52 protein-coding genes (1 of these 52 running past the window's edge) are annotated in these 57671 nt (G+C 70.8%); 16 read left to right on the forward strand and 36 right to left on the reverse strand.

All coding sequences use genetic code 11. From position 1 onward, the window contains the following. Positions 1–566: 566 nt before the first annotated feature. From CIB93_RS24800 to CIB93_RS24810, 3 genes are read left to right on the forward strand one after another with little or no spacing between them, the layout of a single operon-like run. A complete protein-coding gene (locus CIB93_RS24800) occupies positions 567–1151 on the forward strand; it encodes a sigma-70 family RNA polymerase sigma factor (RefSeq protein ID WP_096629952.1) in 585 nt (194 codons plus the stop codon). Beyond that, complete coding sequence (locus CIB93_RS24805) at positions 1148–1900, forward strand: anti-sigma factor domain-containing protein (protein ID WP_096629954.1); 753 nt, start codon at positions 1148–1150, stop codon at positions 1898–1900. Before CIB93_RS24800 ends, CIB93_RS24805 begins: the two co-directional genes overlap by 4 nt. Positions 1901–1939: 39 nt before the next feature. Next, the gene (locus CIB93_RS24810) at positions 1940–3307 is read left to right on the forward strand and encodes a deoxyribodipyrimidine photo-lyase (protein ID WP_096629955.1); all 1368 of its coding nucleotides are present in this window, start codon (positions 1940–1942) and stop codon (positions 3305–3307) included. Positions 3308–3370: 63 nt separating this feature from the next. Here CIB93_RS24810 and CIB93_RS24815 read toward each other — a convergent pair whose 3' ends face one another. The 5 genes from CIB93_RS24815 to CIB93_RS24835 are packed head-to-tail and all read right to left on the reverse strand — an operon-like array spanning position 3371 to position 7623. Next, positions 3371–4174, reverse strand: coding sequence for a DUF1295 domain-containing protein (locus tag CIB93_RS24815; protein ID WP_096629957.1), 804 nt, complete (start codon positions 4172–4174; stop codon positions 3371–3373). Further along, positions 4171–4371, reverse strand: a complete 201-nt coding sequence (locus CIB93_RS24820) for a hypothetical protein (RefSeq protein WP_096629959.1) — start codon at positions 4369–4371, stop codon at positions 4171–4173. The genes CIB93_RS24815 and CIB93_RS24820 overlap by 4 nt, the downstream gene beginning before the upstream one ends. Further along, positions 4368–5633: a cyclopropane-fatty-acyl-phospholipid synthase family protein gene (locus CIB93_RS24825; RefSeq protein ID WP_096629960.1), complete on the reverse strand. Its 1266-nt coding sequence runs from the start codon at positions 5631–5633 to the stop codon at positions 4368–4370. Before CIB93_RS24825 ends, CIB93_RS24820 begins: the two co-directional genes overlap by 4 nt. Then, positions 5630–6352, reverse strand: coding sequence for a DUF1365 domain-containing protein (locus CIB93_RS24830; RefSeq protein WP_096629962.1), 723 nt, complete (start codon positions 6350–6352; stop codon positions 5630–5632). Before CIB93_RS24830 ends, CIB93_RS24825 begins: the two co-directional genes overlap by 4 nt. Further along, a complete protein-coding gene (locus CIB93_RS24835) occupies positions 6349–7623 on the reverse strand; it encodes an NAD(P)/FAD-dependent oxidoreductase (RefSeq protein WP_096629964.1) in 1275 nt (424 codons plus the stop codon). Before CIB93_RS24835 ends, CIB93_RS24830 begins: the two co-directional genes overlap by 4 nt. Positions 7624–7921: 298 nt before the next feature. On the opposite strand from CIB93_RS24835, the gene CIB93_RS24840 reads away from it, so the two are divergent. The 3 genes from CIB93_RS24840 to CIB93_RS24850 all read left to right on the forward strand — a co-directional run bounded on the left by CIB93_RS24840 (position 7922) and on the right by CIB93_RS24850 (position 10195). After that, entirely contained in the window at positions 7922–8569 is a 648-nt protein-coding gene (locus CIB93_RS24840) for a fasciclin domain-containing protein (RefSeq protein ID WP_096629966.1), read from the forward strand. Between the two features lie 95 nt (positions 8570–8664). Then, positions 8665–9669, forward strand: a complete 1005-nt coding sequence (locus CIB93_RS24845) for an ADP-ribosylglycohydrolase family protein (protein ID WP_096629967.1) — start codon at positions 8665–8667, stop codon at positions 9667–9669. Between the two features lie 88 nt (positions 9670–9757). After that, positions 9758–10195: an SPW repeat protein gene (locus CIB93_RS24850; RefSeq protein WP_096629969.1), complete on the forward strand. Its 438-nt coding sequence runs from the start codon at positions 9758–9760 to the stop codon at positions 10193–10195. Between the two features lie 216 nt (positions 10196–10411). Here the strand turns inward: CIB93_RS24850 and CIB93_RS24855 are convergent, their stop codons facing one another. From CIB93_RS24855 to CIB93_RS24910, 12 genes are all read right to left on the reverse strand, one after another. Further along, positions 10412–13261, reverse strand: a complete 2850-nt coding sequence (locus tag CIB93_RS24855) for an RNA helicase (RefSeq protein ID WP_096629970.1) — start codon at positions 13259–13261, stop codon at positions 10412–10414. Positions 13262–13324: 63 nt separating this feature from the next. Next, positions 13325–14215: a diacylglycerol kinase gene (locus tag CIB93_RS24860; protein ID WP_096629971.1), complete on the reverse strand. Its 891-nt coding sequence runs from the start codon at positions 14213–14215 to the stop codon at positions 13325–13327. A gap of 18 nt (positions 14216–14233) precedes the next feature. Beyond that, positions 14234–15199, reverse strand: coding sequence for a twin-arginine translocase subunit TatC (gene tatC, locus CIB93_RS24865; protein ID WP_096629973.1), 966 nt, complete (start codon positions 15197–15199; stop codon positions 14234–14236). A gap of 49 nt (positions 15200–15248) precedes the next feature. Next, positions 15249–15542: a Sec-independent protein translocase subunit TatA gene (gene tatA / locus CIB93_RS24870; RefSeq protein ID WP_096629974.1), complete on the reverse strand. Its 294-nt coding sequence runs from the start codon at positions 15540–15542 to the stop codon at positions 15249–15251. Positions 15543–15759: 217 nt separating this feature from the next. Next, positions 15760–15957, reverse strand: coding sequence for a hypothetical protein (locus tag CIB93_RS24875; protein ID WP_096629976.1), 198 nt, complete (start codon positions 15955–15957; stop codon positions 15760–15762). A gap of 51 nt (positions 15958–16008) precedes the next feature. Further along, positions 16009–16320: a hypothetical protein gene (locus tag CIB93_RS24880; protein ID WP_096629977.1), complete on the reverse strand. Its 312-nt coding sequence runs from the start codon at positions 16318–16320 to the stop codon at positions 16009–16011. Further along, a complete protein-coding gene (locus tag CIB93_RS24885) occupies positions 16317–17300 on the reverse strand; it encodes a YafY family protein (protein WP_096629979.1) in 984 nt (327 codons plus the stop codon). The genes CIB93_RS24880 and CIB93_RS24885 overlap by 4 nt, the downstream gene beginning before the upstream one ends. Positions 17301–17320: 20 nt before the next feature. After that, on the reverse strand, positions 17321–18274 hold the full coding sequence (locus CIB93_RS24890; protein ID WP_096629980.1) for a YafY family protein: 954 nt from the start codon (positions 18272–18274) through the stop codon (positions 17321–17323). Between the two features lie 138 nt (positions 18275–18412). Further along, positions 18413–18787 (reverse strand): FKBP-type peptidyl-prolyl cis-trans isomerase, encoded by a 375-nt coding sequence (locus CIB93_RS24895; RefSeq protein ID WP_096629982.1) that lies wholly within the window; start codon positions 18785–18787, stop codon positions 18413–18415. Positions 18788–18830: 43 nt separating this feature from the next. Further along, positions 18831–19766 (reverse strand): FKBP-type peptidyl-prolyl cis-trans isomerase, encoded by a 936-nt coding sequence (locus CIB93_RS24900; RefSeq protein WP_096629983.1) that lies wholly within the window; start codon positions 19764–19766, stop codon positions 18831–18833. 144 nt (positions 19767–19910) lie between these two features. Then, the gene (gene pafA / locus CIB93_RS24905; RefSeq protein WP_026290808.1) at positions 19911–21272 is read right to left on the reverse strand and encodes a Pup--protein ligase; all 1362 of its coding nucleotides are present in this window, start codon (positions 21270–21272) and stop codon (positions 19911–19913) included. A 9-nt stretch (positions 21273–21281) separates the two neighbouring features. Beyond that, positions 21282–22550: an MFS transporter gene (locus CIB93_RS24910; protein ID WP_096629985.1), complete on the reverse strand. Its 1269-nt coding sequence runs from the start codon at positions 22548–22550 to the stop codon at positions 21282–21284. A 135-nt stretch (positions 22551–22685) separates the two neighbouring features. Between CIB93_RS24910 and CIB93_RS24915 the strand changes: the two genes are divergently transcribed. Further along, positions 22686–23717: a LacI family DNA-binding transcriptional regulator gene (locus CIB93_RS24915; protein ID WP_096629986.1), complete on the forward strand. Its 1032-nt coding sequence runs from the start codon at positions 22686–22688 to the stop codon at positions 23715–23717. Between the two features lie 45 nt (positions 23718–23762). Here the strand turns inward: CIB93_RS24915 and prcA are convergent, their stop codons facing one another. From prcA to arc, 6 genes are all read right to left on the reverse strand, one after another. After that, positions 23763–24545, reverse strand: coding sequence for a proteasome subunit alpha (prcA, locus tag CIB93_RS24920; protein WP_096629988.1), 783 nt, complete (start codon positions 24543–24545; stop codon positions 23763–23765). Positions 24546–24603: 58 nt separating this feature from the next. After that, the gene (gene prcB, locus CIB93_RS24925; protein ID WP_096629989.1) at positions 24604–25449 is read right to left on the reverse strand and encodes a proteasome subunit beta; all 846 of its coding nucleotides are present in this window, start codon (positions 25447–25449) and stop codon (positions 24604–24606) included. Continuing rightward, entirely contained in the window at positions 25401–25919 is a 519-nt protein-coding gene (locus tag CIB93_RS24930) for an endonuclease VII domain-containing protein (RefSeq protein WP_096629991.1), read from the reverse strand. The genes prcB and CIB93_RS24930 overlap by 49 nt, the downstream gene beginning before the upstream one ends. Positions 25920–26006: 87 nt before the next feature. Then, positions 26007–26225, reverse strand: coding sequence for a ubiquitin-like protein Pup (locus tag CIB93_RS24935; RefSeq protein WP_011027899.1), 219 nt, complete (start codon positions 26223–26225; stop codon positions 26007–26009). Between the two features lie 129 nt (positions 26226–26354). Next, positions 26355–27866 (reverse strand): depupylase/deamidase Dop, encoded by a 1512-nt coding sequence (dop, locus tag CIB93_RS24940; protein ID WP_096629992.1) that lies wholly within the window; start codon positions 27864–27866, stop codon positions 26355–26357. Between the two features lie 238 nt (positions 27867–28104). Then, entirely contained in the window at positions 28105–29871 is a 1767-nt protein-coding gene (arc, locus tag CIB93_RS24945) for a proteasome ATPase (protein WP_096629994.1), read from the reverse strand. Positions 29872–30112: 241 nt separating this feature from the next. Between arc and CIB93_RS24950 the strand changes: the two genes are divergently transcribed. Next, positions 30113–30424, forward strand: coding sequence for a ferredoxin (locus CIB93_RS24950; RefSeq protein WP_096629995.1), 312 nt, complete (start codon positions 30113–30115; stop codon positions 30422–30424). Between the two features lies 1 nt (position 30425). Here the strand turns inward: CIB93_RS24950 and CIB93_RS24955 are convergent, their stop codons facing one another. The 3 genes from CIB93_RS24955 to CIB93_RS24965 all read right to left on the reverse strand — a co-directional run bounded on the left by CIB93_RS24955 (position 30426) and on the right by CIB93_RS24965 (position 33459). Continuing rightward, positions 30426–31007, reverse strand: a complete 582-nt coding sequence (locus CIB93_RS24955; RefSeq protein ID WP_096629997.1) for a hypothetical protein — start codon at positions 31005–31007, stop codon at positions 30426–30428. A 219-nt stretch (positions 31008–31226) separates the two neighbouring features. Further along, positions 31227–32138 (reverse strand): tRNA (adenine-N1)-methyltransferase, encoded by a 912-nt coding sequence (locus tag CIB93_RS24960; protein ID WP_096629998.1) that lies wholly within the window; start codon positions 32136–32138, stop codon positions 31227–31229. 70 nt (positions 32139–32208) lie between these two features. Then, positions 32209–33459: a site-2 protease family protein gene (locus CIB93_RS24965; RefSeq protein WP_096630000.1), complete on the reverse strand. Its 1251-nt coding sequence runs from the start codon at positions 33457–33459 to the stop codon at positions 32209–32211. A gap of 177 nt (positions 33460–33636) precedes the next feature. On the opposite strand from CIB93_RS24965, the gene CIB93_RS24970 reads away from it, so the two are divergent. Both CIB93_RS24970 and CIB93_RS24975 read left to right on the forward strand, forming a co-directional pair. Next, positions 33637–34482: a PD-(D/E)XK nuclease family protein gene (locus CIB93_RS24970; RefSeq protein ID WP_257002344.1), complete on the forward strand. Its 846-nt coding sequence runs from the start codon at positions 33637–33639 to the stop codon at positions 34480–34482. A 9-nt stretch (positions 34483–34491) separates the two neighbouring features. Then, positions 34492–35163, forward strand: a complete 672-nt coding sequence (locus CIB93_RS24975; protein ID WP_096630003.1) for a response regulator transcription factor — start codon at positions 34492–34494, stop codon at positions 35161–35163. Between the two features lie 100 nt (positions 35164–35263). Here CIB93_RS24975 and CIB93_RS24980 read toward each other — a convergent pair whose 3' ends face one another. The 3 genes from CIB93_RS24980 to metH all read right to left on the reverse strand — a co-directional run bounded on the left by CIB93_RS24980 (position 35264) and on the right by metH (position 41527). Further along, positions 35264–36862, reverse strand: coding sequence for an ABC transporter substrate-binding protein (locus CIB93_RS24980; RefSeq protein ID WP_096630004.1), 1599 nt, complete (start codon positions 36860–36862; stop codon positions 35264–35266). A gap of 307 nt (positions 36863–37169) precedes the next feature. After that, entirely contained in the window at positions 37170–37871 is a 702-nt protein-coding gene (locus tag CIB93_RS24985; protein WP_096630006.1) for an HAD family phosphatase, read from the reverse strand. A gap of 143 nt (positions 37872–38014) precedes the next feature. After that, a complete protein-coding gene (metH, locus tag CIB93_RS24990) occupies positions 38015–41527 on the reverse strand; it encodes a methionine synthase (RefSeq protein ID WP_096630007.1) in 3513 nt (1170 codons plus the stop codon). A gap of 240 nt (positions 41528–41767) precedes the next feature. On the opposite strand from metH, the gene CIB93_RS24995 reads away from it, so the two are divergent. The 5 genes from CIB93_RS24995 to CIB93_RS25015 all read left to right on the forward strand — a co-directional run bounded on the left by CIB93_RS24995 (position 41768) and on the right by CIB93_RS25015 (position 48376). Continuing rightward, positions 41768–42532: an IclR family transcriptional regulator gene (locus CIB93_RS24995; RefSeq protein ID WP_096630009.1), complete on the forward strand. Its 765-nt coding sequence runs from the start codon at positions 41768–41770 to the stop codon at positions 42530–42532. Between the two features lie 379 nt (positions 42533–42911). After that, positions 42912–43703 (forward strand): MIP/aquaporin family protein, encoded by a 792-nt coding sequence (locus tag CIB93_RS25000; RefSeq protein ID WP_096630010.1) that lies wholly within the window; start codon positions 42912–42914, stop codon positions 43701–43703. A 79-nt stretch (positions 43704–43782) separates the two neighbouring features. Continuing rightward, positions 43783–45327, forward strand: coding sequence for a glycerol kinase GlpK (gene glpK, locus CIB93_RS25005; protein WP_096630012.1), 1545 nt, complete (start codon positions 43783–43785; stop codon positions 45325–45327). A gap of 13 nt (positions 45328–45340) precedes the next feature. After that, a complete protein-coding gene (locus CIB93_RS25010; protein ID WP_096630014.1) occupies positions 45341–46951 on the forward strand; it encodes a glycerol-3-phosphate dehydrogenase/oxidase in 1611 nt (536 codons plus the stop codon). Positions 46952–47326: 375 nt separating this feature from the next. Next, a complete protein-coding gene (locus CIB93_RS25015) occupies positions 47327–48376 on the forward strand; it encodes a PAC2 family protein (protein ID WP_096630016.1) in 1050 nt (349 codons plus the stop codon). Positions 48377–48450: 74 nt separating this feature from the next. On the opposite strand, the gene CIB93_RS25020 is transcribed toward CIB93_RS25015, so the two are convergent. The 5 genes from CIB93_RS25020 to CIB93_RS25040 form a co-directional block, all read right to left on the reverse strand. After that, positions 48451–51507, reverse strand: coding sequence for an NPCBM/NEW2 domain-containing protein (locus CIB93_RS25020; RefSeq protein ID WP_096630018.1), 3057 nt, complete (start codon positions 51505–51507; stop codon positions 48451–48453). 113 nt (positions 51508–51620) lie between these two features. Beyond that, a complete protein-coding gene (mshC, locus tag CIB93_RS25025; protein ID WP_096630019.1) occupies positions 51621–52850 on the reverse strand; it encodes a cysteine--1-D-myo-inosityl 2-amino-2-deoxy-alpha-D-glucopyranoside ligase in 1230 nt (409 codons plus the stop codon). A gap of 126 nt (positions 52851–52976) precedes the next feature. Then, a complete protein-coding gene (locus CIB93_RS25030; RefSeq protein ID WP_096630021.1) occupies positions 52977–53825 on the reverse strand; it encodes an SCO1664 family protein in 849 nt (282 codons plus the stop codon). Further along, positions 53789–54379, reverse strand: a complete 591-nt coding sequence (locus CIB93_RS25035; RefSeq protein ID WP_096630022.1) for a DUF3090 domain-containing protein — start codon at positions 54377–54379, stop codon at positions 53789–53791. The genes CIB93_RS25030 and CIB93_RS25035 overlap by 37 nt, the downstream gene beginning before the upstream one ends. Positions 54380–54449: 70 nt before the next feature. Then, complete coding sequence (locus CIB93_RS25040; protein ID WP_096630024.1) at positions 54450–55136, reverse strand: histidine phosphatase family protein; 687 nt, start codon at positions 55134–55136, stop codon at positions 54450–54452. Between the two features lie 55 nt (positions 55137–55191). Here CIB93_RS25040 and CIB93_RS25045 point away from each other — a divergent pair, with 55 nt between their 5' ends. Continuing rightward, the gene (locus CIB93_RS25045; RefSeq protein ID WP_096630026.1) at positions 55192–56184 is read left to right on the forward strand and encodes a magnesium and cobalt transport protein CorA; all 993 of its coding nucleotides are present in this window, start codon (positions 55192–55194) and stop codon (positions 56182–56184) included. A gap of 6 nt (positions 56185–56190) precedes the next feature. On the opposite strand, the gene CIB93_RS25050 is transcribed toward CIB93_RS25045, so the two are convergent. Both CIB93_RS25050 and CIB93_RS25055 read right to left on the reverse strand, forming a co-directional pair. After that, a complete protein-coding gene (locus CIB93_RS25050) occupies positions 56191–56979 on the reverse strand; it encodes a hypothetical protein (protein WP_096630027.1) in 789 nt (262 codons plus the stop codon). A gap of 231 nt (positions 56980–57210) precedes the next feature. Further along, a protein-coding gene (locus tag CIB93_RS25055) for an LLM class F420-dependent oxidoreductase (RefSeq protein WP_096630029.1) crosses the window boundary here: on the reverse strand, positions 57211–57671 show its 3' portion. The gene runs 589 nt beyond the window's last position; the window shows 461 of its 1050 coding nt (coding positions 590–1050); its start codon lies off the right edge, out of view — the gene reads right to left on this strand; the stop codon is at positions 57211–57213.

The raw sequence follows: 57671 nt of genomic DNA on the forward strand, positions 1-57671 counted from the left end.
GCGGCCGCCCCAGGGCCGCCGCGCGCCCGCCGAGCCCCGCCCCGGGAGGCCGGCACACCCGGAGCGGCCGCGCCCTGGGCCCCCGGTCCGCCCGGCGAGCAGACCGTCGGACCCCGTCCGCCGCACATCGCGGCGGGCGGGGTCCGTGCGTCGGCCTCAGACCTCCGCAGTGCCTTCCGGAGCACCTCCCCGAGCGCCTTCGTCCGACGGAGCCGCGCGGTCGTCCGCCGGGCCGTTCCCCTCCGCCGGGCCGTTCCCCTCCGCCGGCCCGTTCCCCCCTGCCGGGCCGGAGAGATGCCCCGGGGACTCGAAGAGCCGGTAGGACGCGTCCATGTGCGCCAGCCTCCGCAGTGCGCCGAACATCGCCTCGCCGAGGTCGCCGTTCGGGCTGCTGATCTTCCTCGCCGTCCGCGCCGTCCGGCCACGGCGGCGCGAAACGCCCGCCGGCTGAGTCGCGCGTCCTCCCGGGGCCTGCTCTGAAAAGATCGCCCGCACCCGACCAATCCACACGGCCGTCCGCTCCGAACCACTGCCGGAAGCGACGATCGTCCCGGGAGGAAACCCGCGTGAAGGAAGCCGTACACATCAGTGGGGTGCCCTCGCCCGGCCCCGACCTCCAGGAACTCCTGGGGCGGGTCGCGCGGGGCGACCAGGACGCGTTCGCCTCGGTGTACGACGCGGTGAGCGGGCCCGTGCTCGGCCTGGTGCGCAGCGTGCTCCGCGACCCGGCGCAGTCGGAGGAGGTGGCGCAGGAGGTGCTGGTGGAGGTGTGGCGGACCGCACCCCGTTTCCAGGCGTCCCGGGGCAGCGCGATGAACTGGGTGCTGACCCTGGCCCACCACCGGGCCGTCGACCGGGTCCGCGCGGCCGAGGCCGCGGCCGCCCGGGAGCACAAGGCGGCGCTGCTGGACCGGACGCCCGCCTTCGACGAGGTGTCCGAGCAGGTCGAGACCCGGTTGGAGAGAGAACAGGTACGACGCTGTATGCGCACCCTGTCCGAGCTGCAGCGGGAGTCGGTGACGCTGGCCTACTACCGGGGCCTGACCTACCGTGAGGTTTCCGAACTCCTCGCCGTGCCGCTGGGCACCATCAAGACACGGCTCCGTGACGGCCTCATCCGCCTTCGCGACTGCCTGGGGGTGAGCGCGTGAACACGGCCGAGCTGCACACACTGACCGGGGCCTATGCCCTGCATGCGCTGCCGGAGTCCGAACGGCAGGCGTTCGAACGGCATCTGGAGGACTGCGAGGCCTGCGCCCAGGAGGTGCGGGAGCTGTCGGCCACCGCCGCCCGGCTCGGCCTCGCCGTCGCCGAGCCCCCTCCGCACGAGCTGCGCGCGAGGGTGTTGCGGGCGATCACGACCGTACGCCAGGAGACTCCGGCGCCCGGCAGACGGGAGCGGACCGGCGGGGGCGGACGCACCGGCCGACGGTACGCCTACGCTCTCGCCGCCTGCATCGCGGCGGCCGCGGCGTTCGGCGGGGTCGCGGTCTGGCAGAACCAGGTGGCACAGGACGCGCGGCAGGAGGCGCGTCAGGCGCAGCGGCAGAACGAGCAGCTGGCCCAGGTGCTCTCGGCCCCGGACGCGAAGACCGCCTCGGGCGAGCTGACCGGCGGCGCGCGCGGCACCGTCGTCGTCTCGCAGAGCCAGAACCGCGCGGTGTTCCTGGCCTCGGGGATGCAACGGCCGCCGAGCGGCAAGGTCTACCAGCTCTGGTTCAACGACGAGGGCACGATGCGCTCCGCCGGTCTGATGGACCCGACCGCGAGCGACGACGCGGTCCTGCTGGACGGGCCGGTGGACCAGGCGTCCGGGATGGGCATCACGGTCGAGCCCGCCGGGGGGTCCGCCGAGCCGACCTCGTCGCCGGTGGCGCTGATGGACTTCCCGACGGCCTGACCACTCACCCACGAAATCCTGCAAGGGAGCACCCGTTCCATGAGTGTCGCGGTGGTGCTGTTCACCTCCGATCTACGAGTCCACGACAACCCGGTGCTGCGTGCCGCACTGCGGGACGCGGACGAGGTCGTCCCGTTGTTCGTCCGGGACGACGCCGTCCACCGGGCCGGTTTCGACGCGCCCAACCGGCTGGCGTTCCTCGCGGACTGCCTGGCGGATCTGGACGCCGGACTCCGGCAGCGGGGCGGCAGGCTGATCGCCCGCCGGGGCGAGACGGCCCGCGAGGTGAGACGGGTCGTCGAGCGGACCGGGGCGGCCTGCGTGCACGTCGCCGCCGGAGTCAGCCGGCACGCGGCGCGGCGCGAGCAGCGGATCGGTGAGGCTCTGGCGGGCACCGGCTGCGCACTGCGCGTCCATGACGCGGTGGTCACCGCGCTCGCGCCGGGCCGGGTGGTACCGACGGGCGGCAAGGACCACTTCGCGGTGTTCACCCCGTACTTCCGCCGTTGGGAGGCGGAGGGAGTGCGGGGCACCGTGACGGCTCCGCGTACGGTCCGGGTGCCGGACGGCGTGGTGAGCGACCCGCTCCCGGACCGGGAGGCGGTCGAGAACCTCTCCCCCGGTCTCGCCCGGGGCGGCGAGGACACGGCCCGCAAGCTGGTCACGTCCTGGCTGCACGGACCGATGGCCGGCTACGAGGACGGCCACGACGATCTGGCCGGGGACGTGACGTCCCGGCTCTCCCCCCATCTGCACTTCGGTACGGTCTCCGCCGCCGAACTGGTGCACCGCGCGCGGGAGAAGGGCGGGCCCGGCGGCGAGGCGTTCGTGCGGCAGCTGGCCTGGCGCGACTTCCACCACCAGGTCCTCGCGGCCCGCCCCGACGCCTCCTGGTCCGACTACCGGCCGCGCCGGGACCGCTGGCGCTGCGACGAGGACGAGATCGACGCATGGCGGACCGGGCGGACGGGCTATCCGCTGGTGGACGCGGCGATGCGGCAGCTCGCGCACGAGGGCTGGATGCACAACCGGGGCCGGATGCTGGCCGCGAGCTTCCTCACCAAGACGCTGTACGTGGACTGGCGGGTGGGCGCCCGGCACTTCCTCGACCTGCTGGTCGACGGCGACCTGGCGAACAACCAGCTCAACTGGCAGTGGGTGGCGGGCACCGGCACGGACACCCGGCCCAACCGGGTCCTCAACCCGGTGATCCAGGGCAAACGCTTCGACCCTCGGGGCGACTACGTGCGGCGCTGGGTCCCGGAGCTGGCGGATCTGGAGGGGGCGGCGATCCACGAGCCCTGGAAGCTCCAGGGCCTGGACCGGGCGGGCATCGACTATCCGGACCCGGTGGTGGACCTGGCCGAGGCCCGGTCCCGGTTCGAGCGCGCCCGCGGCCTGGACTGACCGGACGACGGGACGCGCAAGGGCCCGCACCGCTCGCTGCGGAACGGGCCCTTGTCGATGTGCTCAGGTGCCGCGCGGCGGCCGGGGGAGGAAGCCGCTGGTCCGCGCGACGTATGCGGCGTACCCGGGCCGGTCGGCCATATGGCGCTCCAGGAGGGCCGCGCCGCTGCCCTTGGTCAGCAGGAAGCTCATGACCAGCGGGGCGACGACGGTGGCGGCAGCGGCGGCCGGGGCCTGGCAGATGAGAAGGAACAGGCCCCACCACACGCAGAAGTCGCCGAAGTAGTTCGGATGGCGGGTCCAGGACCACAGCCCCCGGTCCATGATCTTCCCCCGGTTGGCGGGGTCGGCCTTGAACCGGGCGAGCTGTGCGTCACCGATCGCCTCGAAGGCGAGGCCGACCGCCCACAGAAGCACCCCGGCCCAGGCCCACCAGGCCAGTGGAGCGGTGAGGTACTGCGCGGCCTGCACCGGGAGCGAGACGAGCCAGACCAGCGCGCCCTGGAGCAGATACACCTTGCGCAGGGCGTACAGGTTCGGGTTGCCGGGGGCCTTGGCCAGCATCTTCGCGTAGCGCGGGTCCTCCCCGTGGCCCCGGCCGCGCCGCCCGATGTGGACGGCGAGGCGCAGCCCCCAGATCACGGTCAGCGCGGTCACCAGGAGTCGGCGGCCGTCGTCGCCCGCACCCGCCGAGAGGCCGTAGGAGACCAGGGCGACGGCGGCGAAGGCGACGCCCCAGGCGATGTCGACGATCCGGTGCACCCCCTTGTTCAGGGCGATGGCGAAGGTGACGAGCATGACGCCGAGGGCGGCGACGGCCGCCCCGGCGAGCCCGTTCGCGAACGCGGCCCAGGCGAAGCCGCTCACCGGTCCGCTCCCGGGTTCCCGGCTCCGCGGGTCCGCGCGGGGACGGTGGGGGCCTCATGGGGTCCGGTATCGCTCCCGCCCCGCATCCGCACCCCCAGGGGCGGCCCGCCGCCGGGGGAGCGCTCGGTCGCCGGTTCGGCGCGTTGGGCGGCCCCGGCCGGGGTGCGCCGGGCGGAGGGCCTGGTGGCGGCGGTCACGCGGTCTCCTCGCGGGTCAGCAGCAGTTGCTGCACATCGAGATACCCGGAGCGGAAACCCGCTTCGGAGTAGGCGAGATAGAAGGTCCACATCCGGCGGAAGACGGCGTCGAAGCCGAGGGCGTCGACCTCGGCGGCCCGTTCGGTGAACCTCTCCCGCCACAGCCGGAGCGTCTCGGCGTAGTGCGCGCCGAAGCGGATGCGCCGGGTGGTGCGCAGGCGGGTGTGGCCGGTGGTGATCCGCTCCACCGCCTCGGTGGAGGGCAGCAGTCCGCCGGGGAAGATGTACTTCTGGATCCAGGTGTACGTGGAGCGGCTGGCGCGGAGCCGGTCGTCGGGCATGGTGATGGCCTGGAGGGCGATCCGGCCGCCGGGGGCCAGCAGGCGGTCCAGGGTCCCGAAGTAGACCGGCCAGAACTCCTCGCCGACCGCCTCGACCATCTCGACGCTGACGATCGCGTCGTAGTCGCCGGTGACCTGGCGGTAGTCGCTCAGTCGCACCTCGACACGGTCCTCGTACCCGGCCTCTCGGATGCGGGTGCGGGCCAGTGCGCGCTGTTCGGCGGAGAGCGTGACGGTGACCACCCGGGCGCCGCGGGCGGCCGCGCGGATGGCCAGTTCGCCCCAGCCGGTGCCGATCTCCAGGAGGCGGGTGCCCTGGCCGACCCCGGCGGCGTCCAGCAGCCGGTCGATCTTGCGGTGCTGGGCGGCGGGCAGCAGGTCGTGCTCGGCGGGGAAGCCGCGGAAGACGGCGGAGGAGTAGGAGAGCGTCTCGTCGAGGAAGAGGGCGAAGAGCTCGTTGGAGAGGTCGTAGTGGTGGCTGATGTTGTCCCGGGAGCCTTCGGGGGTGTTCATCTGCGCTGCGGGCCTGCGCGGCGCCCAGATGCCACGCAGGCGTTGCAGCGGCCGGGGGACGAGGTCGGCGGCGTTGTCGGCGAGCACGGTCAGCACGCCGACCAGGTCCGGCGCGTCCCACTCCCCCGCCATGTAGGACTCGCCGAAGCCGATGAGCCCGCTCGCGCCGATCCGCCGGAAGAAGGCGTCGGGGTCGCGGATGTCCATGAGCGGCCCGCCGAGGCCGATGTCCTTCCTGCCCGCGAGCCGGGCGCGGAGCGGAAGCCGGCCGAGCGCGTGGCGGACGACGCGTTCGGCGACGGCCGTCCGGGCGCGGGAGACCCGGGGCAGCGCGACGATGTCGGGCCAGCGTTCCGGGTCGGCCCCGGGGGTGTGTTCTGCCGGCGGCGCAGAGGTGGGCGCGGTCACTGCATGCCTTCCTGTGGGCGGTGCGGGGGACGGGGTTGCACGGGGAGCCCGCGCAGGTAGAGGCGGATGCCGTGCAGGCGGATCGCGGCGGAGACGAGGACGGTGGAGAGGGGGTGGCGCAGGGCGAGGCGCACCAGTTCGCGGGGGGTGGCCGGCCGGCGGCAGCCCCGTACGGTCGCGGTGAACGGGCGGTTCCCCTCCCGCTCCAGACAGACACTCAGGTCGAGACGGGGCCCGGGCTCGGGCAGCCGCATCCGGTAGCCGCCGTCCACGGGGAAGAACGGAGAGACGTAGAACTCCTTGCCGGTCACGGCTCGGTGGTCCCCGTCGGGACGCAGCAGATAGCCGTGCCGTCCGCCGTACGTGTTGTGCACCTCGGCGACGACGCAGAGCGCAGTGCCGTCGGCGCGGTGGCACCAGTAGACGGTGATGGGGTTGAAGACGTACCCGAGCACCCGGGCCTGGGTGAGCATGGTGACGGTCCCGTCGCCGAGCTCCACCCCCCGCGCACGCAGGAAGCGCTCCAGCCCGGCCCGGATCGTGGGCGCGGTACCGCCGAAGTGGTCGCGGGCCTCGAAGCGGGCCAGCGGCCGCAGGGCGCGCGGCAGCCGGGGTGGCCGGTCGGGGTCGATCAGCCACAGATACGTGCGGTGGCGGAACGCGTACTTCCCGGGGCGGGTCCGTACGTGCGTGATGGTGCACGGGTAGAGGGCGTTCACCACCTCACCCCCAGGGCGGCCGCGGCCTCGGCCCCCGAACGGCAGCCGTCCTCGTGGAACCCCCAGCCGTGGTAGGCCCCCGCGTAGGCGGTGACGGGACCTGACAGGGCGGGCAGCCGGGCCTGGGCGGCGACCGACTCCGGGGTGTAGACGGGGTGTTCGTAGACCATGCGGGCGCGGACGGTGTCCGGGTCGACCCGGTCGGAGCCGTTCAGCGTGACCACGAAGGTCTCGGGCGCGTCGAGCCGCTGGAGCCGGTTCATGTCGTAGCTGACGGTCACGTGGTCGGCGTCCGCGGCGCACGAGGGCATCAGGTAGTTCCAGGACGCCCTGGCTCTCCGGCCGCGCGGCAGCAGGGTGGTGTCCGTGTGCAGCAGCGTCGGGTTGCGGGAGTACCGGAACGCGCCGAGTGTGCCGCGCTCGGCGTCGGTCGGGTCGGCGAGCAGCCGCAGCGCCTGGCCGGGGTGGGTGGCGATGACGACGGAGTCGTACGGGGTGGTCGTGCCGTCCTCGGTGGTGACGTCGACGCCCTCCGCGTGCCGGGTGACGGCGCGCACCGGGGTCGCGGTGTGCACGGCGGTGAGCTGCTTGACGACGCGGTCGACGTACGCGCGGGAGCCGCCGGTGACAGTGCGCCAGACCGGGGAGCCGCCGACGGTGAGCATGCCGTGGTGATCGAGGAACCGGAAGAGGTAGCGGGCCGGGTAGCGCAGGGCGGTGACCGGGTCGCAGGACCAGACGGCGGAGACCATCGGGGTGAGGAAGTGGGCGCGGAAGTACGGCGAGAAGCGCCCGCGCCGGGCGAACTCCCCCAGCGTCATCGCGCTCGCACCGCTTTCCGGCTGCGCCAGCAGGGCCCGGGCCGCACGGTGGAAGCGCGGCACCTCGGCGAGCATCCGCAGATAGCGTCCGCGCACGGCTGAGCCCGGCTGTGCGAAGAGCCCGGCGGGGCCGCGTGCCCCCGCGTATTCGAGGCCGCACCCCTCGCACCGTACGGACATCGACATCTCGGACTTCTGGGTGGCGACCCCGAGTTCGTCGAAGAGCCGCAGCAGATACGGGTACGTCCGCCGGTTGTGCACGATGAACCCGGAGTCGACGCGGTGCACCCGGCCGTCGGACGCGCCCAGATCATGCGTGTGGGCGTGCCCCCCGACGCGGTCGTCCGCTTCGTACAGCGTCACCTCATGAGCCTGCCTGAGAACGTGGGCGGCGGTCAGTCCCGCCACTCCGGCTCCCACCACGGCCGTCCGCCGCCGTTCCCCTGTCATTCCGGTTCCCTCCGGGTCTTTCCACTCCGGTCGGAGTGCTGCTGGAGCGCTGCTCACCCTCCATTCGTTACCGGTGCCCGGAAGGATTGGTCGGGTCTCCGACCTCTGCTCCGATCGGGTGAAGGGGAGCCCGGGACCAATCCGCCGGCCGACCGGCGCCGAACCCCCCGTGTGAGAACAGAGCGGAACGACGCGCGGACGGACGGGGCGCTGCTGCCCCGGTCGGTCACGCTCGGCGCGTGGCCCTCGCCCCCCCACTCCGCTCCGCTCACCGAACCTTCGATCCAGGAGAAACGCCATGAACACGCTCCTCTTCCGCCGCGCAGCCGTCGCCGTATCCGCAGCAGCCATGCTGCCGCTGACGCTGACCGCCTGCTCGTCGGACGACTCCTCCAAGGACTCGGCGGCCGGCTCGACCCCCAGCGCGTCCGCGCCGGTGAGCCCCTCGGCCGATGAGTCGATGCCCATGGACGGGCCGTTCGGCCCGGCCTGTTCGTCGGTGCCGAAGCAGGGCGCGGGCTCGTTCGACGGCATGGCGAAGGACCCGGTCGCCACGGCGGCCTCGAACAACGAGGAGCTGTCGACGCTGGTGACCGCCGTGCAGCAGGCCGACCTGGTCGACACGCTCAACAACGCCGAGAACATCACGGTGTTCGCCCCGACCAACGACGCGTTCGCGAAGATCCCGAAGGCCGACCTGGACGCGCTGCTGGCGGACAAGGCCGAGCTCACCAAGGTCCTCACCTACCACGTGGTGGGCGAGAAGCTGACCCCGCAGCAGCTGGAGAAGGGGTCCTTCGACACGCTGGAGAAGAGCGAGCTGACGACGGCCGGCTCGGGCGTCGAGTACACCGTGAACGACTCCTCGAAGGTCGTCTGCGGCAACGTCCCGACCGCCAACGCGACGGTCTACATCGTCGACACGGTCCTGATGCCCCCGAAGTAGCGCTCACGCAAACCCCACGGACGAGGGGCGGAAAGTCGCACCGAGGTGCGGCTCCCGCCCCTCGCCGCGCGCGGGCGCTGCCTTAGCCTGACCGGATGACGGATCGTGAATCCCCGAGCCGTGCCGACCGGGTGTCCGGCGCCGTGGTCGGCTCCGCTGTGGGTGACGCGCTCGGCGCCCCCTTCGAGTTCGGCGCCCCAGGGGTGTTCACCGACCGTTTTCCGGACGGCGTCGGGACGTTGTGCGGAGGCGGCGGCTGGGACCCGGGCGAGGCGACGGACGACACACAGATGGCTGTGCTGGTCGGGGAGTCACTGCTGGAACAGGACGGCCTCGACCCACCGGACGTGTTCGACAGGTTCCGGCGCTGGGCGGCGGGCGCTCCGAAGGACATCGGTCTCCAGACCGAGGACGTGCTGACCAACGGCGAACCGTGGGACCTGGCCGCGGCCCTGCACTTCCAGCTGAACGGACGGGCAGCGGGCAACGGTTCACTTATGCGGGCGACCACGTCGGGCGTGTACTTCGCCCGCGCGGGGCGCGCGGCCACGATGGAGGCGGCACGGCGGATCGCGGCGCTCACCCATGGCGACCGGGCGGCCTGGGAGGGCACCGCCGTCTTCCACGAACTGATCCGGGCGGCACTGCTGGGCGACGATCCCCTCGCCGCCGTCCCCGGGGCACTGGACGAGGTGCACGCCGATCACCGGACGCGCTGGGCGACGGTTCTGGCGCCCGACTGGCACCCGGGGCTGGCGACCGAGTTCAACGGGGCGGTATGGCCCTGCCTCGGCACGGCACTGTGGGCCCTGCGGACGACGGACACCCTCGAACGGGCCCTTGCGGCCGCCGTCGACGTGGGCGGGGACACCGACACGGTGGCAGCCGTGACGGGCGGGCTGGCGGGAGCGGTGTACGGCATCGGCGCCGTCCCGGACCGCTGGCGCACGCCCTTGCACGTGCCGCTGCCTGGGTACGGGGACCGCGTGCTGCGTACGTCGGACCTGATCGCCCTGGCCGACCGGCTGGACCGTCAGGGAGAACAGGCAGCCGGTACCGGAGATCCACCCCGATCCGTATCGCCGGAAATGTACACATAAGCGCCGGATAAGCGCACTATGGGTATGGGTGCCTGCCGCACCCTCCGTACAGCGGCAGGGCCCGCAGGACGGAAGGAGACGAGAACTCATGAGCAACGTCTCACACGCGAGGAGCGACATATCGGGCCACCCCGATGCCTCCGAAATGCGCGCGCGGTATGACCGGATGATGGGCGGCCGCGATGTGGCTCTGGTGGACGCGCCGGTGTTCCTGGTCGGCCTGTACTGCGCTGTCTCCCCGTGGGTGCTCCACTTCACGGCCAGCCAGCCGGCCCTGGTGACGCACAACCTGGTGATGGGTATCGCCATCGCGGTACTGGCCCTCGGCTTCACCGTGATGCCCGAGCGCATGTACGGGCTGAGCTGGGCGATGTGCGCCATCGGCGCCTGGGTCATCGTGTCGACCTGGGTGGTCGGGAGCAGCCCGGACGCCGGGATCATCATCAGCAACATCATCGTCGGCGGACTGACCATCCTGCTGGGCATGGCCTGCGCCGGGGCGGCGGCCAAGAGCCGCAGCACCTGACGCCGACCCCCACCAGGCCCCGCCTCTCAGGCGCCTGCGCTTCCAGCCCCTACGGCGCTTGAGGAGCGGGGTCTGCTCCGGCCCCTACGGCGCTCGGCGACTCCAGCCCCTACTGCGTTCCAGGAGCGGGCTCCGGGGCGGCGCACCGGTTTCGGGAAGGGGCGGGCAGGGGAACAAGCCCGACGCGGGCGCCCCACACCCGCGTCCAAGCCCCCCTCACCCCACAGAGCTGTACGCCACAACCCCCCGCAACACCGCATCAACCGCCTTCCTCGCGTTCCGAGCCACAGAACCGGCCGCCCCCGCAGGCCCGGCCCCCTCCCGAGGAGCCGCCGCGGCGACCTGCCCCAGCACATCGATCACCTGCTTGCACCACCGCACGAAGTCCCCCGCCGGCATCTCCGCCTCGCGCAGCACCTCGTCCAGCGTGCGGCCGGAGGCCCACATGTAGACCGCCCAGGCGAAGCCGAGATCGGGCTCGCGCTGCCCGACCCCCTCCGTCTGATTGATCTTGAAGTCCTCCTCCAGGGCATCCAGCCGCCCCCAGATCCGCACCATCTCGCCCATGGCGACCTTGGCCGGCCCGGACGGCAGCTTCGGCGCGACCGCGTCATCGGCCTGCCGCGCCTCGTACACCAGCGCCGAGACGCACGCGGCGAGTTCGGCGGGGTTGAGCCCCTCCCACACACCCTCCCGCAGGCACTCGCTGGCGAGCAGATCCAGCTCCCCGTACAGCCGGGCCAGCCGCCTTCCGTTCGCGGTGACCTCGTTGCCCCGGAGGTAGTCCAGCTCGGTGAGGAGCGCGACGATCCGGTCGAAGGTGCGGGCGATCGTGTTCGTCCGCCCCTCGATCCGCTTCTCCAGCTGCCGGGTGTCCCGCTGCAACCGGTGGTAGCGCTCGGCCCACCGCGCGTGGTCCTCACGCTCGTCGCACCCGTGGCACGGGTGGGCGCGCAACTCGGTCCGCAACCGGCTGATCTCCCGGTCGTCGGCCGCGGCCGCCCGCTGCTTGCGGTGCCGCTCGGGCGCGATGTGCCCGGCCTTCGTCCGCAGCGCGGAGGCCAGATCGCGCCGGGACTGCGGCGAGCGCGGATTGAACGACTTCGGGACGCGCATCCGGTCCAGCGCCTCCACCGGCACCGGGAAGTCCATCGAGGCCAGCCGCTTGACCTGTCGCTCGGCGGTCAGCACCAGCGGACGCGGCCCGTCGTGGTGGTCGAACCCGCGGTGCCCGTTGGCCCGCCCGGCGGGCAGTCCGGGATCCAGCACCAGCGCCAGACCCGCGAACTTCCCCGTGGGCACATGGATGACGTCCCCCGGCTTCAGCTTCTCCAGCGACGAGGCCGCCGCCGCCCGCCGCTGCGCCGCACCCTGCTTGGCCAGCTCCGTCTCGCGGTCCTTGAGGTCGCGGCGCAGCCGCGCGTACTCCTCGAAGTCCCCGAGGTGGCAGGTCATGCCCTCCTTGTAGCCTTCCAGGCCCTCCTCGTTGCGCTGGACCTGCCGGGAGATCCCGACGACGGACTTGTCCGCCTGGAACTGGGCGAACGAGGTCTCCAGCAGCTCGCGCGAGCGGTGCCGCCCGAACTGCTGCACGAGGTTGACCGCCATGTTGTACGAGGGGCGGAAGCTGGAGCGCAGCGGATACGTGCGCGTCCCCGCGAGGCCGGCCAGCGCCGTGGGGTCCATGCCGCGCTGCCACAGGACCACCGCGTGGCCCTCGACGTCGATTCCGCGGCGACCGGCCCGACCGGTGAGCTGGGTGTACTCACCGGGGGTGATGTCGGCGTGCTGCTCGCCGTTCCACTTGACGAGCTTCTCCAGCACCACGGAGCGCGCGGGCATGTTGATGCCGAGCGCCAGGGTCTCGGTGGCGAAGACGGCCTTCACCAGACCCCGGACGAACAGCTCCTCGACGACCTCCTTGAAGGTCGGCAGCATGCCCGCGTGGTGGGCGGCGATACCCCGCTCCAGGCCTTCGAGCCACTCGTAGTAGCCCAGGACGTTCAGGTCCTCGCCGGGGATGGAGGCGGTCCGCTCCTCGACGATCTCCCGGACCAGTCGGCGCTTGTCCTCGTCGTTGAGGCGGAGTCCGGCGTACAGGCACTGCTGGACGGCGGCCTCACAGCCCGCCCGGCTGAAGATGAACGTGATGGCGGGCAGCAGCCCCTCGGAGTCCAGCCGGTCGATGACCTCGGGCCGGCCGGGCGTCCAGATCCGGCTGCGCTGCCGCCGCTCGCGCTCGCGGTCGGCCTCGCGGACCATCTTGCCCCGGCGGCGCTCACGGGGGTTGTAGCCCTGCTGGTTCTCCTGGCGGGCGAGACGGACCAGGTCGGGGTTGACCTCGCGGCGTCCGGCGCCGCGGCCGCCGTGGTCGGTCTCCTCCTCGAAGAGGTCGTACATCCGGCGTCCGGCCATCACGTGCTGCCACAGCGGCACCGGCCGGTGCTCGGAGACGATGACCTCGGTGTCGCCGCGCACGGTGTCCAGCCAGTCGCCGAACTCCTCGGCATTGGACACGGTGGCCGACAGCGACACCAGAGTCACCGACTCCGGGAGGTGAATGATCACTTCCTCCCAGACCGCGCCCCGGAAGCGGTCGGAGAGGTAGTGCACCTCGTCCATGACGACATAGCCGAGGCCGGCGAGCGACTGGGAGCCCGCGTACAGCATGTTCCGCAGGACCTCGGTGGTCATCACGACCACGGGCGCCTCGGAGTTGACGCTGTTGTCGCCGGTCAGCAGACCGACCTTGTCCGCGCCGTACCGCTTGACGAGGTCGGCGTACTTCTGGTTGGAGAGCGCCTTGATCGGCGTGGTGTAGAAGCACTTGCGGCCCTGCTCCAGGGCCAGGTGGACGGCGAACTCGCCGACGATCGTCTTGCCCGACCCCGTGGGGGCCGCGACCAGCACCCCCTTGCCCTCCTCCAGGGCCTGGCAGGCCTCGATCTGGAACGGGTCCAGTCCGAATGCGTACATCTCCCGGAAGGGCCCGAGGGCCGTCGCCATCTCGGCCGCACGGACCCGAGAAGCCTGGTATCGCTCAGCTGGTGAGAGGTCCTCTGTCATCTTGGCTACGAGCCTACCCGCCACCTCTGACACTCAGCGCGATCTTTAAATGCCCTTGGCCTTTCACCCGGCCAGCACCCGCACGGCCCCCCGTACACAGGTGGCGGTGAGCGGCAGCGCGCCCATCGGTTCACCGTCCGCGTACGCGGTGACACCGGCCGCGGCCAGCTCGATCGAGGAGACGCGGTGCGCGGTGACGGCCGGGTGGCTCAGATGCGTGCCCTTGTAGACCCTGGGGAAGACCTTGAGGAGGGTGGCGCGGGAGCACTCCCCCACCACGGTCACGTCGAAGAGCCCGTCGTCCATCCGGGCCTCGGCGCAGATCCGCATGCCTCCGCCGTACGTCGTCCCGTTGCCCACCGCGATGAGCGTGGCCTCGATCTCGCGGGCCTCTCCCCCGTCCAGCCGGATGCGGTACGGGATCGGCTTGAAGGCGGCCAGTTCGGCGAGGATCGCGAGGTCGTACTTGAACCGCCCGCCCACCAGCCGCATCCGGTTGCCCCGGTCGTTGACCCGCGAGTCGAACCCGGAGGCGAGCACCGTCCCGAACCAGCGCTCCCCGACCCGCCCGAGGTCGATGTCACGGTGATCGCTCTCCTTGAGCGCCCGCGCGGCCAGCGCACCGGCGGCGGCCGGGTCACGGATCGGCAGGCCCAGCGCCCGGGCGAAGTCGTTGCCCGTGCCGACAGCCACGACGCCGAGCGGCGTGCCCGTCCCCGCGACGGCCTGGAGGGCCAGGGACATCAGCCCGTCCCCGCCCACGGCTATCAGCGCCCCGGTACCCGCCGCCACGGCCTCACGGGCCCGGCGCAGGGCGTCGTCGGCGTCCTCGCCGAGCACCGTACGGACGGAGAATCCGGCGTCCCGCAACGCGGAAGCGGCCGGCTGCGCGGCGTGCGCGCCCCGGCCGCTTCCTGCGGTGGGATTGACGAAGAGGGTGATCTCGCTGGTCACCCGCCGGACCCTACAAGGTCAGGTGATGTCGTCGTAACCGTTCATCCGGCGCGGTCCTGGCCCGTCCGCCTCACCGGAGGCCTGCCCCGGAAGCGCCCGGCGCGGGTCGGTCTCCGGCTCGACGCCGCCGACCGGCTCGGGGGTCAGGTCGAGCTGCGAGGCCTCGTCGTCGCTGAGCTCGGCGTCGGGGTTGTTGCGGTTGCGGCGCTTGTCGTTCAGCAGGGAGAAACCGACGGCGATGAAGTAGAGCACCGCGAGCGGACCGGCCAGCAGCAGCATCGAGATGGGCTCGCCGCCGGGGGTCGCGATGGCCGCGAAGGCGGTGAGGCCGACGATCATGCCGCGCCACCAGCGCAGCATACGGGCGCCGGACAGGACGCCCGTCATGTTGAGGGCGACGAGCAGCAGAGGCAGTTCGAAGGCGAGCCCGAAGACGATCACCATGCGGGTGATGAGGTCGAGGAAGTCGTCCAGCGGCAGCAGGTTCGTGACGTTGGCGGGCGTGAAACCCAGCATGATCTCGGCCGTCTCCGGCAGGATCGCGTAGGCCAGGTAGGCGCCGGCGACGAACAGCGGGACGCCCGCGGCCACGAAGGCCAGGGAGTACCGCTTCTCCTTCTGGTGCAGGCCGGGGGCGACGAAGGCCCAGAGCTGGTAGAGCCAGACAGGCGTGGCGAGCAGGACGCCCGCCATGAGGGAGACCTTCAGCGCGATGGTGAAGGGCGACAACAGACCGTTGGTGGTCATCTCCGCGCAGGGGCGGCCGTTGACCATCGTCTCGACGCCGTTCTTGCAGCCGACCGAGTCGAGGATCGGCTTCATCAGGAACTCGAAGATCTCCTTGTGGAAGAAGGCGGCCCCGATGACGGCGATCACGACCGCCAGCACGGACTTCAGTAGCCGGTTACGCAGCTCACGCAGGTGATCGAGGAGAGGCATCCGCCCCTCGTCGTCCTTCTCCTGCTTGCGGGCAGACTTGAGCAACCCACTTCCCTCGTCTCGTACGGCGGCTGTCGGCGGAGCGCGTCAGCGGTCAGCTCTGGGTGGTGGGCTTGGCCTCGTTGACCGGGCGGGAGCTCGTGACGTCTCCGGGCGCGGCCTGAATGGTGCGCGCGGTGGTGGACTGCGGCGGGGCCGGGTCCTCGACGGTCTCCGTCGTGGCCGCCGTGGCCGCGTCGTCCTTCTTCATCGCCTTGGCCTCGCTCTTGAGGATGCGGGCCGACTTGCCGAGCGAACGCGCCATGTCGGGAAGCTTCTTGGCACCGAAGAGCAGCAGGATGACAGCGATGATCAGAACGATCTCTAGGGGCTTCAGATTGCCGATCATGTGCGACTTCCTTCTCACTGAGGCGGCTGGAGGGTGGGCTCGCTACCCGTTCGACCGGGCATACGTCCGATCATTGCGCTGGCAGCGATCGTAACCCGCGGGAGTAAACGCGAGGCAATGCCCGCGCGTACTGCGGCTTGCGACCCGCCCCTCCCTGCCTGGGCCGCCCCCAGCAGCGTACCCCTCGGCGCCGACGGACATCAGCCCGCAGTGCCCGTCAGCGCAGGCCGTCGCCGGTGGCCGCGAGGCGGGTCGCCGCCTGTTCGAGGTCCTCCGACGCCCGGTTGATCCGCTCCGTGGTGGCCGTGACCTGACGGCCGAGCCGCTGTGCCTCGACGAAGACCTTGATGCCGAGCACGCCCAGCACAAAGACCCCCAGAAATCCGAGGGCGATGGCGAGCATGGGCCAGAACATACGGCGTGCCTCTTTCCTGTGCGGCTTTCCTGTACGGCGCTGCGGCGGGCGCTACGGGGTCGCGTGCAGGCGCAGCGTGCGTACACCACCGCCGGTGAGCAGTTCGATGATGCGCTCCCCGGCGGGTTTGCGGACCGAGGCGCCGCACTCGGGGCAGGTGAAGGTGTAGAAGGTGGTGCGGCTGGTGGCGCCGATCGCCAGGCGCAGCTCCCCGGCGGCGAGTTCGAAGCGCCCGCGGCAGTCGGGGCAGCCGGCCCGGAACCGTACGGCGGCGGGAACCGGCACCGGTACGGGCCCGGCGGTCGCCCGCGGTGTCGCCGGGCTGATCCCGGGGGCGGCCGGAAACAGGGGCGTCCCGTTCATCGTGGTCTCCGCTCCTCGGCCTCCGGGCCCGTGTCCTCGTAGGCGGCGAGCGCCTCGCGGGCCGCCTCGCGGGCGCTGTCGGCGAGCGCCGGCGGGTCGACGATGCGGCCCTCTCCGCCGAGGCGCAGGGCGAGGCGGCGCAGCGAGGCCGGGTCGGGGGTGCGCAGGGTGATCCGCAGTCCGCCGTCGGGCAGTTCCTCGGCGGAGTCGTGCGGGTAGTACTCGGCGACCCAGCGGCCTCCGGTGCCGACCTCGATCACCACTTCGGGGTCCTCGGCGGCGGGCTGGACGAGCCCTGCGGACAGGTCTCGCAACTCCAGTTCGGGCGGGACGGCGGGGGCGTCGAGGAGGCGGATCTCGGCGACCCGGTCCAGCCGGAAGGTCCGGCGGGCCTCGGAGAGCCGGCACCAGCCCTCCATGTAGGTGTGGCCGACGGCGAAGAGCCGGATCGGGTCGACCTCGCGCTCGGTGAGTTCGTCGCGGGCGGGCGAGTAGTAGCGCAGCCAGAGGCGGCGGCGCTCGGAGATGGCCCGGTCGACGTCGGCGAAGACGCCGCCCTCGGACTCGAAGGTCACCGAGAGCCGGGAGCTGGCCGCCCCTGACTCGCCTGCGGCCGTCTCCAGCTTGGCGGTGGCGCGGACCAGTGCCTGGCGGTCGCTCTCGCGGAGGCCGGGCAGGGTGGCGACGGCACGGGCGGCGACGAGCAGGGCGGTCGCCTCGTCGGCGGCGAGCCGCAGCGGCTCGGCGACGTCGTCCGGGTTGTGCCACCAGATCCGGTCGCCGTCGGTGTCGATGTCGAGGAGGTCCCCGCCGCGGAAGCTGGTGCCGCACATGGGCAGCACGTCGAGGTCGGAGATCAGCTCGTCCTCGGTGATCCCGAAGGCCCGGGCCACGTCCTGGACGTGGGCGCCGGGGCGCTCGCGCAGATACGTCACCAGGGACAGCATCCGGCGGGTCTGGTCGATCGCGTTCGTGGCCATCGCTTCGGTCCCCTGGTCCCTTAGTTCTTGGCCACGGCGCGCAGCCGGTCCACCACATCGGCCCGCAGGTCGGCGGGCTCCTCCACGACGACGTCCGGCCCGAACTCGACGAGCCAGGCGTCGAGGCCGTGTCCGTACGGGATTTCCAGCTCGTCCCAGCCGTCGCCGCGCTCCGTGACGGATATCGCCCGGGACCGCAGCGGGTAGCCCGCTCCGGCGCGGAGCCTGATCCGTGCGGTACGGGTCGCGGTCTCGCCGGCCCAGCTCTCGACGGTCTCGCGGACGGTGACCACGTCGGGCACCTCGGCGGTGAAGGCCCCGGCGCGGGAGCGGACCTTGCCGGTGATGCGGGAGAGCCTGAAGACGCGCTCGGCGCCCCGCTCGCGGTCCCAGCCCGCGAGGTACCAGTGGCCGCGCCAGCATTCGAGGGTCCAGGGTTCGACCTGGCGCTGCTCGGGGCGGGCGGAGTTGGCCTTGCGGTAGTCGAAGGTGACCGGGCGGCGGTCACGGCAGGCCAGCATCAGGGGCTCGAACGCGGCCTCGTGCACGGGGATACGGGGTTCGAGGGCGCTGTGCACCTCGTAGTCGTCCTCGGCCTCGGGCATCCCGGCGGCGCGCAGCTTCTGGAGGGCGCCGCTGGCGGCCCCGGCGAGGCGGGCCTGCTGCCAGACCTTGGCGGCGAGCCCGAGGGCCGCGGCCTCCTCGGCGTCCAGGGTGATGGGGGGCAGCCGGTTGCTGTCGCGGCGGGCCAGATAGCCGGTGTCGCCGTCGAGGTTCTCGACGGTCTCGATGACGAGGCCGAGCTCGCGCAGATCGTCCTTGTCACGCTCGAACATCCGGTTGAAGGAGTCGTCGGTGCCCGCTTCGAGGTAGGCCTCGATGGAGCCGCGGAGCTCACGCTTGCTGAGCGGGCGCCGGGTCCCCAGCAGGCACAGCGCGAGGTTCATCAACCGCTCGGCCTTGGCAATCGCCATCGACGCCCTTTCTCTTGTGCGCTACGACGGTCGACCGTACCGCCCCGGGGTGTGGGGGACCAAAGCCGGGCAGGGGCCGGAGGACGAGGAGGGCCCCCGCCGTGCGGCGGGGGCCCTCGTTCGCGTAACCGGAGCCGGTCAGACGGAGACCAGGTCGCAGACGAAGATCAGCGTCTCGCCCGGGGCGATACGGCCGCCCCCGGCGCCGCGGTCGCCGTAGGCGAGGTGCGCGGGGATGATCAGCTCGCGACGGCCGCCGACCTTCATGCCCTGCACGCCCTGGTCCCAGCCGGAGATGACCTGGCCGGCACCGAGCTGGAACCGCAGCGGGGTGCCGCGGTTCCAGGAGGCGTCGAACTCCTCGCCGGTGGAGAAGGCCACGCCCACGTAGTGCACGGAGACGGTCTGGCCGGCCTGGGCCACCGGGCCGTCGCCCTCCCAGATGTCCCTGATCGCCAGGTCTGCCGGCGGCTCGCCACCCGGGAAGTCGATCTCGGGCTTGTCGATGCTCACTGAACTGCTCCTCTAAATGATGAACTGGGCAACCGGGACAGTCTTACACCTTGGCGAGGATGTCCACGGCGAAGACCAGGGTGGAGTTCTTCGGGATGGCCTGCTGCTGCTGGTCGCCGAAGGCCTGGTCCGGCGGGATGACGATGAGCACCCGGCTGCCGACCTTCTTGTCGATCAGGCCGGTCTTGAGTCCCTTGAGGGTGACCTGCGACAGCGGGAAGGTCTGGGTCTTGCCGGTGGAGTAGGTGTTGTCGAACTCCTTGGCGTCCTTCCAGACCATGCCGACGTAGTTCACGACGACGCTGTCGGACTCCTTGACGACCTCGCCGTCGGACTCCAGGACGTAGGTGGAGGCCAGCTTCTTCGGCGGGTCGCTCTTGGGGATGGTGACGGTGGGGGCCTTGCCGTCGGCCTTCACTCCGACCTTGGGCAGGTCGATGTTGTCCTGGGCGACCTCGGTGCCCTTGGCGGAGGCCGGGATCTGGGTGGCCTTGAGGACGTCGACGACGAACACGAGGGTGGCGTTCGGCTTGATGTCGCCCTGGCCCTGCTCGCCGTATCCGAGCTCCGGCGGGATGACCAGCTCGACGCGGCTGCCGACCTTCTGCCCGACCAGGCCCTTGTCCCAGCCCTGGATGACCATGCCCGCACCGAGCGTCAGGTCGAAGGGCTGCTTGCGGTCGAAGCTGTTGTCGAACGGCTTGTCCGAGTCCCAGGCCTGACCGAGGTAGTTGACCTGGATCGCATCGCCGTTCTTGAGCTTCGCCCCGTCCCCCTCGCTGATGACGTCGGTCTTCAGCTCCTTGGGCGGGTCACCCTCGCCCTTGGAGAGGGTGGGCTTCTCGCCGAACTTCGCACCCGCGGTGATCGCGGGTACGCCGTTCTTGGACGAGGCGGAGTCGGAGGCCTTGTCGGTGCCGCACGCCACTGCCGACAGCAGCAGGAGGGGGGCGACGAGAAGGCCGGCAATTCGGCGCACTGGTTCCTCAGATCTCAGGGGGCACGGTGGTTCAGTCCCGGAACACTCTAGGGCCTCTCATTCCGTTCGGGCCGGACCCCGCACACAGCCCCGGCCCCCGGGACCGGTGGGTCCCGGGGGCCGGGGGCCGGTGCGTGCGTGCGCTCACATACCGGCGATCAGCTTCTCCACCCGCTCGTCCACGGAACGGAACGGGTCCTTGCACAGCACCGTGCGCTGCGCCTGGTCGTTGAGCTTGAGGTGGACCCAGTCGACGGTGAAGTCCCGCCGCTGCTCCTGGGCCCGCCGGATGAAGTCGCCGCGCAGCCTGGCCCGGGTGGTCTGCGGGGGCACCGACTTGCCCTCGAAGATCTTCAGGTCGTTGCAGATGCGGGCGGTCTGCCCCTTGCGCTCCAGGAGGTAGAAGAGACCCCTTCGGCGGTGGATGTCGTGGTAGGCGAGGTCTATCTGCGCGACCCGCGGATTCGACATGGTCATGTTGTGCTTGGCCCGGTACCGCTCGATGAGCTTGTACTTCATGACCCAGTCGATCTCGGTGTCGATCCGGTCGAGGTCCTCGGCCTCGATCGCGTCCAGGGTGCGGCCCCACAGCTCCAGGACCTGGTCGACGGTGCCGGTGCGGATGCCCCGGCGCTCGACGAAGTCCACGGCCTTTTCGTAGTACTCCCGCTGGACCTCTATGGCCGAGGCCTCCCGGCCGCTGGCCAGGCGGACCTTGCGCTGCCCGGTGAGGTCGTGGCTGACCTCGCGGATCGCCCGGATCGGGTTCTCCAGGGTCAGGTCGCGCATCACCGTGCCCGCCTCGATCATGCGGAGCACCAGGTCGGTGGCGCCGACCTTGAGCAGCATGGTCGTCTCGGACATGTTGGAGTCACCGACGATGACGTGGAGGCGGCGGTACCGCTCGGCGTCGGCGTGGGGTTCGTCGCGGGTGTTGATGATCGGCCGGGAGCGGGTGGTGGCGGAGCTGACGCCCTCCCAGATGTGCTCGGCGCGCTGGCTGACGCAGTAGACCGCGCCGCGCGGGGTCTGGAGCACCTTGCCCGCCCCGCAGATCAGCTGCCGTGTGACGAGGAAGGGGATGAGGATGTCCGCGAGCCGGGAGAATTCTCCGTGCCGGGCCACGAGGTAGTTCTCGTGGCAGCCGTAGGAGTTTCCCGCCGAGTCGGTGTTGTTCTTGAAGAGATAGACGTCGCCCGCGATTCCCTCCTCGTGCAGGCGGCGTTCGGCGTCGACGAGCAGGCCTTCGAGAATGCGCTCGCCCGCCTTGTCGTGCGTGACCAGTTCGGTCACGTTGTCGCATTCGGGGGTGGCATATTCCGGATGCGATCCCACGTCGAGGTAGAGGCGGGCGCCGTTCCGCAGAAAGACGTTGCTGCTGCGGCCCCATGACACAACACGGCGGAAGAGGTAGCGCGCCACTTCGTCAGGTGACAGTCGGCGCTGTCCCCTGAACGTGCACGTGACGCCGTACTCGTTCTCCAGCCCGAAAATGCGGCGGTCCATGACTGAACATTACGCCTTACGGCCTGTGCTGAAACCGGGTTCGACAGCACCGTTCCGATCATTTTCAGATCCGGTCACGACGGCGGGCGCGCGGACGGGCACCGAGTCGGCCCCCAGAACCCGTCCGGTGGCCAGCAGGACCACCAGGGCCGCCACTCCCCCGGCCCCCGCGACCGCGAAACTCCAGGCCGTGGAGCCGAGCTCGACGGCCGGTCCCGCAACGGCCGTTCCGACCGCCGCGCCCACGCCGAAGGTGGTGACGAGCCAGGAGAAGGCCTCGGTCACCGTGCCGCGCGGGGCGTGCCGGTCGACCACGATGAAGGAGCAGGCGATGGCAGGGGCGAGGAACACCCCGGCGAGGGCGGCGAGGGCGGCCATCACGGGCACCGATGGGGTGAGCGTGAGCGGCAGGTAGCCGAGCGCCAGCAGGCCGACGATGACCCGCAGCCGCTTCTCCGGCGCACCGGCCCACTGGCGGGCGCCGTAGGCCAGGCCGCCGATCAGCGCGCCGAGGCCGAGCGAGGCCATCAGCCAGCCGTACACCGATTCCCGGCCGTGGTCGTCGGCGTACGCCACTCCGGCCACCGTGATGGAGCCGAGCGCGAGGCCGATGAAGAAGAAGGCACCGAGGAGGGCGAGGAGTCCGGGCGAGCGAAGGGCGCCCAGCCAGTGCGCCTCGCGGGGTGCGGAGCGCCAGGTGCGCGAGGGCTCGGACAGGACGACGGACAGGGCGCCCAGGACGCCGATGGCGTTGATGACGAGGAGGGCGGCGGCCGGGGACCAGAGGGCGACGAGCAGCGTCACCAGGAGCGGCCCGACCGTGAACATGATCTCCTGCGCGACGGCGTCCATGGCGTACGCCCGGTGCAGCTGGTCCTCGCGCTTGAGGACGCTGGGCCACAGGGCGCGCAGGCCGCCCTCCAGGGGCGGTGTGGCGACTCCCGCGACGACGACGGCGGCGTAGGCCAGCGGGAGCGAGCCGAGGCCCGCGACCGCGAACAGGGCCATGCCGAGCGCCGAGAGGACGGCGGCGGGGAACTGGACGCGCGGCTGCCCGTACAGGTCCACGGCCCGGCCCAGCAGCGGCTGGCCGACGGCGGTGGCGAGTCCGTAGGCGGCGGCCAGCGCGCCCGCGAGGGTGTAGCTGCCGCCCTCGGCGCGGGTGAACAGCACGATCGCGATGTGCGCGGTGCCGTTGGGCAGCCGCCCCACCAGCGTGCCCGTGAGCAGCCGGGCAGCGTGCCGCGCCCGGAGGATGTCCAGATATCCCGCGGCCATGTCCGCCCCTCTCCGCCCGGCCCGGGCTGCCGCCCACCGAGGTTTTACGTATAACGTCGACGTTCATACGTACCATGTCCGCAGCACGCGGGTCTACCTCGCGGCGCTGTGGAGACACCCCGCACGGAGGCCCGAGTGACCAGCGCCCATCAGCCCGTACCCGCCCGGCCCACCAGCCGGGACGTGGCCCGCGCGGCGGGCGTCTCCCAGGCGACGGTCTCCCTGGTGCTCGGCGGGAAGTGGCCGGGACGGGTCTCCGAGGCCACGGCCCGGCGGGTCCGGGAGAGCGCGGCGGAGCTGGGCTACCGGCCCAATCTGGCGGCCCGCAGTCTGCGGCTCGGCCGGACCAGGACCGCGCTGCTGGTGGTCCCCGCGCTCACCAACGAGTTCTTCGCCCGGGTGTACACCGGGGCGGCGGCGGTCGCCGCGGAGCACGACTTCGGTGTGGTGCTCTACCCCTCCCCCGACGGCACGGGCCCGGCCCGGGACCCGTTCGCCTCGGCCCGCGCCTCGCTGGACGGGGTGATCGCGTCCTCGATGGCCGCCGACGCCCTGGACGCACTGCGCGGGGCCGAGCTGCCGCTGGTGATGCTGGACAGCGATCCGGCCGACACCGGCCCCGCGGCCCAGGTGAACCTGGACATCGGCGACGGGATGCGGCAGGTGACGGACCATCTGCTGGGGCTCGGGCACCGCCGCTTCCTGCATCTGGCCTCCGCCGTGGACACCTGGACGTTCGCGGTCCGGGCCCGGGCGCTGCACGACGCTCTGGGCGCGGTGCCGGACGCGAGCCTGCGTACGGTACGGGCCCCGCTGGACGTACGGGCGGGGCGCGAGGCCGCGGAAGGGGTGCTGGCGGCCGCCGGACAGAGGCCGACCGCGATCGTCTGCGATGACGACATCCTGGCCGCGGGCGCCTGCAAGGCGGCTCGGCGGCTCGGGCTGCGGGTGCCGGACGAGCTGTCGGTCACCGGCTTCGACGATCTGGCGCTGGCCACCGCCGTCGAGCCGGAACTGACCACGGTTCAGCTGCCCGCCGAGCACGTCGGGGAGCGCGGTATGGAGGCGCTGCTCGCCGTGCTGGACGGCCGCCCCGTCGAGCCGGGCGGTCTGCCGGTACAGCTGGTCGTACGCGGCTCGACGGCGCCGCCCGCCGCCCGGGCATGACGATGCCCCCGGGCCGCGACCCGGGGGCATCAGAGGCGCCGGCGCCTACTCCTCCGTGGAATCGGGCGTGGTGGCGGAGTCGGTGTCCTCGGTGTCCGACGGGGCGTCCGTCGGGGTGCTGCTCGCGACTTCCGTCTCCAGCAGCCGGGTCAGCTGACGGCCGACGATCCGCTTGAACTTGCGCTGCTGGGGGCGGGTACGGTCCAGGACCGCGACCTCCAGGCGCTCGGCCGGGATCTCCCGCTCGCCGCCGCCCGGCTCCCGCGAGAGCGCCTGGACGGCCAGCTTGAGCGCCTCGGCGAGCGTCATGCCGTCGCGGTGGCGCTGGTCGAGGAAGCTGCTGATCTGTTCGGCGTTGCCGCCGACTGCGACCGAGCCGTGCTCGTCCACGATCGAACCGTCGTGGGGCAGCCGGTAGATCTGGTCGCCCTCGGGCTCGGGGCCGACCTCGGCGACCACCAGCTCCACCTCGTAGGGCTTCTCGGCGGCGCTGGAGAAGATGGTGCCGAGCGTCTGCGCGTAGACGTTGGCCAGCCCACGGGCCGTCACATCGTCCCGGTCGTAGGTGTATCCGCGCAGATCGGCGTAGCGCACGCCGCCGATGCGGAGGTTCTCGTACTCGTTGTACTTCCCGGCGGCGGCGAAGCCGATCCGGTCATAGATCTCGCTGAACTTGTGCAGCGCACGGGACGGGTTCTCGCCGACGAACACAATGCCGTCGGCGTACTGCAGCACAACGAGGCTGCGACCACGGGCGATGCCCTTGCGGGCGTACTCCGCCCGGTCGGCCATGGCCTGCTGGGGTGAGACATAGAACGGCGTCGACACCGGCTATCCGTCCCTTCCTGTCAGTGACGAGTGCATCTCTAAAGGCTCGGAGTCCGGGTCAGAGCAGCGCGGCGCGCGGGCCGTCGGGCTGCTCCAGTCGGCGTTCCAGAACGGAGCGCGCGATCTCGGAGGACTCCTGGTCGCTCAGCCTCCGGAAGCCTTCGTCGGTGATGACGGTGACGATCGGGTAGATGCGGCGGGCCACGTCCGGGCCGCCGGTCGCCGAATCGTCGTCCGCGGCGTCGTACAGCGCCTGCACGACCAGGGTGAGGGCCTGCTCCTCCGTCAGGTCCTCGCGGTAGAGCTTCTTCATCGCGTTGCGGGCGAAGATCGAGCCGGAGCCGGTGGCGGCGTAGCCGGTCTCCTCCGAGCGCCCGCCGGTGACGTCGTAGGAGAAGATGCGGCCCTTCTCGCGGTCGACGTCGAAACCGGCGAAGAGGGGCACCACGGCGAGGCCCTGCATGGCCATGGCCAGATTGCTGCGGATCATGGTGGAGAGCCGGTTGGCCTTGCCCTCCAGGGAGAGCTGGGCGCCCTCGACCTTCTCGAAGTGCTCCAGCTCCAGCTGGAACAGCTTGACCATCTCCACAGCCAGTCCGGCGGTTCCGGCGATGCCTACCGCCGAGTACTCGTCGGCCGGGAAGACCTTCTCGATGTCGCGCTGCGCGATCATGTTGCCCATGGTGGCGCGCCGGTCACCGGCCAGGACCACGCCGCCGGGGAAGGACGCCGCGACGATGGTCGTCCCGTGCGGCGCCTCGATGGCCCCCTGGAGCGGCGGCAGGCTCCGGTTGCCCGGGAGCATCTCGGGCGACTGGTCGGACAGGAAGTCCATGAACGAGGACGACCCCGGCGTCAGGAAGGCTGCTGGTAGACGCCCGGTGCTACGAGTGTTGGCTTCCACGCGTTTCCCTCCACGTATGCGGCTGCACGCCTTATGGCATCCGGCCGATCCTTGAACTGCCCCAGGGCTGCGTTGCAGCTGAAGCACAGTACGCCACGGACCCTACCCGTCTCATGGCAGTGATCCACATGCTCAGCCGGAGCGATTGGACAGATACGGCACACGCCCTGCTGAGCCACGATCAGCGCGTCCGGCTCGGCAGGAACAAGGCCCTGCGTGCGCTTGAAGCAGCCGATCCGACCTCGCTCCGCCCCGCGTTCGCGGCAGGAACTCGACCGGCCGTCGGAAGACGACTTGTCGCGCTCCCACTGGTCATGCGGCTTCACCTCGCCGCGCTGCGTGCAACGTTCGTGCTCCCGTAGCACCGGCGCCTTGCCCCGGACCGGCTTGCCCTTGGCCTTGGCCTCCTGACGCTGCCGGCAGTACTCGGCAGAGCACTTCCGGCAATACGCCTGGAGGCCATCACGCATGGCCCTTTCACCGGCGAAGGACCGCCGCGGCCGATTCTTCCGTCAACGAGAGCGCTGCCTCTCCCCAGAAGAGTCGGACGTTCAGCCCTATTCCCCACCCTTTTGAACAAATGACCTCACGAAGTCCTCGGCATTCTCTTCCAGGACGTCGTCGATCTCGTCCAGCACCGAGTCGACGTCGTCGCTCAGCTTCTCCTGGCGCTCCTTGAGATCCTCGGACGCCTGCGCGTCCTGCGCCTGCTCCTCGACCTCCTCGGTGGAACGCGTCGCCTTCTGCTGTCCGCCGCCGGTGTCCTTGGTCGCCATGTAGCTCACCCCGCTCGGTTCGAAGCAATCGAAGCTCTTGATCAGACCCTACCCACGGGGTCCGACATTTGGCCCGGTACTTGTCCAACGTCCGGGCCTCAGGTGATTGATTCCCAGTCCGGAGGCCTTTCAGCCGCCGGACAGCACCCGGACCAGCTCTTCCGCCGTACGACACCGGTCGAGCAGGTCCTTGACGTGCTCGCGCGTCCCGCGCAGCGGCTCCAGCGTGGGCACCCGCTGGAGCGAGTCGCGGTCCGGCAGGTCGAAGATGACCGAGTCCCAGGAGGCGGCCGCCACATCATCGGCGTACTGCTCCAGGCAGCGGCCCCGGAAATAGGCCCTGGTGTCCTCCGGAGGCTTCGTACGGGCCCTGGTGACCTCGTCCTCGCCCAGCAGCCGCTTCATCCGCCCACGGGCCGCCAGGCGGTTGTAGAGGCCCTTGTCGGGCCGTACGTCCGCGTACTGGAGGTCCACCAGATGCAGCCGGGGGGCGTCCCAGTCCAGCGCGTCGCGGCGGCGGTAGCCCTCCATCAGCTCCCGCTTGGCGATCCAGTCCAGCTCGCCCGCCAGACTCATCGGATCGGTCTCCAGCCGGTTGAGGGTGTCCTCCCAGCGGGTCAGGATGTCCTTGGTCTGCTCGTCGGCGTCGGTGCCGTACCGCTCGTCCACGTACTTGCGGGCCAGCTCGAAATACTCCATCTGCAACTGGACGGCGGTGAGTGAACGGCCGCTGCGGAGTGTGATCAACTGCCGCAGATCCGGGTCGTGCGAGACCTGGTGCAGCGTGCGTACGGGCTGGTCGACGGCGAGGTCGACGTTGATGAAGGCGTCCTCGATCATGGACAGCACCAGGGACGTGGTGCCGAGCTTGAGGTAGGTGGAGATCTCCGAGAGATTGGCGTCGCCGATGATCACATGGAGCCGGCGGTACTTCTCGGCGTCGGAGTGGGGCTCGTCCCGGGTGTTGATGATGGGACGCTTGAGCGTGGTCTCCAGGCCGACCTCGACCTCGAAGTAGTCGGCGCGCTGGCTGATCTGGAAGCCGTGCTCATGGCCGTCCTGGCCGATGCCGACCCGGCCCGCGCCCGTGACCACCTGGCGCGAGACGAAGAACGGCGTCAGGTGGCGCACGATGTCCGAGAACGGCGTCTCCCGCTGCATGAGGTAGTTCTCGTGCGTGCCGTAGGAGGCGCCCTTGTTGTCGGTGTTGTTCTTGTAGAGGTGGATCGGCTGCGCGCCGGGGATGGCGGCGGCCCGCTCGGCCGCCTCGGCCATGATCCGTTCGCCGGCCTTGTCCCAGAGCACCGCGTCCCGCGGATTGGTGATCTCCGGGGAGCTGTACTCGGGGTGCGCGTGGTCGACGTACAGCCGGGCACCGTTGGTGAGGATCACATTGGCCAGGCCGATGTCCTCGTCGGTGAGCTGGCTGGAATCGGCGGTCTCACGGGCGAGGTCGAAGCCTCGCGCGTCGCGCAGCGGATTTTCCTCCTCGAAGTCCCAGCGGGCGCGGCGCGCCCGGTGCATCGCCGCCGCGTAGGCGTTGACGATCTGGGACGAGGTGAGCATGGCATTGGCGTTGGGGTGGCCGGGGACGGAGATCCCGTACTCCGTCTCGATGCCCATTACTCGCCGTACGGTCATGCGGCCCTCCTTGCCCGGCGTCGGTCCCGTCCGGGAGCGACGCTCAAGTACCGCTGCTGTGTCCGGTGCGTGTGTGCGGTGCCCGTCACCACACTGCGCGACTCGGCGGTACCGCAGAGCCTAGAGCGCCTCTGCGCCGGTGGGGAGATCAATTACGACATTGCTCCGGCATGGCCGGATCGGTGGAATGCGACCGGCTGCGGATACCCCCTCCGGGCATCCGCAGCCGGTCCGCGTATTACAGGTACTGGCCGGTATTGGCGACCGTGTCGATGGACCGCCCGGTGTCCGCGCCCTGCTTTCCGGTGACGAGTGTGCGGATGAAGACGATCCGCTCACCCTTCTTACCGGAGATCCTGGCCCAGTCGTCGGGGTTGGTGGTGTTCGGCAGGTCTTCGTTCTCCTTGAACTCGTCCACGCAGGCCTGCAGGAGATGAGCGACCCGCAGCCCCTTCTGGCCGTGTTCGAGGAATGCCTTGATGGCCATTTTCTTTGCCCGGTCGACGATGTTCTGAATCATCGCGCCGGAGTTGAAGTCCTTGAAGTACAGGACTTCCTTGTCGCCGTTGGCGTAGGTGACCTCAAGGAAGCGGTTCTCCTCGGACTCCGTGTACATCCGCTCCACGACCGACTGGATCATGGCGTGGGCGGCGGCCTCCCGCGAGCCGGTGTGCTCGGACAGGTCGTCCGCGTGCAGCGGGAGCGACGGGGTCAGGTACTTCGCGAAGATGTCCTTCGCCGCCTCGGCGTCCGGACGCTCGATCTTGATCTTCACATCGAGGCGGCCGGGTCGCAGGATGGCGGGGTCGATCATGTCCTCGCGGTTGGAGGCGCCGATGACGATGACGTTCTCCAGGCCCTCCACCCCGTCGATCTCGGCGAGCAGCTGCGGGACGATGGTGTTCTCCACGTCCGAGCTGACGCCGCTGCCGCGGGTGCGGAAGAGGGATTCCATCTCGTCGAAGAAGACGATGACGGGGGTACCCTCGCTCGCCTTCTCCCGAGCACGCTGGAAGACCAGGCGGATGTGCCGCTCGGTCTCGCCGACGTACTTGTTGAGCAGCTCGGGGCCCTTGATATTGAGGAAGTAGCTCTTCCCCGCGGGCTGCCCGGTCACCTCGGCGACCTTCTTGGCGAGCGAATTGGCGACGGCCTTGGCGATCAGGGTCTTGCCGCAGCCGGGCGGACCGTAGAGCAGGATGCCCTTCGGCGGCCGCAGCTCGTGCTCCTTGAAGAGGTCGGGGTGCAGATACGGAAGCTCGACCGCGTCGCGGATCAGCTCGATCTGGTCGCCCAGGCCGCCGATCTTGTCGTAGTCGATGTCCGGGACCTCTTCGAGGACGAGCTCCTCGACCTCGCTCTTGGGAACCACCTCGTAGACGTAGCCGGACCTGGAGTCCAGGAGCAGGGCGTCGCCGGAGCGGATGGTCATGTCCAGCAGCGGCTCGGCGAGCCGCACCACCCTCTCCTCGTCGGTGTGCCCGACCACCAGGGCGCGCTCGCCGTCCTCAAGGATCTCCTTGAGGGTGACGATGTCCCCGGCCCGCTCGAACTCCATGGCCTCGACCACGTTGAGCGCTTCGTTGAGCATGACTTCCTGGCCGCGCCGCAGGTCGTCGAGCTCGACACTGGGGCTGACGTTCACCCGGAGCTTGCGGCCCCCGGTGAAGATGTCGCAGGTGCCGTCCTCATTGGCCTGCAGGAAGACGCCGAAGCCGGCCGGCGGCTGCGCGAGCCGGTCGACCTCCTCCTTGAGGGCCACGATCTGGTCACGCGCCTCACGGAGCGTGTTGGCGAGCCGCTCGTTCTGCGCGGACACGCCCGCCAGGTTCGTCTGCAACTCGACGATCCGCTCTTCGAGAATCCTCGTATGACGCGGAGAGTCGGCGAGCTTGCGTCGCAGGACGGCGATTTCCTGCTCGAGATAGGCAACCTGGCCGGCTGGGTCCTCTGACCCTCGCGCGGGCCGGATGCCGCGGTTGATGTCGTCGTCGTGGGCTGCCACGGTCCTCACCTCCTCCATGGGGAGCTGGACGCTTCCTGACCCTACCTGGGTGGGTGATGATTGAAACCCCTAGATCACAAAGACTCCGGGGTGTGTCCGATCTTCACCCTTGCGCTCTCCCTCACGTCAAGGGAATACCCACCCTTCGGCACCGGAAAGCCGCCGGTTGTATCGTCGAACCGGTCAACACCCGTCAGGGCTGGCTCCAATTGGTTCGGATACGCAGGAACGGCAGGACTCAATGACCGTGCAGCAGGACTCGCCGGGCGACAGCGGCACCCAGGATCTGGAGGTCTGGATCGACCAGGATCTCTGCACGGGCGACGGAATCTGCGTGCAGTACGCCCCCGAGGTCTTCGAGCTGGACATCGACGGCCTGGCGTACGTGAAGAGCGGTGACGACGAGCTGCTTCAGGACAAGGGCGCGACCACTCCGGTGCCGCTGCCGCTCCTCCAGGACGTCGTCGACTCGGCCAAGGAGTGCCCCGGCGACTGCATCCATGTGCGGCGCGTCAAGGACAGCGTCGAGGTGTACGGGCCGGACGCCGAGTAGCTCACACGCTGCGCGCGAGGTCCCCGGAGGTGCGGACGAACGCCTTCCCCTTCCACCGCCAGGAGGCCTGTTCCACCTGGTCGGGGCAGCAGCGGGGGACGTCGAGCGAGGAGTAGCCGAGCAGGGTCGCCGAGACGACTCCGCCCCGTACGGCGAAGTCGCCGACCGTCTTCCTGGCGGCGGGGTCCACCAGGGTCGCCACGACCCGGGGTGCGGGCCCGCTTCCCCGCGTCAGGACGTAGATGCCGCTCGGCGGCGTTCCGGAGCCCGCGTCGCAGTGCACCACGGCGACGGTTTCCGGCCGCCCGTCGCCGTCGAGGTCCCCGGGGGCCTGTCTGGCGACGGTGGTCCCGGCGCCGCCGCACTCCAGCGGGAAGTCCACGCCGACCGGGTCCGGGGCGAGGGCTTGCTGGCCGTGCCGGGTGGTGGTCCGCTGCTCGGGGGCCGTGGCGGTGGCGGTGGCCGTACGGGGCTGGAGCAGCCCGGCCAGCGCGACGACGCCGGCCATCGCGGCGGCCGTGGCGAGCCAGTGCACGGGCTTGGCGGCGGTGTGCGCCAGGTCCGGGAGCGCGGAGGTCTGCACGCGGTATGTCTCCTGATGGTTCCTGGGAGTCCCGGGAGGAGGTGGGGAGCACCCCCGAGGGGTGGCCAGCATCGTGCCACACCTCACACTCCGGCGGAACGGCGGGGTGGGTACGGGTCTCGCCACCGGGCCGCTGTGTCGGCGGCAACGAAAAGGCGCCGCCGCCGAGTTCCCCGGTCGGTCGGGGAACTCGGCGGCGGCGCCGGTGCGTTGGACGGATCAGCCGCGGGAGGCGGCGGAGCCGCTCTGGCTGCCGGGGCCGTCGTAGTCCTCGCCGTAGGCGCCCTTGGAGGGACGGCGGCGGCGCAGGGGCGGCTCGACGCCGTCCGCGAGGCGGCGGGCGGTGACCAGGAAGCCAGTGTGGCCGATCATGCGGTGGTCGGGGCGGACGGCGAGGCCCTCCACGTGCCAGTTGCGGATCATCGATTCCCAGGGCTGCGGTTCGGCGAAGCAGCCGATCTCGCGGATGGACTCGACGGTGCGCGAGAGCTGGGTGGTGGTGGCGACGTAGGCGCAGAGGATGCCGCCGGGCACCAGGGCCTTGGAGACGGCCTCCAGGCACTCCCAGGGAGCGAGCATGTCCAGCACGACGCGGTCGACGTCGGTGTCGGAGAGGTTGTCCTGGAGGTCGCCGACGGTCAGCTGCCAGGCGGGGTGCGGCGAGCCGAAGTAGCGCTCGACGTTCTGCTGGGCGATCTCGGCGAAGTCCTCGCGGCGCTCGTAGGAGTGCAGCATGCCCTGCTCACCGATGGCGCGCAGCAGGAAGGTGGAGAGCGAGCCGGAGCCGACCCCTGCCTCCACGACGCGGGCGCCGGGGAAGATGTCGGCGAAGGCCAGGATCTGGCCCGCGTCCTTGGGGTAGACCACGGCGGCGCCGCGGGGCATGGACAGGACGTAGTCGGGGAGCAGGGGGCGCAGCGCGAGGTAGGCGACGTTTCCCGTGGTTCGGACAACACTGCCCTCGGGAGCACCGATCAGCTCGTCGTGCTGGAAAGAACCCTTGTGGGTGTGGAAGCTCTTTCCGGCCTCAAGCGTGAAGGTGTAGTGGCGTCCCTTGGGGTCGGTGAGCTGGACCTGGTCCCCGACCTTGAAGGGCCCACGTCGGCGGGCGGCACCGGTCGGTTCAGACATGTGACCAGCGTACCGGTGTTTCAGGGGCCGCCGACCGCCCGGTCCGGGCGGCGGCGGGAGCCCCGGCGGCTCAGGTGCCGGGGCGGGCCATGGCCTTGACGAAGGCGCGCTCCACGTCAGCGGTGGAGAGGACTCCGTAGATCTGGCCGGTCTCCTCGACCACCAGGTACTCGGTGGCGGGGGTGGCCTTGAGCCGGTCGAGGAGGGCTTCCCCGGCCAGCTCGGCGGGGACCTTCATACCCTCGGTGAGGTCCTGGGCGAGGCCGCTGACGGCGACCCAGGGGCGGCGGTGTTCGGGGACGCCGACGATGGCGGCCTCGCGGACGACGCCCTTGGGGTTGCCCTGTCCGTCGACGACGACCAGGGCGCGGGCGCCCGCCTCGTTGGCCCGGCGCAGCGCTTCGGAGAGCGGGGTGGCGGACTCGACGGGGACGGCACGCCGGGTGAGGGTGCGGGCGCGGAGGTCGGGCAGGTGCTCGCGGAGCCGGGCCATGCGCAGGCTGTTCCCGGCGCCCGTCCAGATGATCCCGGCGAGGATCGCGGCGAGCAGGGCGTCCATGACGGTCTCGATGCCGCCGATGCTGTCGGGTGCGGCGCCCAGGGTTCCGGTGTGGGTGAGCAGCGGCAGTCCGACCAGGACGGTGACGGCCAGCCCCCGGCCGACCCAGGCGGCGGCGATGGTGCCGCTCATGGGTTTGCCGGTGATCTTCCAGACGACGGCGCGGAGCATCCGGCCGCCGTCGAGGGGCAGACCGGGCAGCAGGTTGAAGGCGGCCACGATGAGGTTGGAGATCATCAGGCCCGCGAGCAGGACACCGGGCACGGTGCCGGGCTCGACGAGCTGCATCGCGCCGTAGAAGACGCCGCCGAGGACGAGGGAGAGGAGCGGGCCGACGAAGGCGAGGATGAACTCGCGGCCTGGCGTCTCGGTCTCCTTCTCGATCTCCGAGACGCCGCCGAAGAACTGGAGCTGGATGCGGCGTACCGGGAGCTTGTAGCGCAGGGCGGCAACCGTGTGGGCCAGTTCGTGGACGAGCACGGAGGCGTAGAAGGCGATCGCGAAGAACAGCGCGACGAGATAGCGCGCACCGCCCAGCTCGGGAAGCACCCGGTCGAGCTGGCCGCCGAAGACCCAGGTGATCAGCGCGGCGACGACGAACCAGCTGGGGGCGACGTAGACGGGCACGCCGAAGGGGCGGCCCATGAGCAGGCCGCCGCCCGGCTCCGCGGGGCGTTTGGGCTTGCCGTTCTCGGGGGCGGCGCCGGGGTCCGTGCCCCCTGGGCCGGGCTGCGGCCGCCCGCTGTCGCCGCTCTCGTCCACGGGGTCCCTTCGGTTCGGTGAGTGGCCTTTGCCACGATCATGCAGTGTGCGAGGGTCTACCGTCGATGGTATGCCGCTGACTGTCAGTGGCGGGCCGTAGGGTCTGGAGACATGACTTCCGTGCCGCGGCCGCCTCAGCCGCCTTCGTCCCTGTCGCCGTCGCGGGCGAGCGATTTCATGCAGTGCCCCCTGCTCTACCGCTTCCGGGTCATCGACAAGCTCCCGGAGAAGCCCAGCGAGGCGGCTACCCGCGGCACTCTGGTCCATGCCGTGCTGGAGCGGCTCTTCGACGCCCCGGCGGCGGACCGTACGGCGCCGCGGGCGCGGGCGCTGATTCCCGGCCAGTGGGACCGGCTGCTGGAGACGAAGCCGGAGCTGGGCGAGCTGTTCGCCGAGGACGGCGGGGGTGAGCGGTTGACCCGCTGGCTGGGCGAGGCGGAGCGGCTGGTGGAGCGGTGGTTCTCGTTGGAGGACCCGACGCGTCTGGAGCCCGCCGAGCGGGAGATGTTCGTGGAGACGGAGCTGGAGTCGGGGCTGCGGCTGCGCGGGGTGATCGACCGGGTGGACGTCGCGCCGACCGGCGAGGTCAGGATCGTCGACTACAAGACGGGCAAGGCCCCGCGACCGGAGTATTCCGAGGGCCCGCTGTTCCAGATGACGTTCTACGCGCTGGTGATCTGGCGGCTGAAGGGCATCGTGCCCCGCCGTCTCCAGCTGGTCTATCTGGGCAGCGGCGATGTGCTGACGTACGACCCGGTGGTGGCGGACCTGGAGCGGGTGGAGCGCAAGCTGCTGGCGCTGTGGGACGCGATCGCGCTGGCGACGGAGACCGGCGACTGGCGGCCGCGCCCGACGAAGCTGTGCGGCTGGTGCGACCACCAGGCGGTCTGTCCGGAATTCGGCGGGACTCCCCCGGTCTACCCCCTGGCGGTGCGCCCGGCGGAGTCCGGTGAGGATGTGCAGGGCAGAATGGGACCGGTCCGGGCCGAGGCCGGCCGAGCCGTGGCCCTTGAGGGCCCTTAAGGAGTTCCTGTGGCGATCCGCGTCCTTCTGGTCGACGACCAGCCCCTGCTGCGCACCGGTTTCCGGATGATTCTGGAGGCCGAGGGCGATCTGGCGGTGGTGGGTGAGGCCGGTGACGGTCTGCAGGCCATCGACCAAGTGCGGGCGCTCCAGCCCGATGTGGTGCTGATGGACATCCGGATGCCGCGGATGGACGGGGTGGAGGCGACCCGTCAGATCACCGGCCCCGGGAAGGACGGCCCGGCGAAGGTGCTGGTGCTGACCACCTTCGATCTCGACGAGTACGTGGTGGAGGCGCTGCGTGCGGGGGCGAGCGGCTTCCTGCTGAAGGACGCCCCGGCGGCCGAGCTGGTGCAGGCTATCCGGGTGGTCGCGGCGGGCGAGGCGATGCTCGCCCCGAGCATCACGCGCCGGCTGCTGGACAAGTACGCGGACCATCTGCCCTCCGGTGAGGACCCGGTCCCGGACGCCCTGCACACGCTGACGGACCGTGAGGTCGAGGTGCTGAAGCTGGTGGCACGCGGGCTGTCCAACGCGGAGATCGCCGCGGACCTGTTCGTCAGCGAGACGACGGTCAAGACCCATGTCGGCCATGTGCTCACGAAGTTGAGCCTGCGCGACCGGGTGCAGGCCGCGGTGTACGCGTACGAGAGCGGGCTGGTGCGCCCCGGCGCGCAGTAGAGGTCTTCGTCGCGAGCGAGCTCTGCGGAAAAGCCGTCCGGCCCGCCCCGTCCTGTTCCAGGAGGGGCGGGCCGGACGGCTTTTCCGGTGCGGACCGGCCTCAGGCGCCGGGCCGGTGGAGCTCCCACAGCTGGAGCTCGGAGGTGGCGCTGACGGAGTGCTCCACCCCGGCGATCCCGTCGCGGGAGGCGACGTACTGCTTGCCCTGCCAGATCGGGAGCACGGGGACGTCGGCGGCGACGATGTCCTGGAGCTTCTCGTAGGTCGCGGCGGCGGCGGTGCGGTCGGCCTCACGGCGGGACTGCGGGATGAGGACGTTCTGCGCCTCGCGCGAGCGGTAGGGCGAGTTGAGGAAGTTGTCCTTGTCCAGGAACGGCGCGGTGTAGTTGTCCGGGTCCGGGAAGTCGGGGAACCAGCCCATGCCGTAGGCCGCGTAGTCGCCGCGCTTCTGCTCCGGGCGGTACTTCGACCACTCCGTGCCCTGGACATCGATGTCGAAGAGGCCCGAGCTGTTCAGCTGCTGCTGGATCGCCTTGAACTCCTTGGCGGTGGCCGAGCCGTAGTGGTCGTTCGTGTAGTGCAGGGTGAACTTCACCGGGGTCTTGATCCCGGCGTCCCGCAGCGTCGCCTCGGCCTTGGTGGTGCTGGGCTCTCCGTACTTGTTGAAGAAGGCGTTCGTGTGCCCGGAGATGCTGGACGGGATCAGGGAGTAGAGCGGCTCGGCGGTCGTGCCGTACACCTTGCCCGCGATCTCGCCCCGGTCGATGATCTGGGCCATGGCCTGCCGGACGGCCTTGTTGACCACGGGGTCCTTGGTGTTGAAGCCCAGGTAGCTGATGGCCAGGCCGGGCATCTCGGTGAGCTCGATGCCTTCCTTGGGGCTGACCAGCATGTCGCGGGCCTGCTCGGGCGACATGGCCCGGGTCATCATGTGGATCTTCTTCTCGTCGAGCGCCTCGCCCATGGCTTCGGCGTCGACGAAGAGGTCCATCTCGACCTTGTCATTGAGCACCTTCAACTCACCCTTGTACGAAGGGTTCTTGGAGAAGGTGATCTTCACGACCCGGCCGTCCTCGACCTGCGGCTTCATGGTGTACGGGCCGGAGCCGTTGACCTGGAAGCCCTCGCGCGGGGACTTCGCCGGGTAGTGCGCCTTCGGGACGATACCGGCGGCGGGCGTGGCGAGCTTGTACGGGAACGTCGCGTCCGGGGTCTTCAGGTGGAAGATCACCTGGTCGTCGCCCTTGGTCTCGATCGTGTCGATGTTGGAGAGCAGACCGACCGGGCCGCTGTCCGAGTCGATGTCGATGACGCGCTGGATGGAGTGCTTCACGTCCTCGGCGGTGACGGGCGTCCCGTCGGAGAAGGTGAGGCCCTCGCGCAGGGTGCAGCGGTAGCTCTCGTTCTCGGTGTCCGTGAAGGTGCAGCTGCGGGCCGCCTCGGGCGCCGGCTCGCCGCCTCCGTTGGGCACGGCGGTCAGCGTCTGCACCGTCTGGCGCAGGACGTTCCAGACGCCTGCTTCATAGCCGATGGCCGGGTCGAGGGGCGCGGGGTTCTCCGCGGAGGCCACGAGCTGGTCCGTGGTGCCGACGACGATGGCTCCCGTGCCACCGGCGCCGCTGTCCGTGCTGCCGCAGGCGGCGAGCACGGGGGCGAGCAGGCCGACGACGGCCGGCAGCACCAGGGTCTTGCGGTTCATCTGGACGTTCTCCCTCATCCCGGCAGGTGAGGAATCAAAGTTAGTAGCCGCCGACGACCTCTCCCGACCGCCCGGAGCGCAGCTCGCTCTCCCCCGGCGGCCGGAAGGGGCGACACACGATCACCATTCCGGACATCTCATATGATCCCGGAGGGCAACTGGCGGCTCCCGGGTGAGGAAGCTCACCCTCCCTACCCCTTCACATATGTGCACAGTGGCTGATTCACGTCCACGGAAAGTTGCCGGAATGCGCACGGCGGGAGGGAGGAGTCCGCCGCTCGTACATCGGCCGGGCTCTCTGCCCGGGTCAGCCCGTTCCGGTGATGAGCTTCCGCAGGAAGGCCAGGTCGACCTCTTCGAGCGAGCTGACGACCACACGTCCGGCGGCGGGGGCGATCGGGGCGACCGACGGCACGGCGACGACCCGGCACCCGGCGGCCTCGGCGGCGGCCACCCCGGTCGCGGTGTCCTCGATGACGGCACAGCGCCAGGGGTCGGCGTCGAAGCCCGCGGCGGCGGTGAGATAGGGCTCGGGGTGGGGCTTGGTCCGGGCGACCTCGTCCCCGGCGACCGTGAGCGCGAAGTGGTGGTGGCCCACCGAGTCCAGGACCCGGTCGATGATCCGGCGGTGGGAGGCCGAGACGAGCGCGGTGGGCACCTCGTGCACGGCCAGGTCGGCGAGTAGCCCCTCGGCGCCCGGCATCAGGGGCACCCCGCGCGCGATACGCTTCTCGAAGCTGTCGTTGAGCAGCCCGGTCAGCTCGTCGAGCCGGATGTCGGCGCCGGTGACGTCGATGAGGTATCCCGCGCTGCGGGTCATCGGACCGCCGACGACGACGTCCCGCCAGGCCTCGTCCAGCCGGTGCCCGAGGTCGGCGAAGACCTCCTTCTCGACGTCCCACCAGAAGCCCTCGGTATCGACCAGGGTTCCGTCCATGTCGAGAAGGACCGCCTGCAGAGCGGCGCCTTCGGCCGTGCGGGTCAAGGACGCGGGGACCGTACTGGTCATCCGGCACACCTTCCGTAAGGGACGAGAAGGCCGGCCGCCATTCCCAGAAGTGGGAGGGCGACCGGCCTGCACTGGACCGACCAGTGTACGACGTGTCCGGCTACGGCGCGCGAAGGGCGCGGCAACGGGCGGTGAGCACCGCTCTACCGGGCGTTGAAGTACTTCGCCTCGGGGTGGTGGATGACGATGGCGTCGGTGGACTGTTCCGGGTGGAGCTGGAACTCCTCGGAGAGGTGGACGCCGATGCGCTCCGGCTGGAGCAGGTCCGCGATCTTGGCCCGGTCCTCCAGGTCGGGGCACGCTCCGTAACCGAGGGAGAACCGCGCACCCCGGTACTTCAGCGCGAACATGTCCTCGACGTCCGCCGGGTCCTCCCCGCCGAAGCCGAGCTCGCCGCGGACCCGGGCGTGCCAGTACTCGGCCAGGGCTTCGGCGAGCTGGACGGACAGGCCGTGGAGTTCGAGGTAGTCGCGGTAGGAGTTGGCGGCGAAGAGTTCGGCGGTGGCTTCGCCGATCTTCGAGCCGACGGTGACGACCTGGAGGCCGATGACGTCCCGCTCCCCGGACTCCTCCGGCCGGAAGAAGTCCGCGAGGCAGAGCCGGCGGCCGCGGCGCTGGCGGGGGAAGGTGAAGCGGGTGCGCTCCGAGCCGTCCTCGTGCAGCAGGATCAGGTCGTCACCCTTGGAAACGCACGGGAAGTAGCCGTAGACGACGGCCGCCTCCAGCATGTTCTCGGTGTGGAGCTTGTCGAGCCAGCCCCGCAGATGCGGGCGGCCCTCGGTCTCCACCAGCTCCTCGTACGTCGGTCCGTCGCCGGTACGAGCCTGCTTCAGGCCCCACTGGCCCTTGAACAGGGCGCCCTCGTCGAGCCAGGAGGCGTACTCCTTGAGCTGGATGCCCTTGACGACCCTGGTCCCCCAGAACGGGGGCTCGGGCACCGGGTTGGTGACGGAGACGTCCGAGCGGACACCCTCCTCCGGCTCCTCGACCTCGGTCACCGGGACATCCCGCTTCGGCACCCGGCGCTGCTTGAGTTCGGGGAGGGTGGCGCCGGGGACTCCGCGCTTGACGGCGATCAGCGCGTCCATCAGGCGCAGGCCCTCGAAGGCGTCACGGGCGTAGCGGACTTCGCCCTCGTAGATCTCGTGGAGGTCCTGCTCGACGTAAGCCCGGGTGAGGGCGGCGCCGCCGAGGATGACGGGGTAGTCGGCGGCCATGTTGCGCTGGTTGAGCTCCTGAAGGTTCTCCTTCATGATCACCGTCGACTTCACCAGCAGACCCGACATCCCGATCACATCGGCCCGGTGCTCCTCGGCCGCCTCCAGGATCGCCGAGACCGGCTGCTTGATCCCGAGGTTCACGACGTTGTAGCCGTTGTTGGACAGGATGATGTCGACGAGGTTCTTCCCGATGTCGTGCACATCGCCCCGGACGGTTGCCAGCACGATCGTGCCCTTGCCGTCGTCATCGGTCTTCTCCATGTGCGGCTCCAGATACGCCACGGCGCTCTTCATCACCTCCGCCGACTGGAGGACGAAGGGCAGCTGCATCTGGCCGGAGCCGAACAGCTCCCCGACCACCTTCATGCCCTCCAGGAGGGTGTTGTTGACGATGTCGAGAGCCGGGGTGTCCGCAAGGGCTTCGTCGAGGTCGGCCTCCAGGCCGTTCTTCTCCCCGTCGATGATCCGCCGCTGAAGCCGCTCGTCCAGCGGGAGGGCGAGGAGCTCCTCGGCCTTGCCCGCCTTCATCGACTTCATGTTGACGCCCTCGAACAGCTCCATCAGCTTCTGCAGGGGGTCATAGCCCTCGGCACGGCGGTCGTAGATCAGGTCGAGGGCGACCTTGACCTGCTCCTCCTCCAGCCGGGCGATCGGCAGGATCTTCGAGGCGTGCACGATCGCGGAGTCCAGGCCCGCCTTCACGCACTCGTCGAGGAAGACGGAGTTCAGCACCACCCGGGCGGCCGGGTTCAGACCGAAGGAGATGTTGGAGAGGCCCAGCGTGGTCTGGACGTCGGGGTGGCGCTTCTTGAGTTCGCGGATCGCCCCGATCGTCGCGATGCCGTCGCCCCGCGACTCCTCCTGACCCGTGCAGATCGTGAACGTCAGCGTGTCGATGAGGATGTCCGACTCGTGAATGCCCCAGTTCGTGGTGAGGTCGGCGATCAGCCGCTCGGCGATGGCGACCTTGTGCTCGACGGTGCGGGCCTGGCCCTCCTCGTCGATCGTCAACGCGATCAAAGCGGCGCCGTGCTCCGAGGCCAATGCGCTGACCTGCGCGAACCTCGACTCAGGGCCGTCGCCATCCTCGTAGTTCACCGAGTTCAGCACCGCACGCCCGCCCAGCTTCTCCAGGCCGGCGCGCAGCACGTCCAGCTCGGTGGAGTCCAGCACGATGGGCAGGGTGGAGGCGGTGGCGAAACGGCCCGCCAGCTCCGCCATGTCGGCGACGCCGTCACGGCCGACGTAGTCGACGCACAGGTCGAGCATGTGCGCGCCCTCACGGATCTGGTCCCGCGCCATCTCCACGCAGTCGTCCCAGCGCGCCTCCAGCATCGCCTCACGGAACTTCTTGGAGCCGTTGGCGTTCGTCCGCTCACCGATGGCGAGGTACGACGTGTCCTGCCGGAAGGGCACGGTCTGGTACAGCGAGGCGGCACCCGGCTCCGGGCGCGGCCGGCGGACCGCGGGCGTCAGGTCCCGGACCCGCTCCACGACCTGGCGCAGGTGCTCCGGCGTCGTACCGCAGCAGCCACCGACCAGCGAGAGTCCGTACTCGTGGACGAAGGTCTCCTGGGCGTCCGCCAGCTCGGCCGGGCCCAGCGGATAGTGCGCACCGTTCTTGCCGAGGACCGGCAGACCGGCGTTCGGCATGCAGGAGAGGGGGATACGGGAGTGCCGGGCCAGGTAGCGCAGGTGCTCGCTCATCTCGGCCGGACCGGTCGCGCAGTTCAGGCCGATCATGTCGATGCCCAGCGGCTCCAGCGCCGTCAGCGCCGCACCGATCTCCGAGCCGAGGAGCATCGTCCCCGTCGTCTCGACCGTGACCGAGCAGATCAGCGGGAGAGTGAGGCCGGTGGCCTCCATGGCGCGCCGAGCTCCGATGATCGAGGCCTTGGTCTGGAGCAGATCCTGGGTCGTCTCCACCAGGATGGCGTCGGCGCCGCCCGCGATCATGCCCTCGGCGTTCTGCTGGTAGGCGTCACGGAGGGTGATGTAGGGGGCGTGGCCCAGGGTGGGGAGTTTCGTGCCCGGACCCATCGAGCCCAGCACCCAGCGCTGCTGCCCGGTCGAGGCGGTGAACTCGTCCGCCACCTCACGCGCGATCCGCGCACCCGCCTCGGCCAGCTCGTACACCCGCTCCGGGATGTCGTACTCGGCGAGCGCCGCGTAGTTCGTCCCGAAGGTGTTCGTCTCCACGCAGTCCACACCGACCGCGAAGTACTCCTCGTGGACCGAACGCACGATGTCCGGACGCGTGATGTTCAGGATCTCGTTGCAGCCTTCGAGGTTCTCGAAGTCCTCAAGTGTGGGGTCCTGGGCCTGGAGCATGGTTCCCATCGCCCCGTCGGCCACCACCACGCGGGTGGCGAGTGCCTCTCGGAGGGCGTCTGCTCGGGTCCGGCTTTCGGCGGCGGATGTCGGCAACGAGGCCATGGATGATCTCCCAGGGATGCGACGGCTGTCGGCTTTGCGTCCTTCTTGGGGAAGGCGCACGACGCCAGCCTAGCCGGATGGCACCCCGGGCGGTCAGGGCGTCCATGGGGCGGACTGCATGCTGTGCGGGGTGCTGCACGTGTGGCCCAGTGGCGGAGACTTTCCCCCGGAGTCGGGCATAGGTCGGCATCGACCGATAGTGTTCAGCATTGTCGAACCGAGGTGGAGGAGTACGGCGCGATGGCCAAGAACATCCAGTCGCTGGAGCGGGCGGCCGCGATGCTGCGTCTGCTGGCGGGCGGCGAGCGCCGGCTCGGGCTCTCCGACATCGCCTCGTCGCTGGGGCTGGCCAAGGGCACCGCGCACGGCATTCTGCGCACGCTCCAGCTGGAGGGGTTCGTCGAGCAGGACGCGGCGTCGGGGCGCTATCAGCTCGGCGCGGAGCTGCTGCGACTGGGCAACAGCTATCTGGACGTCCACGAGCTGCGGGCGCGTGCCCTGGTCTGGACGGACGACCTGGCCCGCTCCAGCGGTGAGAGCGTCCACCTCGGGGTGTTGCACCAGCACGGCGTCCTGATCATCCACCACGTCTTCCGGCCCGACGACAGCCGCCAGGTACTGGAGGTGGGGGCGATGCAGCCGCTGCACTCCACGGCGCTGGGCAAGGTGCTGTCCGCCTACGACCCGGTGGCCCACAGCGAGGTCATGGAGGCGGAGCGGCGCTCCTTCACCGGGCGCACCGTCACCACCGCCGACGAGTTCGAGGCGATGCTCGACCTGATCCGGGCCCAGGGCTGGGCCGCCGACGCGGAGGAGACCTGGGAGGGCGTGGCCGCCGTCGCCGCCCCCGTGCACGACCGGCGCAGGATGCCGGTGGGCGCGGTCGCCGTGACGGGTGCGGTGGAGCGGGTGGCTCCGGACGGAACGCTGCGGCCCGAGCTGATCGCGGCCGTACGGGACTGTGCCCGCGCGGTCTCCCGGGACCTGGGCGCCGGGCGCTTCTGAGGGCCTTCGCCCGCCACGTACGCCCCGCACACCACCCACCGCCCACGGCACCCCGCACACCGGGCCCACTGCGCCGCGCGCGCCGACGCGCCCCACGCGCCCCACGCGCGCGAAGGGCCCGGATAACGATCGCGTCGCGCACCGAGTCCTCCGCCACAGAACCCTTGACGCTTCCTTCACTCGGGGGAAACATTGCCGTTCAACGGTCGGCATTGTCGAACGCCTAACGGCAATACGCGTTAGGGTGTGACAGTGCCAAGGGCCGGTCAAGCCCTTACAGGTGGGCTGCCCACGCTTTGTGGATACCCATCTGGGGCGCGGACCACCGGAGGGACCCGGTGTTCCGCTCTCCCCTGGACGAAGGACAAAGGAGTCGCGGGTGTCCAGCTCCGACATTTTCATCGGCGAGACCTTCGGTACCGCCATACTCATCCTGCTCGGTGCCGGCGTTGTGGCCGCCGTCACGCTGAAGCACTCGAAGGCCCGCAACGCGGGCTGGCTGGCCATCACCTTCGGGTGGGGTTTCGCCGTACTCACCGGCGCCTATCTCGCCGGCGGCGTCTCGGGCGCCCACCTCAACCCGGCGGTCACCCTCGGCCTCGCGGTCAAGGGCGGCACCGAGTGGGGCAACGTGCCGCTCTACCTCGGCTCCCAGCTGCTCGGCGCGATGATCGGCGCCGTACTGGTCTACGCGGTGTACTACGGGCAGTTCCACGCCCACCTCACCGACCCGGAGATCATCGGCACCAAGGGCACGGAAGAGGGCATGGTCGACCAGACCGCCGCCCCCAAGGCAGGACCGGTGCTCGGGATCTTCTCCACCGGCCCCGAGATCCGCAACAGTGTGCAGAACGTCGTCACCGAGGTCATCGCCACCGTCGTGCTGGTCCTGGCCATCCTCACCCAGGGCCTCAACAACGAGGGCAACGGTCTGGGCGCGCTCGGAGCCCTGATCACCGCCCTGGTGGTCGTCGGCATCGGCCTCTCCCTCGGCGGGCCCACCGGCTACGCCATCAACCCGGTCCGCGACCTCGGACCGCGCATCGTGCACGCGGTGCTGCCGCTGCCGAACAAGGGTGGTTCGGACTGGGGCTACGCGTGGGTACCCATCGTGGGTCCGCTCATCGGCGGCGCGCTCGCCGGCGGGCTCTACAACCTCGCCTTCGCCTGACCCGAGACCGGGACGCGGACCCGAGGCCGGGTATCAGCGCCGTAACCCCTATCACTTCACAGACTTCCGGGAGCACACCGTGACCGAAGCACACACGACCGGCACCCACGGCACCGGGCCGTTCATCGCGGCCATCGACCAGGGCACCACCTCCAGCCGCTGCATCGTCTTCGACAAGGACGGCCGGATCGTCTCCGTCGACCAGAAGGAGCACGAGCAGATCTTCCCGAAGCCGGGCTGGGTCGAGCACGACGCGACCGAGATCTGGGAGAACGTCCAGGAGGTCGTCGCCGGGGCCATCGTCAAGGCCGGCATCACCTCCGCCGACGTCAAGGCGATCGGCATCACCAACCAGCGCGAGACCACGCTGATGTGGGACAAGAACACCGGTGAGCCGGTCCACAACGCACTGGTCTGGCAGGACACCCGCACCGACGCGCTCTGCAGGGAGCTCGGCCGCAACGTCGGCCAGGACCGCTTCCGCCGCGAGACCGGGCTGCCGCTCGCCTCGTACTTCGCCGGGCCCAAGGTCCGCTGGCTGCTCGACAACGTCGAAGGGCTGCGCGAGCGCGCCGAGGCGGGCGACATCCTCTTCGGCACCATGGACTCCTGGGTCATCTGGAACCTGACCGGCGGCCCTGACGGCGGTGTCCATGTCACCGACGTCACCAACGCCTCGCGCACCCTCCTGATGAACCTGCACACCATGGCGTGGGACGAGAAGATCCTCCACTCCATCGGCATCCCCGCCGCCGTGCTCCCCGAGATCCGCTCCTCCGCCGAGGTCTACGGCAACGCCAAGGGCGGCATCCTGGACGGCGTGCCGGTCGCCTCCGCACTGGGCGACCAGCAGGCGGCCCTGTTCGGCCAGACCTGTTTCGCCGAGGGCGAGGCCAAGTCCACGTACGGCACCGGCACCTTCATGCTGATGAACACCGGCTCCACCCCGGTCAACTCCTACAACGGGCTGCTGACCACCGTGGGCTACCGGATCGGCGACAAGCCCCCGGTGTACGCGCTGGAGGGCTCCATCGCGGTCACCGGTTCGCTGGTGCAGTGGATGCGCGACCAGATGGGCCTGATCAAGTCGGCCGCCGAGATCGAGACGCTGGCCTCCTCGGTCGAGGACAACGGCGGCGCCTACTTCGTGCCCGCCTTCTCCGGTCTGTTCGCCCCCTACTGGCGGCCCGACGCCCGTGGCGTCATCGCCGGTCTCACCCGCTACGTCACCAAGGCGCACATCGCCCGTGCCGTCCTGGAGGCCACCGCCTGGCAGACCCGCGAGATCAGCGACGCCATGACGAAGGACTCCGGCGTCGAGCTGGCCGCGCTCAAGGTCGACGGCGGCATGACGTCCAACAACCTGCTGATGCAGACGCTCTCCGACTTCCTGGACGCACCCGTGGTGCGGCCCATGGTCGCCGAGACCACCTGCCTCGGCGCGGCCTACGCCGCCGGTCTCGCCGTCGGTTTCTGGCCGGACACCGACGCGCTGCGTGCCAACTGGCGCCGGGCCGCCGAGTGGACCCCCCGCATGGACGCGGACACCCGTGCCCGCGAGTACAAGAACTGGCTCAAGGCCGTCGAACGGACCATGGGCTGGATCGAGGACGAAGAAAGCTGACGAGGAGCATTCCATGACCACCCTGCAGAGCGTTCCCGCCCTCGGAACGCACCCGGCCTCCGGCTCCCTGCCGAGCCGCGCCGAGACCCGGGACCAGCTGTCCCGGGCCACGTACGACCTCCTGGTCATCGGCGGCGGCATCCTGGGTATCTCGACCGCCTGGCATGCCGCGCAGTCCGGGCTGCGGGTGGCTCTGGTGGACGCCGGTGACTTCGCCGGCGCCACCTCCTCCGCCTCCTCCAAGCTGCTCCACGGCGGACTGCGCTACCTCCAGACCGGCGCGGTGAAGCTGGTCGCCGAGAACCACTTCGAGCGGCGCGCGGTCTCCCGCGAGGTGGCCCCGCACCTGGCCAACCCGCTCACCTTCTACCTCCCCGTCTACAAGGGCGGCCCGCACGGCGCGGCCAAGCTCGGCGCGGGCGTCTTCGCCTACTCCGCGCTCTCCGCGTTCGGCGACGGCGTCGGCCACGTCATCTCCCCGGCCAAGGCCCAGCGTGACGTGCCCGAGCTGCGTACGGACGACCTCAAGGCCGTCGCGGTCTACCGGGACGACCAGATGAACGACGCCCGCATGGCGCTGATGACGGTCCGCGCGGCCGTCGACGCGGGCGCGGTCGTCCTCAACCACGCGGCCGTCACCGGGCTGCGCTTCACCCGGGGCCGGGTCACCGGCGCCGAGCTGAAGGACAGCACGGACGGCACCGAGTTCGGCGTCGACGCCCGGCTCGTGCTCAACGCGACCGGCCCCTGGGTCGACCACCTCCGCAAGATGGAGGACCCGAACGCGGCCCCCTCCATACGTCTGTCCAAGGGCGCCCACCTGGTCCTCAAGCGGACCCGGCCGTGGCGGGCGGCGCTGGCCACCCCGATCGACAAGTACCGCATCACCTTCGCGCTGCCGTGGGAGGACATGCTGCTCCTCGGCACGACGGACGAGGAGTACGAGGGCGATCCGGCGGATGTCGCGGTGACCGAGGCCGACACCGCGCAGATCCTCGACGAGGCGGCGTTCTCGATCAAGGACCAGCAGCTGTCGCGCGATCTGATCACATACTCCTTCGCGGGTCTGCGGGTGCTGCCGGGCGGGCCCGGCGACACCTCCAAGGCCAAGCGCGAGACGGTCGTGACCGAGGGCCGCGGCGGGATGCTGTCGGTCGCGGGCGGCAAGTGGACGACGTTCCGCCACATCGGCCGTACGGTGATGAACAAGCTGGCCGCCCTCCCTGGGCACCCGCTGGCCGAGGACATGGAGCCGATGAACCGGCTGCCGAGGAAGCTGCCGCTGCCCGGGATCGCCAACCCGAACGCGGTCGCGCACCGGCTGCTGATCGACGGCCCCGCCCCCGGCCCCCGCATGGCGCCGGACACCGCCCGGCACCTGGCCACGCACTACGGCTCGCTCGCCTTCGACATCGCGCGCCTGGCGAACGAGAACCCGGCCCTGGCCGAGCGCGTCCACCCCGACGCCCCGGAGATCTGGGCCCAGGTCGCCTACGCCCGCGACCACGAGTGGGCCGAGACGGCGGACGACGTGCTGCGCCGCCGGACCACGCTGACGATCCGCGGCCTGGCCACGGACGATGTCCGCGACGGTGTCGAGAAGCTGCTGGCGGACCGGGACTGACCCACCCCCACGGGTACGAGGACGGGGGCGGCTTCCGAGCGGGAGCCGCCCCCGTCGGCGTGACCACGGGCCCCGGCACGCACCGCACTCCCAAGATCCTCGGCCCGCACGAGGACAGCCGCCACGGCTCTCGGGCGGTTGCCGCCGACGGCTTCGGGCCGGGCCGGGACGACCGGCTGGAAGCCGTCGGCGGTTCGCGGAGGAGATCGCTCCAGCGGTCCGGCGGGAGCCTGCGTCCACGCTCGGGGAGCGAACGAACGGGGCTCCGGGAGCGAATGAGCAGGGTTCACCCGGCCGTGCAAGACGGCTGCGGCAGAAGGCCTCCGACGCCGTAAGGTTGCTCCGTACGTATGGAGACATCGGAAGGAGGCCCGGGTGATCGAGCTCGAGTCGGTGCCCGAGCTGATCGACCCGGTCATGGTGGCCGCGTTCGAGGGCTGGAACGACGCCGGGGACGCCGCCTCGACAGCGGTCGGCCATCTGGACCGGGAGTGGAAGGGCGAGGTGTTCGCGGCGCTGGACGCCGAGGACTACTACGACTTCCAGGTCAACCGGCCCACGGTGTGGCTGGACGGCGGGGTGCGGAAGATCACTTGGCCGACGACCCGGCTCTCCGTGGTGCGCGTCGGCGGGGACAAGCCCCGGGACCTGGTCCTGGTGCGCGGGATCGAACCGTCGATGCGCTGGCGCTCGTTCTGCAACGAGATCCTCGGCTTCGCCCATGAGCTGGGCGTCGAGATGGTCGTCATTCTGGGCGCGTTGCTGGGCGACACCCCGCACACCCGGCCGGTGCCGGTGAGCGGGGTCACCTCCGATGCGGATCTGGCGCGGACGATGGACCTGGAGGAGACGCGCTACGAAGGCCCCACCGGCATCGTCGGCGTCCTCCAGGAGGCCTGCACACACGCGGGGGTGCCCGCGGTGAGCCTGTGGGCGGCGGTGCCGCACTACGTGTCGCAGCCCCCGAACCCGAAGGCGACACTGGCCCTGCTGAACCGGCTGGAGGACCTGATCGGGCTGCGCATCCCGCTGGGCGAACTGCCCGAGGACGCGCGGGCCTGGCAGCTCGGCGTGGACCAGCTGGCCTCGGAGGACAGCGAGGTCGCGGAGTACGTCCAGACGCTGGAGGAGGCGCGGGACACCGCGGAGCTGCCCGAGGCGTCCGGCGAGGCCATCGCCCGGGAGTTCGAGCGCTATCTGCGGCGGCGGGACGGCGGCCCCGGCCAGGGGCCCGGCGGCCATGCGACGGAGACCGGGGACGGCTCCTATCTGCGGGACCCCTCCAGCGGCCGCACCCGCCCGCCGAAGCCGCCGCGCCCGGAGTCCGGGCGGGGCAAGAACCCCGACGACAAGGGCGACAGGGGCGACCAGGGGTCCGACGGCCCGTCCGGTGAGGCTTCGGGGGACGCTCCGGAAGAGGAGTAACCCCGGCTGCGGTACGAACATCGGTGCCCCGCACGGAAGTTGATCCCGTGCGGGGCCCTCGCCGTTCCGGCGGCTCAGGCGCAGCGGAACTTCGCCGCCGCCCAGTCGCCGTGGTCCCCGGTCTTGGACCCGTTGGTGTCGGTGACCTTCAGCCGCACCTGGCGTACGCCGTCGAGCCTCACGTCCACCGGTACGGTCGCCGAGGCCCCGGTCAGCTTCGGTGAGGTCCACAGCACCTTGCCGTCGCCCTCCACCGAGAACGCGACCTCCCCGTAGCCGTCGATCTCGTCGTCGATGCCCACGTCGGCGGTGAACGCGGTGCAGCGGCCGCCGAGGTGGATCGCGATGTCGGAGTCGGCGTGGGTGCCGATGCCCTTCTCGTACGTGGTGCCCGCGAGCGTCAGCGTATTGCCGTCCTCCGCCCCGGACTCCCCGTTGGAGCGGTCGCGTTCGGCGGGTCCGTAGCCGTTGGTCTCCGAGAGCCAGAACAGGTCGCTCGCCCAGGCCTCGCCGGTGGGCGGCGGTGGAGTCACCGAGACGGCGAGCCGCTGTTGGCTGCTGCGGGCTTCACCGGCGACCCGGTAGCGGGCGAGCGCGGTGAGCCGGGTCTCGCGCACCTCGGCGTCCTTCGCCGGGGTGACCTCGACCGCGACCCGCCGGGTGGCGCCCGCCGGAATCCGCCCCGGGACCTTCGCCGTGACGGTCCGCCAGCCCTCAGGGACCTGGAGGGTGACCGATGTGCCGGTGAGGTCGGCGCTGCCCGCGGTCACGTCGACCAGGACCTCACCGGGCGTCCCCGCTCCGGCCTCCTGGCCGGTGGGGGCGGCGAGGACGGCGGCCGCGGCGGCCTGCCTGCCGCCGACAGCGCTGGTGCCGAGGAGCTTCACGGTGAACTTCTTCGCGGTGCTCAGGGGCGCGGTCTTCACGTGCACCACGCCGCCCCGGTCGTCACGGTCGTACCACCAGCCCTGCCGGGCCTTGTCGTACGCGCTTCGTGAACCCAGCTCCGGAAGGGCGCGGCCCAGCTTCACCGCGCGGGGCTCGGAGCCGGTGTGGACGGTGAACTCGTAGGGGCGGGCGGCCTGTTTGCCGGTGAAGCTCCCCCGGCTCTTGTTGATCGTGACGGAGACGTGGCCCTCGCCGCGCACCGGGGCCCTGACGTCGGCGCGCTGGGTGGCGTACTTGCCGTCGCGGTGCTGCCGGGTGACGCCGTCGTCCTCGTACAGGGTGAAGGAGCTGTTGCCCTGCGGGTAGACGTCCCAGGCGAGCGGGGAGTCGGCGGTGCGGTCGCGGTAGGAGCGGATGCCGGGCCACATCGGGATCGCCGCGCCCGCCTTCACGAACAGCGGCAGGGTGTCGAGCGGGGCGCCGTAGGTGTCGATGGTGGTGGGGCCCTCGTAGGTGCGGCCGCTCCAGTAGTCGATCCAGGTGCCCTTGGGGAGGTAGATGCCCTTGCGCTCGGTGGTGTCCTGGTAGACGGGTGCGACGAGGAAGTGCTCGCCGGAGAGGAATTCGTACTTCGCGGCCTCCGTCGAGGCCTTCGGGTCGTCCGGGTATTCGAGGACCAGCGGGCGGACCAGCCCGACGCCGGTCTTGGTCGCCTCGTGGGCGTAGCTGTACTGGTACGGCAGCAGCGACTCCTTGAGCTTGAGGTAGTCACGGTTGATGGAGGTGTACGGCTCCCCGTGGCGGAAGGGCTGCTTGTCCATGGGGGCCCAGCCGTCCATGGTCATCGTCGTGCCGAGGAACATCTTCCACTGGAGGTCGCGCGTGTACGTCTTGGCGCTGCCGCCGAAGATGCCGTCGATGTCGCCCGTGGTGTAGGCGAGTCCGGACATGGTCGCGCCCGCGTAGGTGGGGATCTGCCAGCGGATGTACTCCCAGCTGCCGGCCTGGTCGCCGGACCACTGGACTCCGCAGCGCTGTGCGCCCGCCCAGCTCTCCGGCGCCCAGGTGAAGCCCCGGGCGTCGCTGTGGTCCTCGATGCCCTGGTAGGCGTCCTTGCAGGCGTCCAGGGCGAACTTGTAGCCCGGGCCGACCCAGGCGACGTCCAGCTTGGCGACCCGCTGCCCGGCCCTCACCTGGGCGCCGAGGTTCTCGATGCCGTCCTCGGTCCACAGGCCGAGCTCCATCTTGCGTTCCTTCAGGCCCTGGGCGGTCTCCTCCAGGTCCTCGTAGCCGCAGCCGTAGCCGTCGTTGACCAGCATCCAGCCGTTGGGCATGTCGTTCTCGACGTAACCGTCGGCGACCTTCAGCGCGTCCAGGGTGCGGCGCTCGCCCCGGTTGGCGTTGTGGAGGTAGCAGTCGGCGTCGCCGGTCTCCATGCCGTAGATGGGCGGCAGGAAGGGTTTGCCGGTGAGGTCGGTGTACTGGCCGATGACGTCCTTGGCCCCGTCGCCCGCGAAGTAGTAGGCGTCGAAGCGCTGTTCCTTCGCACTGGTCGTCACCGGGTCGGTGAAGGCGTAGGTGCCCGGGGCGTAGGTGTTGCGGAAGACGCCGTAGCCGGCCGAGGAGAGGTAGAAGGGTACGGAGTTGGGGTGCCCGCCGTCGTCCCAGTTGTAGTCGACGGCGACCTCGACGGTCTTGTCGCGGTGGGAGGTGTTGCCGCGGCCGTTCTGCATCCCGGCCCCGTAGAACTGCTCACCGGCGCCCCGGGCCAGGGTCTGGACGGTCTTCTCGCCGGTCCAGCTCAGCCCCTTGGCCTCGGACCAGATCCGGCTGCCGTCGGCCCGGTGCAGGGCGAAGCGCAGCGGCTTCTTGTAGGCCCGCAGGGTGACCTCGCTCGTCGACAGCTCGTAGCGGTCGCCGCGGTCCTTCCAGCGGGTGCGGGGCTCCTTGCCCTGGGGCAGGACGATGTCGTCGCCGGTGGGGTCGGTGAACTCGCCGTCGGGGGCCAGCTCGATGCGGAAGGTCTCCGCGGAGACGAAGCTGACCCGGGCCTCGGCGGGCCCGGCGCTCAGCCGGTAGACCGCCCCGTCCGCCCGGAATCCGGTCACGTCCCCGACCGTGGTGCTCTCCGTGGTCTCCGGCGGGGCCCCGTCGGCGCGGGCCCCGCCGGGTCCCGTGAGGACCGCGACCAGTCCGAGCAGGGCAGCAACCGCTGCCGCTCTCATGCGCGTTGATGTTTGCATGATGAGCTTTTAGCGCAACTTCGAGCAGATGACCACGGACAAAAGGGAACCGGCCCCGAACTTCGTAGAGAAGTCCGAGACCGGTCCAGGCAGTCGGGGGAGCGTTCACGCCCCTACAGCGCGACCCCCAGCAGGGCGTCGACCGTACGCGACACGAGGCCGGGCGCACCCTCGTCCGTGCCGCCCTCCGCGCCCTGGAGCGCGGCCCAGCGGTCCACCGCGGCGAGCGCCGCGGGGCTGTCCAGATCGTCGGCCAGGGCCGCGCGAACCTCCTCGACCAGCGCGTCGGCGGACGGCCCGTCGGGGCGTGAGACGGCGGCCCGCCAGCGCGCGAGGCGCTCGACGGCGTCGGCCAGCACCTGGTCGGTCCACTCCCAGTCGGAGCGGTAGTGGTGCGAGAGCAGCGACAGCCGGATGGCCGCCGGGTCCACGCCCTCGCGACGCAGCGCCGAGACGAAGACCAGGTTCCCGCGCGACTTGGACATCTTCTCGCCGTGCAGGCCGACCATGCCCGCGTGGACGTACGCCTTGGCGAACGGGTGCTCGCCGGTCAGCGCATGGGCGTGGGAGGCGCCCATCTCGTGGTGCGGGAAGGCGAGGTCGGAGCCGCCGCCCTGAACGTCGAAGCCCATGCCGAGATGGTCGAGCGCGATGGCGACGCACTCGATGTGCCAGCCGGGGCGGCCCGCGCCGAGCGAGGCCCCGTCCCAGCTCGGCTCGCCCGGGCGGGCGGCCATCCAGAGCATCGGGTCGAGGGGGTTCTTCTTGCCGGGGCGCTCCGGGTCGCCGCCGCGTTCGGCCGAAAGCAGCCGCATCGCCTCGGCATCGAGACCGGAGACCTCGCCGAAGTGCGGGTCGGTGTCGACGGAGAAGTAGACGTCGCCGTCGAGGTCGTAGGCGGCGCCCGCGTCCCTCAGGCGTTCGACGAGGGGCACGATGCCCGGTATCGCCTCGACCGCGCCGATGTAGTGCCGAGGGGGCAGCATCCGCAGGGCCGTCATGTCCTCGCGGAAGAGCGCCGTCTCGCGCTCCGCGAGTTCGGTCCAGTCCTGACCGTCGCGCACGGCCCTCTCCAGCAGCGGATCGTCCACGTCGGTCACGTTCTGGACGTAGTGAACCTGCCGCTTGGTGTCGAGCCACACGCGCTGAACGAGGTCGAACGCGTTGTAGGTCGCCGCATGACCCATGTGGGTCGCGTCGTACGGCGTGATGCCGCAGACGTAGATGCGGGCGACGGGACCGGGGTCAAGGGTGATCCGTCCGCCGGTCGCGGTGTCGTGGATCCGAAGGTCGCGGCCCTTGCCGGGCAGGGCGGGGACCTCAGAAGCGGGCCAGGCATGCATGTCATGAGCGTAACCGGACGATGCTTCCGGATACGAACCGGATCCGGAAACCTGTCCGAAGAAGCCCCCTTGTGCGAAGCCCTGGGGCCCGCTAGTGCCTGTCTGACGGGAATTGTCAGACAGGTCCTAGACCGGCGGCCACGGGATCGGCGGCCACTGGCCGCTGGGCTGCGGGTGCACCGCGCTCCTGACCAGCCCCGCGACCCGCTCCCGCAGGGCCTCCAGCTCGGCCCGCGTGATGAGTTGCGCCATTCGGGTGGCCAGGGCGGACCCCGGAGCCAGATCCGTGGCGAGCAGGCCCAGCACCCGCAGCGCCTCGTCGGTCAGCGGCTCGCCCGCCCAGCCCCACAGCAGGGTGCGCAGCTTGTCGTCCACGTTGAAGGTGACCCCGTGGTCGATGCCGTACAGCCGCCCGCCGGGCGCCGACAGCAGGTGGCCGCCCTTGCGGTCACCGTTGTTGATCACCGCGTCCAGCACCGCGAGCCGCCGCAGCCGGGGGTCGTCCGCGTGCACCAGCAGCGCGGTCCTCCCCTCCCCCACGTCCGCGAAGCCCACGGCCTTCCAGCCGTCGCCCGGCTCCTCGCCCTCGACCAGTGCCAGCAGCGGCGGCCCACCGTCGTCGGACTCGGTGGGCCCGGGCGCGTCGATCCAGAGTTGGCACATGCCCTCGCCGTACGGCCCCTCCCGCAGCACGGTGGGCGGCACCAGGTCCCAGCCGGTGGCCCGGGAGATCTCGTACGCGGCGACCTCGCGCTGGGCGAGCGTCCCGTCGGGGAAGTCCCACAGCGGCTGCTCCCCCGCGACCGGCTTGTAGGCGCAGGTGCGCTCCTCGCCCTCGTACGCGACCGTGCAGTGCAGCACCGCGTTCGACGCCCCGCCGACCTGCCCGAGCACGGTGAGCGTGCCTTCGGTGAGCAGGGTGAGCAGGTCGGTGTCGGTCAGGCTCCGCGACGGTATCCGTTCTGGCGCGGGCATACGTGTCCTTCCGGATCCAGCGGCAGGCTGCACAGCGGGCACGGCGGGCGGCCGGCGTTGACGACGTCCAGGGCGCGCTTGGCGAACGCGCGGGCCTGGGCGCCGCTGAGCCGGACGCGGAGCATCGGCGGGCCGTTCTCCTCGTCCTGGAGGAGCTTCTCCTCGGCCTCCGCGAGGTCGTCCTCGGAGTCGGCGTCCAGCTCGACGAGGGCCTGTGCCTCGACGATCATGCGCTGTTCCTCGCCGTCCCAGGCCAGGGCCATGGTACCGACCCGGAACTCCTCCTCGACCGGCACGTCGAGGGGCGCGGTGTCGGTGATGTCGGCGGGGGCCACGGCGGGGACCGGGGAATTGCCCCCGGTGCGGCGCACGACCTCGTCGAGCAGCTCGTCGATCCGCTCGGCGAGCGCGGCGACCTGGGTCTTCTCCAGGGCCACGCTGGTGACCCGGCCCTGGGAGGACGCCTGCAGGAAAAACGTACGGCGGCCAGGCAACCCGACCGTACCGGCCACGAATCGGTCCGGCGGGTCGTAGAGGAACACCTGACGGGACACGTCCTGCTCCCTTGAGATCGGTGGTGGTTGGGGCGGCGCTACGGCGCGTCCACCCTACTGCCCCAAGCGATCACGGCGCGCCCGCGCCGCCCCCGACCGCCGCGTCCGCGCCGACGGGGCGTTCGTGGGGGGCGAGGGAGGCGAGGCCGCCGGTGTCGCCGAGCCGCAGGAGGAAGGGGCGCAGCCGGGTGTAGCGGATCGCGGTGACCGAGCAGGGGTCGACCTGGACGCGCTGGAAGAGGTCCAGGTGCATGCCCAGGGCGTCGGCGACGAGGCTCTTGATGATGTCGCCGTGCGAGCACATGACGTACGTGGCGTCCTCGCCGTGCTCCGCCTCGACCCGGGCGTTCCAGTCGCGTACGGCGTCGACGGCGCGGGCCTGCATGGCACGCATGGACTCGCCGCCGGGGAAGGCGGCGGCGGAGGGGTGCTGCTGGACGACGGACATCAGCGGCTCGTCGGCCAGTTCGGCCAGCTTCCGTCCCGACCAGTGGCCGTAGTCGCACTCGCTGATGCGGTCCTCGGTGTGCAGGGGGAGGCCGGGGCGGGCCTCCAGCAGCGGCTGGAGGGTTTCCCGGCAGCGTTCCAGGGGGCTGCTGACGGCGAGGACCGGGCTCAGGGCAGCCAGCCGCGCGGGCAGGGCAGCGGCCTGTCCGGCACCGCGTTCGTCGAGGTGGACACCGGGGGTGCGGCCCGCGAGCACTCCGGCGGTGTTGGCGGTGGAGCGTCCGTGGCGTACGAGGATCAGCGTGGGCATACTCGCCAGCGTAGAGGGGTGGCGGAAGGTGCGCGGGGGCCGGTCAGGGGGAAGAATGCCCGCCGTGATCGTGGACTGTGCCATCTACCGGGACGGGCGCCGCACCGAACGGCCCGAGGATTTCTCCGGGGCCCTGGCTGAGGCCCGGGGCTCGCGGGATGCGTTCCTGTGGATCGGGCTGCACGAGCCGACGGAGCGGGAGTTCGGTCTCGTACGCCATGAGTTCGGGCTGCACCCGCTGGCGGTGGAGGACGCGTTGCGCGCGCACCAGCGGCCCAAGCTGGAGGTGTACGACGACTCGCTGTTCGCGGTCCTCAAGCCGATCGTCTACGAGCCCGCGAGCGACACCGTCAGCGCCGACGAGCTGATGGTGTTCATAGGGGACTCGTTCGTGGTGACCGTCAGGCACGGCGAGAGCGCCCCGCTGGCGGCCGTACGCCAACGGCTGGAGGCCGAGCCGGAGGTGCTGAAGCACGGTCCGACGGCCGTGCTGTACGCGGTGAGCGACGCGGTCGTGGACCGCTACATGGAGGTGGCCGGGGAGCTCCAGGTCGACCTGGAGGAGCTGGAGGCGCGGGTCTTCGCGCCGAGCGGCGGCGACTCGAAGAACACCGCGGCCCGGATCTACACCTTCAAGCGGCAGGTGCTGGAGTTCCGCCGGGCGGCGGGCCCGCTGACGGCGCCGATGGCCCGGCTCTCGGGTGCGGGCGTGCCGTTCGTCCACGAGCACGCGCAGCCGTTCTTCCGGGACGTGGCCGACCACCTCACGCGCGCCAACGAGCAGGCGGAGGGGCTGGACCGGCTGCTCTCGGACATCCTGTCGGCGCATCTGGCGCAGATGGGTGTGCGGCAGAACGACGACATGCGCAAGATCTCCGCCTGGGCGGCGATGGCCGCCGTCCCGACGATGGTGGCGGGCGTCTACGGCATGAACTTCGACCACATGCCGGAGCTGCACTGGACGTGGACGTACCCGGTGGTGGTCGCCCTGATGGGCGTCGCGGTGTACGGGCTGCACCGGCTGTTCAAGCGGCGCGGCTGGCTCTGAGGCGCATCACGCGTACTCGCGCTCGGGCACGGCGGTGCTGCCGAGAGCGTTGCGGCGCTCCGGCATCTCCAGGGTCACCATGCGCCGCCAGCCGACGACGCGTTCGTACGCGTACATCGCGTGGATGCCCGCGGCGAGCAGGGCCGCCCTGGGGCGGGACCAGCCGAGGACGCGCCCCATGCGGGCCATCACGGCGAGGCTGACGTCGCGGTAGACGCGGATCTCGGCCAGGGCGCACTCGCGCATGGTCCGCTGAATGGTCCGGCCGTGTCCTTCGCGCGCGAGCGACAGCAGTTCCTCGTGGCAGTAGGCGAGGTGGTTGTCCTCGTCGTTGGAGATCATCTTCACCGCGCGGCCGATGTCGGGGTGGTCGGCGAAGTGCCGGCGCAGCAGCCGCATCTGTTCGGAGGCGCGCTGCTCGGTGATCCGGCTGTGGGCCAGATAGGTGATGATGTCGCGCTCGGTGAGGCGCTCCTCGCCACGCAGCCGGGAGTGGGCGAGCCCGATCCCCTGCTGTTCCAGGAGCATCGTGTAGTCGGCCTCCGGGGGGACCTGGACCGGCGGGAGGCCGCGCTTCTTGAGGAGGGCGTTGAAGATCCGGCCGTGTTTGTCCTCGTCGGCGCCGTGCCGGACGATCCTGGGAGCCAGTTCACGGCGGTCCTCGGGGACGAGGGCGGCGATGCGGGCGTTCTCCCAGCCGCCCTGGGACTCCCCGCTGGCGGCGATGGAGCAGAAGAGCCGATAGGCCTCGTCGTCGTCGAGGATCTCCTGGAACAGGCTTTTCGCTGAGAGCATGGCGGCCACCTCCGTACCGGATGCCCGCGGACCGCGAGTCCGCGGAGCAACGTTCCGCAGAGAGAGTCAAATGCGCCGCAGGCCGGTCGGCAACCGGAGCAGTGGCGGACGGCGACCACCGGGCCGCCGTAACTCCTGGGCGTGGGGCGCGTTGTTCCGGGTGACGGCCGTGGCGGGGAAGACCCCCGAGCCCCCACCACGGCCGTAGTGCTGTGTTCAGGCAGTTCGGACTCAGACGAGTCCGGAGCGCTCCAGGGCGTCGGTGCCCGCGCGCAGGGCGGTGATCCGCTCCTCCAGCGTGAATCCGGCCGGGGCGAGGTTGAGTGTGGTGACCCCGGCGGCGGCGTAGGCCTGCATCCGCTCGGCGATCCGCTCGACGGGGCCGAGCAGCGCGGTCTGGTCGATCAGCTGGTGCGGTACGGCGGCGGCGGCCCCGGCCTTGTCCCCGCCCAGGTACTTGTCCTGGATCTCGGCGGCCTCCTTCTCGTACCCCATGCGCTGGGCGAGCTGGTTGTAGAAGTTCTGCTTCCGGCTGCCCATGCCGCCGACGTACAGGGCGGTGTAGGGGCGGAACATGTCGGCGAGGCCGTTCACGTCGTCGCCGACGGCGAGCGGCAGCGTCGGGGAGACGTCGAAGCCCTCCATGGTCTTCCCGGCCCTCTCCCGGCCCGCGCGCAGCGGTTGGATCGCGG

This window comes from Streptomyces sp. WZ.A104, from assembly GCF_002382885.1.
Taxonomy (GTDB): domain Bacteria; phylum Actinomycetota; class Actinomycetes; order Streptomycetales; family Streptomycetaceae; genus Streptomyces.

Coding starts and splice junctions, on each gene's coding strand:
- CIB93_RS25020 (WP_096630018.1), bottom strand. CDS start 51,507: ATGCAAACATCAACGCGCATGAGAGCGGCAGCGGTTGCTGCCCTGCTC.
- CIB93_RS24875 (WP_096629976.1), bottom strand. CDS start 15,957: ATGTTCTGGCCCATGCTCGCCATCGCCCTCGGATTTCTGGGGGTCTTT.
- CIB93_RS24840 (WP_096629966.1), top strand. CDS start 7,922: ATGAACACGCTCCTCTTCCGCCGCGCAGCCGTCGCCGTATCCGCAGCA.
- CIB93_RS24980 (WP_096630004.1), bottom strand. CDS start 36,862: ATGAACCGCAAGACCCTGGTGCTGCCGGCCGTCGTCGGCCTGCTCGCC.
- pafA (WP_026290808.1), bottom strand. CDS start 21,272: ATGGACCGCCGCATTTTCGGGCTGGAGAACGAGTACGGCGTCACGTGC.
- CIB93_RS24960 (WP_096629998.1), bottom strand. CDS start 32,138: ATGTCTGAACCGACCGGTGCCGCCCGCCGACGTGGGCCCTTCAAGGTC.
- CIB93_RS24880 (WP_096629977.1), bottom strand. CDS start 16,320: ATGAACGGGACGCCCCTGTTTCCGGCCGCCCCCGGGATCAGCCCGGCG.
- CIB93_RS24910 (WP_096629985.1), bottom strand. CDS start 22,550: ATGGCCGCGGGATATCTGGACATCCTCCGGGCGCGGCACGCTGCCCGG.
- CIB93_RS25040 (WP_096630024.1), bottom strand. CDS start 55,136: ATGCCCACGCTGATCCTCGTACGCCACGGACGCTCCACCGCCAACACC.
- CIB93_RS25045 (WP_096630026.1), top strand. CDS start 55,192: ATGCCCGCCGTGATCGTGGACTGTGCCATCTACCGGGACGGGCGCCGC.
- CIB93_RS24970 (WP_257002344.1), top strand. CDS start 33,637: ATGCAGTGCCCCCTGCTCTACCGCTTCCGGGTCATCGACAAGCTCCCG.
- tatA (WP_096629974.1), bottom strand. CDS start 15,542: ATGATCGGCAATCTGAAGCCCCTAGAGATCGTTCTGATCATCGCTGTC.
- CIB93_RS24855 (WP_096629970.1), bottom strand. CDS start 13,261: ATGACAGAGGACCTCTCACCAGCTGAGCGATACCAGGCTTCTCGGGTC.
- CIB93_RS24985 (WP_096630006.1), bottom strand. CDS start 37,871: ATGACCAGTACGGTCCCCGCGTCCTTGACCCGCACGGCCGAAGGCGCC.
- CIB93_RS24950 (WP_096629995.1), top strand. CDS start 30,113: ATGACCGTGCAGCAGGACTCGCCGGGCGACAGCGGCACCCAGGATCTG.
- dop (WP_096629992.1), bottom strand. CDS start 27,866: ATGACCGTACGGCGAGTAATGGGCATCGAGACGGAGTACGGGATCTCC.
- CIB93_RS24935 (WP_011027899.1), bottom strand. CDS start 26,225: ATGGCGACCAAGGACACCGGCGGCGGACAGCAGAAGGCGACGCGTTCC.
- mshC (WP_096630019.1), bottom strand. CDS start 52,850: ATGCATGCCTGGCCCGCTTCTGAGGTCCCCGCCCTGCCCGGCAAGGGC.
- CIB93_RS24930 (WP_096629991.1), bottom strand. CDS start 25,919: ATGCGTGATGGCCTCCAGGCGTATTGCCGGAAGTGCTCTGCCGAGTAC.
- CIB93_RS24890 (WP_096629980.1), bottom strand. CDS start 18,274: ATGGCGATTGCCAAGGCCGAGCGGTTGATGAACCTCGCGCTGTGCCTG.
- CIB93_RS24850 (WP_096629969.1), top strand. CDS start 9,758: ATGAGCAACGTCTCACACGCGAGGAGCGACATATCGGGCCACCCCGAT.
- metH (WP_096630007.1), bottom strand. CDS start 41,527: ATGGCCTCGTTGCCGACATCCGCCGCCGAAAGCCGGACCCGAGCAGAC.
- CIB93_RS24885 (WP_096629979.1), bottom strand. CDS start 17,300: ATGGCCACGAACGCGATCGACCAGACCCGCCGGATGCTGTCCCTGGTG.
- CIB93_RS25010 (WP_096630014.1), top strand. CDS start 45,341: ATGACCACCCTGCAGAGCGTTCCCGCCCTCGGAACGCACCCGGCCTCC.
- CIB93_RS25030 (WP_096630021.1), bottom strand. CDS start 53,825: ATGCCCGCGCCAGAACGGATACCGTCGCGGAGCCTGACCGACACCGAC.
- CIB93_RS24835 (WP_096629964.1), bottom strand. CDS start 7,623: ATGACAGGGGAACGGCGGCGGACGGCCGTGGTGGGAGCCGGAGTGGCG.
- CIB93_RS24995 (WP_096630009.1), top strand. CDS start 41,768: ATGGCCAAGAACATCCAGTCGCTGGAGCGGGCGGCCGCGATGCTGCGT.
- CIB93_RS24845 (WP_096629967.1), top strand. CDS start 8,665: ATGACGGATCGTGAATCCCCGAGCCGTGCCGACCGGGTGTCCGGCGCC.
- CIB93_RS25050 (WP_096630027.1), bottom strand. CDS start 56,979: ATGCTCTCAGCGAAAAGCCTGTTCCAGGAGATCCTCGACGACGACGAG.
- CIB93_RS24810 (WP_096629955.1), top strand. CDS start 1,940: ATGAGTGTCGCGGTGGTGCTGTTCACCTCCGATCTACGAGTCCACGAC.